At 69.3% G+C, this 56,872-nt stretch carries 57 protein-coding genes and 1 pseudogene (2 of these 58 only partly in view); 17 read left to right on the top strand and 41 right to left on the bottom strand.

Annotated elements, in window-relative coordinates:
• The 14 genes and pseudogenes from purQ to EOV43_RS01630 all read right to left on the bottom strand — a co-directional run.
• Positions 1–663: the 5' portion of a phosphoribosylformylglycinamidine synthase subunit PurQ gene (gene purQ, locus EOV43_RS01685; protein WP_128219396.1), read on the bottom strand. It extends 6 nt beyond the left edge of the window; 663 of the gene's 669 nt are visible here — the first part of the coding sequence; it begins with the start codon at positions 661–663; its stop codon lies beyond the left edge, outside the window.
• Positions 663–911 (bottom strand): phosphoribosylformylglycinamidine synthase subunit PurS, encoded by a 249-nt coding sequence (gene purS / locus EOV43_RS01680; RefSeq protein ID WP_128219395.1) that lies wholly within the window; start codon positions 909–911, stop codon positions 663–665. The genes purQ and purS overlap by 1 nt, the downstream gene beginning before the upstream one ends.
• A gap of 175 nt (positions 912–1,086) precedes the next feature.
• Positions 1,087–1,266, bottom strand: coding sequence for a hypothetical protein (locus EOV43_RS01675; protein WP_128219394.1), 180 nt, complete (start codon positions 1,264–1,266; stop codon positions 1,087–1,089).
• Between the two features lie 97 nt (positions 1,267–1,363).
• Positions 1,364–1,705, bottom strand: coding sequence for a hypothetical protein (locus EOV43_RS01670; protein ID WP_128219393.1), 342 nt, complete (start codon positions 1,703–1,705; stop codon positions 1,364–1,366).
• Positions 1,706–1,719: 14 nt separating this feature from the next.
• Positions 1,720–2,841 (bottom strand): hypothetical protein, encoded by a 1,122-nt coding sequence (locus EOV43_RS15275; protein WP_164900540.1) that lies wholly within the window; start codon positions 2,839–2,841, stop codon positions 1,720–1,722.
• A 482-nt stretch (positions 2,842–3,323) separates the two neighbouring features.
• Positions 3,324–3,797, bottom strand: coding sequence for a hypothetical protein (locus tag EOV43_RS01660; protein WP_128219392.1), 474 nt, complete (start codon positions 3,795–3,797; stop codon positions 3,324–3,326).
• Between the two features lie 299 nt (positions 3,798–4,096).
• Positions 4,097–4,300 carry a hypothetical protein gene (locus EOV43_RS01655; RefSeq protein ID WP_128219391.1) on the bottom strand — a complete coding sequence of 68 codons (204 nt, stop codon included), beginning with the start codon at positions 4,298–4,300 and terminating at the stop codon, positions 4,097–4,099.
• Positions 4,294–4,491 carry a hypothetical protein gene (locus EOV43_RS01650; protein WP_128219390.1) on the bottom strand — a complete coding sequence of 66 codons (198 nt, stop codon included), beginning with the start codon at positions 4,489–4,491 and terminating at the stop codon, positions 4,294–4,296. The genes EOV43_RS01655 and EOV43_RS01650 overlap by 7 nt, the downstream gene beginning before the upstream one ends.
• Before the next feature lie 161 nt (positions 4,492–4,652).
• Positions 4,653–5,063, bottom strand: coding sequence for an AMP-binding enzyme (locus EOV43_RS15810; RefSeq protein WP_277871124.1), 411 nt, complete (start codon positions 5,061–5,063; stop codon positions 4,653–4,655).
• Between the two features lie 25 nt (positions 5,064–5,088).
• A complete protein-coding gene (locus tag EOV43_RS15805; protein WP_277871123.1) occupies positions 5,089–5,556 on the bottom strand; it encodes an AMP-binding protein in 468 nt (155 codons plus the stop codon).
• Positions 5,481–6,215 (bottom strand): AMP-binding protein, encoded by a 735-nt coding sequence (locus tag EOV43_RS15800; RefSeq protein WP_277871122.1) that lies wholly within the window; start codon positions 6,213–6,215, stop codon positions 5,481–5,483. Before EOV43_RS15800 ends, EOV43_RS15805 begins: the two co-directional genes overlap by 76 nt.
• A 66-nt stretch (positions 6,216–6,281) precedes the next feature.
• Entirely contained in the window at positions 6,282–6,491 is a 210-nt protein-coding gene (locus EOV43_RS01640) for a hypothetical protein (protein WP_128219389.1), read from the bottom strand.
• Positions 6,488–7,258, bottom strand: coding sequence for an AsnC family protein (locus tag EOV43_RS01635; protein WP_128219388.1), 771 nt, complete (start codon positions 7,256–7,258; stop codon positions 6,488–6,490). The genes EOV43_RS01640 and EOV43_RS01635 overlap by 4 nt, the downstream gene beginning before the upstream one ends.
• A gap of 316 nt (positions 7,259–7,574) precedes the next feature.
• A pseudogene (locus tag EOV43_RS01630) lies at positions 7,575–8,317 on the bottom strand (phosphoribosylaminoimidazolesuccinocarboxamide synthase); the annotation flags it as partial.
• Positions 8,318–8,837: 520 nt separating this feature from the next.
• Between EOV43_RS01630 and EOV43_RS01625 the strand changes: the two are divergent.
• The 5 genes from EOV43_RS01625 to EOV43_RS01605 all read left to right on the top strand — a co-directional run bounded on the left by EOV43_RS01625 (position 8,838) and on the right by EOV43_RS01605 (position 13,301).
• Positions 8,838–9,533, top strand: a complete 696-nt coding sequence (locus EOV43_RS01625; RefSeq protein ID WP_128219387.1) for a hypothetical protein — start codon at positions 8,838–8,840, stop codon at positions 9,531–9,533.
• 165 nt (positions 9,534–9,698) lie between these two features.
• Positions 9,699–10,016 (top strand): hypothetical protein, encoded by a 318-nt coding sequence (locus EOV43_RS01620; protein WP_128219386.1) that lies wholly within the window; start codon positions 9,699–9,701, stop codon positions 10,014–10,016.
• Positions 10,017–10,526: 510 nt separating this feature from the next.
• Positions 10,527–10,940, top strand: a complete 414-nt coding sequence (locus EOV43_RS01615) for a hypothetical protein (protein ID WP_128219385.1) — start codon at positions 10,527–10,529, stop codon at positions 10,938–10,940.
• 141 nt (positions 10,941–11,081) lie between these two features.
• Complete coding sequence (locus EOV43_RS01610; RefSeq protein ID WP_338419051.1) at positions 11,082–11,384, top strand: antibiotic biosynthesis monooxygenase family protein; 303 nt, start codon at positions 11,082–11,084, stop codon at positions 11,382–11,384.
• A 264-nt stretch (positions 11,385–11,648) separates the two neighbouring features.
• Complete coding sequence (locus tag EOV43_RS01605) at positions 11,649–13,301, top strand: hypothetical protein (RefSeq protein ID WP_128219384.1); 1,653 nt, start codon at positions 11,649–11,651, stop codon at positions 13,299–13,301.
• 84 nt (positions 13,302–13,385) lie between these two features.
• Here EOV43_RS01605 and EOV43_RS01600 read toward each other — a convergent pair whose 3' ends face one another.
• On the bottom strand, positions 13,386–15,155 hold the full coding sequence (locus EOV43_RS01600; protein WP_128219383.1) for a BCCT family transporter: 1,770 nt from the start codon (positions 15,153–15,155) through the stop codon (positions 13,386–13,388).
• A gap of 423 nt (positions 15,156–15,578) precedes the next feature.
• Here EOV43_RS01600 and EOV43_RS01595 point away from each other — a divergent pair, with 423 nt between their 5' ends.
• Positions 15,579–16,442: a hypothetical protein gene (locus EOV43_RS01595; RefSeq protein WP_128219382.1), complete on the top strand. Its 864-nt coding sequence runs from the start codon at positions 15,579–15,581 to the stop codon at positions 16,440–16,442.
• A gap of 104 nt (positions 16,443–16,546) precedes the next feature.
• Here EOV43_RS01595 and purB read toward each other — a convergent pair whose 3' ends face one another.
• The 6 genes from purB to EOV43_RS01570 all read right to left on the bottom strand — a co-directional run bounded on the left by purB (position 16,547) and on the right by EOV43_RS01570 (position 22,923).
• On the bottom strand, positions 16,547–17,965 hold the full coding sequence (gene purB, locus EOV43_RS01590; protein WP_128219381.1) for an adenylosuccinate lyase: 1,419 nt from the start codon (positions 17,963–17,965) through the stop codon (positions 16,547–16,549).
• Positions 17,966–18,024: 59 nt separating this feature from the next.
• Entirely contained in the window at positions 18,025–19,308 is a 1,284-nt protein-coding gene (gene purD, locus EOV43_RS01585) for a phosphoribosylamine--glycine ligase (RefSeq protein ID WP_128219380.1), read from the bottom strand.
• Between the two features lie 185 nt (positions 19,309–19,493).
• A complete protein-coding gene (locus EOV43_RS15270) occupies positions 19,494–19,655 on the bottom strand; it encodes a hypothetical protein (RefSeq protein WP_164878609.1) in 162 nt (53 codons plus the stop codon).
• On the bottom strand, positions 19,625–20,290 hold the full coding sequence (locus tag EOV43_RS01580; RefSeq protein ID WP_128316339.1) for a hypothetical protein: 666 nt from the start codon (positions 20,288–20,290) through the stop codon (positions 19,625–19,627). The genes EOV43_RS15270 and EOV43_RS01580 overlap by 31 nt, the downstream gene beginning before the upstream one ends.
• Before the next feature lie 131 nt (positions 20,291–20,421).
• Positions 20,422–21,246 carry an SDR family oxidoreductase gene (locus EOV43_RS01575; RefSeq protein WP_128219378.1) on the bottom strand — a complete coding sequence of 275 codons (825 nt, stop codon included), beginning with the start codon at positions 21,244–21,246 and terminating at the stop codon, positions 20,422–20,424.
• A 387-nt stretch (positions 21,247–21,633) separates the two neighbouring features.
• Entirely contained in the window at positions 21,634–22,923 is a 1,290-nt protein-coding gene (locus EOV43_RS01570) for an adenylosuccinate synthase (protein WP_128219377.1), read from the bottom strand.
• Between the two features lie 128 nt (positions 22,924–23,051).
• Between EOV43_RS01570 and EOV43_RS01565 the strand changes: the two genes are divergently transcribed.
• Positions 23,052–24,050, top strand: coding sequence for a diacylglycerol/lipid kinase family protein (locus EOV43_RS01565; RefSeq protein WP_164878608.1), 999 nt, complete (start codon positions 23,052–23,054; stop codon positions 24,048–24,050).
• A 20-nt stretch (positions 24,051–24,070) separates the two neighbouring features.
• On the opposite strand, the gene EOV43_RS01560 is transcribed toward EOV43_RS01565, so the two are convergent.
• Entirely contained in the window at positions 24,071–25,069 is a 999-nt protein-coding gene (locus EOV43_RS01560) for a helix-turn-helix domain-containing protein (protein ID WP_128219375.1), read from the bottom strand.
• 293 nt (positions 25,070–25,362) lie between these two features.
• On the opposite strand from EOV43_RS01560, the gene lysS reads away from it, so the two are divergent.
• The 3 genes from lysS (at position 25,363) to EOV43_RS01545 (ending at position 29,336) form a co-directional block, all read left to right on the top strand.
• A complete protein-coding gene (gene lysS / locus EOV43_RS01555) occupies positions 25,363–27,180 on the top strand; it encodes a lysine--tRNA ligase (RefSeq protein WP_164878607.1) in 1,818 nt (605 codons plus the stop codon).
• 102 nt (positions 27,181–27,282) lie between these two features.
• Positions 27,283–27,696, top strand: coding sequence for a DUF3151 domain-containing protein (locus tag EOV43_RS01550; protein WP_239022180.1), 414 nt, complete (start codon positions 27,283–27,285; stop codon positions 27,694–27,696).
• A gap of 8 nt (positions 27,697–27,704) precedes the next feature.
• On the top strand, positions 27,705–29,336 hold the full coding sequence (locus EOV43_RS01545; protein ID WP_239022179.1) for an MFS transporter: 1,632 nt from the start codon (positions 27,705–27,707) through the stop codon (positions 29,334–29,336).
• Positions 29,337–29,475: 139 nt separating this feature from the next.
• Here EOV43_RS01545 and fbaA read toward each other — a convergent pair whose 3' ends face one another.
• Together fbaA and EOV43_RS01535 are read right to left on the bottom strand one after the other, a co-directional pair.
• On the bottom strand, positions 29,476–30,510 hold the full coding sequence (gene fbaA, locus EOV43_RS01540) for a class II fructose-bisphosphate aldolase (protein WP_128219373.1): 1,035 nt from the start codon (positions 30,508–30,510) through the stop codon (positions 29,476–29,478).
• Between the two features lie 470 nt (positions 30,511–30,980).
• Positions 30,981–31,646 (bottom strand): TrmH family RNA methyltransferase, encoded by a 666-nt coding sequence (locus EOV43_RS01535; RefSeq protein WP_128222082.1) that lies wholly within the window; start codon positions 31,644–31,646, stop codon positions 30,981–30,983.
• Between the two features lie 158 nt (positions 31,647–31,804).
• Between EOV43_RS01535 and EOV43_RS01530 the strand changes: the two genes are divergently transcribed.
• Entirely contained in the window at positions 31,805–32,605 is an 801-nt protein-coding gene (locus tag EOV43_RS01530) for a DedA family protein (protein WP_239022178.1), read from the top strand.
• Between the two features lie 68 nt (positions 32,606–32,673).
• Entirely contained in the window at positions 32,674–33,576 is a 903-nt protein-coding gene (locus EOV43_RS01525; RefSeq protein WP_128219372.1) for a DMT family transporter, read from the top strand.
• Between the two features lie 80 nt (positions 33,577–33,656).
• On the opposite strand, the gene pyrE is transcribed toward EOV43_RS01525, so the two are convergent.
• Both pyrE and EOV43_RS01515 read right to left on the bottom strand, forming a co-directional pair.
• Positions 33,657–34,196, bottom strand: coding sequence for an orotate phosphoribosyltransferase (pyrE, locus tag EOV43_RS01520; protein WP_128219371.1), 540 nt, complete (start codon positions 34,194–34,196; stop codon positions 33,657–33,659).
• Between the two features lie 56 nt (positions 34,197–34,252).
• On the bottom strand, positions 34,253–35,254 hold the full coding sequence (locus EOV43_RS01515) for an NAD(P)H-binding protein (protein WP_164878606.1): 1,002 nt from the start codon (positions 35,252–35,254) through the stop codon (positions 34,253–34,255).
• Positions 35,255–35,318: 64 nt separating this feature from the next.
• On the opposite strand from EOV43_RS01515, the gene EOV43_RS01510 reads away from it, so the two are divergent.
• Positions 35,319–36,050 carry a CPBP family intramembrane glutamic endopeptidase gene (locus EOV43_RS01510; protein WP_164878605.1) on the top strand — a complete coding sequence of 244 codons (732 nt, stop codon included), beginning with the start codon at positions 35,319–35,321 and terminating at the stop codon, positions 36,048–36,050.
• Positions 36,051–36,070: 20 nt separating this feature from the next.
• Here EOV43_RS01510 and EOV43_RS01505 read toward each other — a convergent pair whose 3' ends face one another.
• Positions 36,071–37,219 (bottom strand): hypothetical protein, encoded by a 1,149-nt coding sequence (locus tag EOV43_RS01505; RefSeq protein WP_128219368.1) that lies wholly within the window; start codon positions 37,217–37,219, stop codon positions 36,071–36,073.
• A 118-nt stretch (positions 37,220–37,337) separates the two neighbouring features.
• The gene (gene clpB, locus EOV43_RS01500; protein ID WP_128219367.1) at positions 37,338–39,929 is read right to left on the bottom strand and encodes an ATP-dependent chaperone ClpB; all 2,592 of its coding nucleotides are present in this window, start codon (positions 39,927–39,929) and stop codon (positions 37,338–37,340) included.
• Between the two features lie 274 nt (positions 39,930–40,203).
• Between clpB and EOV43_RS01495 the strand changes: the two genes are divergently transcribed.
• The 3 genes from EOV43_RS01495 to EOV43_RS01485 all read left to right on the top strand — a co-directional run bounded on the left by EOV43_RS01495 (position 40,204) and on the right by EOV43_RS01485 (position 43,485).
• On the top strand, positions 40,204–40,773 hold the full coding sequence (locus EOV43_RS01495; protein ID WP_128219366.1) for a copper resistance CopC family protein: 570 nt from the start codon (positions 40,204–40,206) through the stop codon (positions 40,771–40,773).
• Entirely contained in the window at positions 40,770–42,806 is a 2,037-nt protein-coding gene (locus EOV43_RS01490; protein ID WP_128219365.1) for a bifunctional copper resistance protein CopD/cytochrome c oxidase assembly protein, read from the top strand. The genes EOV43_RS01495 and EOV43_RS01490 overlap by 4 nt, the downstream gene beginning before the upstream one ends.
• Positions 42,807–42,924: 118 nt before the next feature.
• Positions 42,925–43,485 (top strand): response regulator, encoded by a 561-nt coding sequence (locus tag EOV43_RS01485; RefSeq protein WP_128219364.1) that lies wholly within the window; start codon positions 42,925–42,927, stop codon positions 43,483–43,485.
• Between the two features lie 155 nt (positions 43,486–43,640).
• Here EOV43_RS01485 and EOV43_RS01480 read toward each other — a convergent pair whose 3' ends face one another.
• The 4 genes from EOV43_RS01480 to dnaK all read right to left on the bottom strand — a co-directional run bounded on the left by EOV43_RS01480 (position 43,641) and on the right by dnaK (position 47,870).
• Positions 43,641–44,099 (bottom strand): heat shock protein transcriptional repressor HspR, encoded by a 459-nt coding sequence (locus tag EOV43_RS01480; protein ID WP_128219363.1) that lies wholly within the window; start codon positions 44,097–44,099, stop codon positions 43,641–43,643.
• The gene (gene dnaJ / locus EOV43_RS01475; RefSeq protein WP_128219362.1) at positions 44,099–45,250 is read right to left on the bottom strand and encodes a molecular chaperone DnaJ; all 1,152 of its coding nucleotides are present in this window, start codon (positions 45,248–45,250) and stop codon (positions 44,099–44,101) included. The genes EOV43_RS01480 and dnaJ overlap by 1 nt, the downstream gene beginning before the upstream one ends.
• 179 nt (positions 45,251–45,429) lie before the next feature.
• Positions 45,430–46,032: a nucleotide exchange factor GrpE gene (gene grpE, locus EOV43_RS01470; RefSeq protein WP_239022177.1), complete on the bottom strand. Its 603-nt coding sequence runs from the start codon at positions 46,030–46,032 to the stop codon at positions 45,430–45,432.
• Positions 46,029–47,870: a molecular chaperone DnaK gene (gene dnaK / locus EOV43_RS01465; protein WP_128219361.1), complete on the bottom strand. Its 1,842-nt coding sequence runs from the start codon at positions 47,868–47,870 to the stop codon at positions 46,029–46,031. The genes grpE and dnaK overlap by 4 nt, the downstream gene beginning before the upstream one ends.
• Before the next feature lie 332 nt (positions 47,871–48,202).
• Here dnaK and EOV43_RS01460 point away from each other — a divergent pair, with 332 nt between their 5' ends.
• The gene (locus EOV43_RS01460) at positions 48,203–49,753 is read left to right on the top strand and encodes a zinc metalloprotease (protein ID WP_128219360.1); all 1,551 of its coding nucleotides are present in this window, start codon (positions 48,203–48,205) and stop codon (positions 49,751–49,753) included.
• Between the two features lie 55 nt (positions 49,754–49,808).
• On the opposite strand, the gene EOV43_RS01455 is transcribed toward EOV43_RS01460, so the two are convergent.
• The 9 genes from EOV43_RS01455 to EOV43_RS01415 form a co-directional block, all read right to left on the bottom strand.
• The gene (locus EOV43_RS01455) at positions 49,809–50,459 is read right to left on the bottom strand and encodes a hypothetical protein (protein WP_128219359.1); all 651 of its coding nucleotides are present in this window, start codon (positions 50,457–50,459) and stop codon (positions 49,809–49,811) included.
• Positions 50,460–50,569: 110 nt separating this feature from the next.
• On the bottom strand, positions 50,570–51,871 hold the full coding sequence (locus tag EOV43_RS01450) for an MFS transporter (RefSeq protein ID WP_239022176.1): 1,302 nt from the start codon (positions 51,869–51,871) through the stop codon (positions 50,570–50,572).
• A 43-nt stretch (positions 51,872–51,914) separates the two neighbouring features.
• Complete coding sequence (locus EOV43_RS01445) at positions 51,915–52,838, bottom strand: sucrase ferredoxin (protein ID WP_164878604.1); 924 nt, start codon at positions 52,836–52,838, stop codon at positions 51,915–51,917.
• A gap of 155 nt (positions 52,839–52,993) precedes the next feature.
• A complete protein-coding gene (mnhG, locus tag EOV43_RS01440) occupies positions 52,994–53,368 on the bottom strand; it encodes a monovalent cation/H(+) antiporter subunit G (protein ID WP_128219357.1) in 375 nt (124 codons plus the stop codon).
• The gene (locus EOV43_RS01435) at positions 53,365–53,676 is read right to left on the bottom strand and encodes a monovalent cation/H+ antiporter complex subunit F (RefSeq protein ID WP_128219356.1); all 312 of its coding nucleotides are present in this window, start codon (positions 53,674–53,676) and stop codon (positions 53,365–53,367) included. The genes mnhG and EOV43_RS01435 overlap by 4 nt, the downstream gene beginning before the upstream one ends.
• Positions 53,673–54,266 (bottom strand): Na+/H+ antiporter subunit E, encoded by a 594-nt coding sequence (locus EOV43_RS01430; RefSeq protein ID WP_206611365.1) that lies wholly within the window; start codon positions 54,264–54,266, stop codon positions 53,673–53,675. Before EOV43_RS01430 ends, EOV43_RS01435 begins: the two co-directional genes overlap by 4 nt.
• Positions 54,267–54,274: 8 nt before the next feature.
• Positions 54,275–55,990, bottom strand: coding sequence for a Na+/H+ antiporter subunit D (locus tag EOV43_RS01425; protein ID WP_128219354.1), 1,716 nt, complete (start codon positions 55,988–55,990; stop codon positions 54,275–54,277).
• Positions 55,987–56,706 carry a Na(+)/H(+) antiporter subunit C gene (locus EOV43_RS01420; protein ID WP_128219353.1) on the bottom strand — a complete coding sequence of 240 codons (720 nt, stop codon included), beginning with the start codon at positions 56,704–56,706 and terminating at the stop codon, positions 55,987–55,989. The genes EOV43_RS01425 and EOV43_RS01420 overlap by 4 nt, the downstream gene beginning before the upstream one ends.
• Positions 56,703–56,872 carry the end of a Na+/H+ antiporter subunit A gene (locus tag EOV43_RS01415; RefSeq protein WP_128219352.1) on the bottom strand. 2,764 nt of this gene lie beyond the right edge of the window, so the window shows 170 of its 2,934 coding nt (coding positions 2,765–2,934); the start codon falls outside the window, past its right edge; the stop codon is at positions 56,703–56,705. Before EOV43_RS01415 ends, EOV43_RS01420 begins: the two co-directional genes overlap by 4 nt.

The following is a 56,872-nucleotide window of genomic DNA, read 5'->3' as shown; positions in this document are numbered from 1 at the left end:
GAAGGCCTTCTCGACCAGCGAGGTGAAGAAGCCCAAACCCTGGGTGCCGGGACCGGTGAGGTCCTCGACGGCGTGCTCGGGGTGCGGCATGAGGCCGACCACGTTGCCGCGCTCGTTGGTGACACCGGCGATGTCGTTGACCGAGCCGTTGGGGTTGACGTCGAGGTAGCGAGCCACGACGCGGCCCTCGCCCTCGATCATCTTCAGCGTCTCGGCGTCGGCGACGAAGTTGCCCTCACCGTTCTTGAGCACCACGGTGATCTCCTCGTCCTTGGCGTACGCCGAGGTCCAGAGGGTGGTGTTGTTCTCGATACGCAGCTTCTGGTCACGGCAGATGAACTTGCGGTGATCGTTGCGGATCAGCGCGCCGGGGAGCAGGTGCGACTCGGTGAGGATCTGGAAACCGTTGCAGATCCCCAAGACGGGCATGCCGGCGTTCGCGGACTCGATGACCTTGGTCATCACCGGCGAGAAGCGCGAGATCGCACCGCAACGCAGGTAGTCACCGTAGGAGAAACCACCGGGCAGGACGACGGCGTCGACACCCTTGAGGTCCTCGTCGCCGTGCCACAGGGCCACGGCCTCGTTGCCACCGATGGTGACCGCGCGGCGTGCGTCGACGTCGTCGAGCGTGCCCGGGAAGGTGACGACACCGATCTTCATCAGATGTCCTCGACGCGGACGGTGAAGTCCTCGATGACGGGGTTGGAGAGAAGCTTCTCAGCCATCTCGGCGACCTGGGCGAGCACCTCTGCGGTGGCCTCACCCTCGATGGTCAGCTCGAAACGCTTGCCCTGACGGACGTCGACCACGCCGGAGAAACCCAGGCGCGGGAGGGCGCCGAGAACGGCCTTGCCCTGGGGGTCGAGAATCTCGGGCTTGGGCATGACGTCGACGACGACTGTGGCCACGGGTGTGCTCCTGTGAACGCGGGGAAAGTCCGGCCTTGAGTCTAACGACGCAAGGTCACGATTCCACGTCGAGGGACCCGACGTGGACCAGAGTGTGACGACCCCCACGGATCACGCAGCGGTCGCAGGCGTGTCTCGGGGCGATCTCGACCACCCCTGTCGGATCACCCTCAGGTCACTTGGGGAGGCCGCGCCACGACACCCAGGCCAGGGCGACCCCGAAGCCGGCGATCAGTGGACCGAACGTCGCCGTCCACTCGTTGCCACCGTCCCAGGCACCCATGCCCTGCAGCGCCCAACCGCCCCCGGCCAGGAACAGCAGGACACCGAACGCGACACCGATCCACTTGAACATGACGCCCAGCCTAGGCGAGTCGCCCCCACTCCCCCGGACGCACGGCGGCCCCGTGCGTCGCAGGACGCGCGGGGCCGCCGAGAGGTGCAGGAGAAGGTCAGCTGGCCTCGGAGGTGCCGAAGCTCGCCACGTCGTCGGGGAACTGCTCCTTCAACCACTCCTCGTAGGCGGCGTCGTCCCACTCACCGTTCTCGTCGGTGAAGTCGGGGGTCTCGTAGCCCTCCTCCGTGTCGGACTCCAGCTCCGCAAGAGCGCCGAGGTCGCCGAACGGGTTGAAGCCCTCGAGCATCTTCTCGAAGTCGATGGTGGTGGCGTAGTGCACCCAGGTGCCCAGCGGGTCGAACTGCAGACCGCCCTCAACCTTGCGCATCACGACGGTGAGGAGGTCGCCCTCGAACGCCTTGCGCCCCAGGTCGAGCTCGTCGACGCAGCTCTTCATCGGCTCCTCGCCCTTCATCTCGGCGGAGAAGCAGCCGTCGGGCGTAGCGGATGGTGCCTGAGAACGAACCGTCGTAGGAGTACTCGTCGGACGGGTCGTAGGAGTCGTCGGTGTAGGTGGCGGTGAACTCGGCCGACTTCAGGCCGACCTTCACGAGATGTCACCCTGGTCGGTCTCGACGGTCTCCATTCTTCACGTCGATGTCGAGGCCCCAGTCTGCCCTTGGCGTCACCGAGAGACTCGTTGGCGGCGTCGACGGACGTGGCCCCACGACGCCTCACAGCGCGCGGACCGGCTCTCTGCGGGGAGCAGTGCGAGGGCGTCCTCGACGTCAGCGGTCTCAACGGCCTCGATGATCTGCTCGACCACCTGGCGGGGAGTCCTTGCCGACGATCGCCTCGTGGCCGCGGCCCACCGTCGCCCAGTCCAGGGTCTTCGGGTCGTAGGTGTCGTCGTCGTCGACGTGGTGGATGCCCTGGAAGGCGACGTTCTGGGTGGTGCCGAGCACGGAGACGTACCAGCGGCCGTCCTCCTCGATCGTCACCAACGTCGGGTGATGCCGACCTTCGCCCTCCGGCGGTGAGCTCCTTGAACCCGCCGTCCTCGGCGTTGGGCCAGACACCCTTGCGGTCCTTCGCGTCGAGGTCGAGCTCGTCGACCTCCTTCTTCAGCTTCTTGCCGTCGACCTTGTCGAGGTCCCACTCGACCGAGAGATCGGTGTCGGCGAGGCTCACCAGTGCGACCGCGGAGTCGACCTCGTCGACGGTGAAGTCGAAGGTGTCGGCGGTGACGGTGGCCGCAGAGGTGACGCCCTCCTCGGGCATCTCGCCCTGGGCGACGGCCTCCGAGCGCGACGACTCCCATGCCTCGGAGAGGCCCTCGACCTCGCCGGGCAGCACGGAGTCGATGACGCCGACGACGTCCTGGGCAGCCAGGGAGGTCAGGAACTTCTCGGCCGCGGCCTCCGGGGACGAAGCGCCGCCCTTCTGGCCGAGCACCGACCAGGCGAGGACGCCGGAAGCACCGACAGCCAGGGCGAGCGCACCCGCACCGAGCGCGAGGCCCTTGCGGTTCTTGCCCTCACGACGCGAGCCGGAGATCACGGCGCCGCTCTCGGAGGTGACGACGTCAGGCAAGGCGGTGCGCAGCCGGGGCACTGGGCGAAGCCGCTGGTCGCGGCCCCGCACTTCGAACAGTTCTGGTCCATGGGTGGTTCCCCATCCGGCTGCCCGCAGGGGCGGTCAGGCCACGTCTTCGGCCGCCGTGACGACCAGCCCGCGGTCGTCGAGGCGACCCCCCAGAGTCACCGGTCGACCTTCTCGACCAGCCGCCACAGGCCCGCGGATCCTATCGCCACACTCAGGACACTGACGCCCGAACTCTCACTCCCGTCCAGCAGGACGCCCACTCCCACCGCGCGTGTGACTGGAGTCACCCACGATCGGCTCACTCACCCGTCGTGTCGGACCGTCACTGCTTCAGGGTCACGACCGCAGTAGCCGATGAGTTCACTCCAGGTGTCGGGGCCGACGACACCGTTGCTCGCCACCCATGACGACCTGTCCTGGAAACTCACGCCACCCAGCCGTCCATCGCGGCGTCGAAGGAGGTCGTGACGTCACGCTTCGTGTTGTGGCCGGCGGAGTACAACAAGCTCTTCGCGTCGGAGACGAAGAGGCCGGTCGAGGGATCCGACCGCCCCGCCGTCGCCCCGGGAGATCCGGGGCAGTTCGGAGGAGGAGTACTCGCATGCACACGGGGTGCGACGTTCCTGGTCGCTGCGCAGTTCACGGACGTACGACCCGCCGTAGCCGATCCGGCCACGCGCCTCGCAGGCCTGCCACGCCGAGTCGAACGGCCCCAGGTAAGCGGCATACACGTCGTTGCCGTCGATCTCCTGGACGAAGCTGTTGCAGGAGTCGCTGGTGCGCAGGTACTTGGCCTCGCCTCCGGCCTGCTCATGGGCGGGCCGCAGGGTCGAGGCGTAGGCAGCGGGATCACCGGAGCTGGCCAGGATCACCAGGAACTCGCCCGAGCAGTGCTGCTGCGACATGTCGACGCCGAGCTCCAGCGGGTCCGCGGAACGCGCCATCGCCGCGGCCTTCGCGGCCCGCGTACGTGGACCCGGTTCCGTTGCTGCGGACCGGTGCGGACAGGTGGCACCCACGCCTGGTTCGGCACGGACTGTGCAACCGGGAGCGTCGTGGTCGGAGCGTCCTGCCCCGTCCGCACCAGCGACCCTCCGCAGGTCCCACAGAAACGGTTCCCTTCCCCGGGGCTCCGCACCGCGTGCAGAACGGCAGCAGTTCGTCGGTCATGGTGTTCCTCCCGGACGAGACGACGGGGCTGACCTCCAGCGTCCCCCGAGGCGACCCCTCCGGTCACCCGGAGTCACTCCCCCGACGTGAGAGCCCCTGCCGACGACGGCACCGGTTCCCGGCGGTCCAGGACCCGGTCGCGCACGCAGAGGACCAGGCCGAGCACCGCCGCCCCTGCGCCCACCAGCGCACACCAGGCCCCCGGCCCGATGCGCGCCCACTCTCCCCCGGTCACGACCACTGCCTGCAGCACTGCGACCGTCGCCCCGATCACCACGACGGCACCCCGCGCCCACCCGGCGCCACGACCGCCCACGGCGCCAGCGCCACCAGGACGAGCGCAGCGACCGGCGTGGTCAGCAGCAGGACCGAGATCCCGTCGGGCAGGAGACCGCCGAGTCGGCCGTCCAGGTCCATCCGGACCAGGTCCAGCGTGGTGCTCTCGCTGAACGTGCCACGCCCCACCATCGGCAGGAACCCCTGGGCGAACCACAGGGCCGCCCCAGCAGCGTGAAGGCCCGTCCTGCCCAGATCACTGTTCGGGGCGCTGTTCGGTGGGTCCGCACGCCAACTCCTCCCGGAGCCACGACCTGCGTCTCCGCGCACTGACGCTACGCGGAGACACAGGCTCAGAGTTCGCGCTTGAGGATCTTGCCGGTGGCCGTCATCGGCAGGGAGTCACGGAACTCGATGATCCGCGGGTACTTGTAGGCAGCCATCTGCTCCTTGGCCCACTCCTGCAGGGCGTCCTCGGAGAGCGTCGATCCGGGGGTCCGGATGACGACGGCACGGATCTCCTCGCCGTGGGTCTCGTGCGGGGTGCCGAGCACGGCCACCATCGAGACGTCGGGGTGCGTCAGCAGCACCTCCTCGATCTCGCGCGGGTAGACGTTGTAGCCGCCGCGGATGATGAGGTCCTTGGTGCGGTCGACGATGTAGTACCAGCCGTCGGCGTCGCGTCGGGCGAGGTCGCCGGTGCGGAACCAGCCGTCGTTCATGACCTCGGCGGTCGCCTGCTCCCGGCCGTGGTACCCCTTCATGACGTTGGGTCCCTTGACCGCGATCTCACCGATCTCGCCCTCGGGGGTCTCGCCCCAGGCACCCGGGTGGGGTCGATGAGCTTGAGTTCGACGCCGGGATGGCCGGCCCGATGGAGCCGGGGCGCACCGGCTCACCGAAGACGGAGAACGACGCGACCGGGGAGGTCTCCGAGAGTCCGTAGCCCTCCATGATCGTGACACCGAAGCGGCGTTCGAACTCCTTGTGGACCTCCACCGGCAGCGCCGCACCTCCGGAGACCGCGACCCGCACCCGGGCAGCGATCTCGGCAACGTCCACGCCTGCGTCGTCGAGGACAGCCAGCAGGCCCCAGTACATGGTGGGGACGCCGGCGAAGAAGGTGACGTTCTCCTTCGCCATCAGCTGCAGGGCCGCGGTGGCCTCGAAGCGGGGCAGCATCACGATGGTGCCGCCGTAGGCGATCGCGGAGTTCTGGATGACGGTCTGGCCGAAGGAGTGGAAGAGCGGCAGCACGCACAGGTAGGTGTCAGGTTCTCGGCGTCGGCCTTGAACAGCTCCTCGCTGGCCAGGGCGTTGGAGAGCATGTTGGCGTGGCTGAGCTCGGCGCCCTTGGGCTGGCCGGTGGTGCCGGAGGTGTAGAGGATGACGGCGGTGTCGTCGTCGGCGATGTCGAGGGCCGGGACCGGCGCGCCCGTCTGGGCGGCCTCCGTCATCACCTGCATCATCGTGCGGTGCGGGGCGAACTTCGAGTAGCCCTGCAGGTCCGCGGTGATGACGAAGAGGTTCTCGCAGGCCTCGGCCTCCTTGAACCCGAGGACACCCTCGCGACCCATCGGGAGGTCCTCGGTGCCCTCGAAGCAGAAGTAGGCCTTCGCGCCGGAGTCGTTGAGGTGGTACGCCACCTCGCGCGACTTCAACAGCACGTTGAGCGGGACGACGGCCGCTCCGGCCTTGAGGATGCCGTAGTAGGCGATCGTGAAGTACGGCAGGTTGGGACACGTCAGCGCGACCTTGTCCCCCGGCCCGACGCCGTACTGGGCGAGTGCCGCGGCGACGAAGTCGGTGTACTGGTCGAGCTGGGCGTAGCTGAGACGCATGTCGCCGATCACGACGGCGGTGCGCTCGGGGTACCGGGTTGCGGTGTCCTTGAGGAGGCTCGCGAGGTTCGTCATGCCCACCTTAGTGCGCCGCGTCACTCGGGAGGCGTCACCTCGGGCGACGTGTCGGGCATGGGCCTGTCATACCCGTCGCTCACGAGGGAACGGGGGCGACGCGACCGTCGGGGCGAGCCGACGTCCGTCGCGCTTGAGGGGTGCGGTGACCGTCCATCGGTCGACCACCCGGGCGCCCGGCCAGGCCGACTCCACGTCGGGCAGGTGGGCGAGGGACTCGAGCCGGACGTGGACGGTGGCGGCCGCGGGTCCGACGCTGCGGACGACGCGGCTCACCGCGGGGTCGGCGAGCACGACGGCGGCAAGAGCGTCGTCGAAGGTGGCCAGGCGAGCACCACTTCACGTCGCTGCCCCAGGACGGGAGCGGCAACGTCGCAGCCGAGACGGACCAGGCCGAGCCCGAGGAGACGTTCGACGAGACGGCGGGCGGTGGCGTCGGAGACGTCGAGACGCTGGGCGATCGCGCCGAGCGACATCCGGACGTCCTCGGTGAGGAGCAGCACGGTGTCGTGGACGGTGTCGTCGCGTGGTGGACGACCCCGGTCGGTGGGATCGAAGGGGGGTGGCGTGAGGGCTCGCACCTGGGCGGGGCCGAGGACGTCGAGCGGACGTTCGTGCTCAAGATGGGTGTCGACGACGAACTCGAGCGTGTGGCCGGTGCCCACCAGCGCCGCGACGCGACCGGCGAGCGCGTCGAGGGTGCGGTCGTGGACCAGCAGGAGCACCCCGCGGCTGGTCCGGTCCGCAGTGAGGGTGCTGGCGTCGCTGCACCACACCTCGATCTCGGCGTCGGAGGGAACGCCGGGCACGAGCACCAGAGCCAACGCCCGGGACTCCACCGGCACGTCGCAGGCGACGGTGAGCCAGGCGTTGCGGGACTCGACCAGCGCTCCCCAGCGACGGGCCACGGTGGCGGCGTCGATGCCGAGGACCTGCGCGATCCGGGCCCACGGTGCACGCGGGTCGACCTGCAGGGCGTGGACCAGCGCCCGGTCGACGTCACTCAACCGTTCGTCTGCCCCGCTGGGTTGGTCGCTCCACACGCCCCGGATCGTAGGGAAGCCGCGGCGTCGTCGGGCGGGATCGGGCGAAGCCGCAACGGAACCGAGACTCCGTGGATGACGCCGCCCACCGACACCGGACGACGCAGGCCCCTCCCGGACGTCGGGAAGGGCCTGCGTGGGTGTCTGTCGCCGTGGGGCTGGATCAGAACTGCGTGCCGGTGAGGCGCTCGAACGCCTCGACGTACTTGGCGCGGGTCAGCTCGATGACCTCGTTCGGCAGGGCCGGGGGCGGGGTGTCGGACTTCTTGTCCCAGGCCGCGTCGGCGGAGAGCAGCCAGTTGCGGACGTTCTGCTTGTCGTAGGACGGCTGGACCTTGCCAGCCGCGTAGCCCTCAGCGGGCCAGAAGCGCGAGGAGTCGGGGTGAGGACCTCATCGCCCAGGACGGTGGTGCCGTCGGCGCGGGCACCGAACTCGAACTTGGTGTCGGCCAGGATGATGCCGCGCTCGCGGGCGATCGACTCGGCGCGTCCGTAGACGGCCAGGGTGAGCTCGCGGAGCTCGGCGGCACGCTCGGCACCGACGACGTTGACGACGGCGTCGTAGGAGACGTTCTCGTCGTGGTCGCCGACGGCCGCCTTGGCGGCGGGGGTGAAGATCGGGGTCTCCAGGCGCGAGGACTCCACCAGACCCGCGGGCAGTGCGATGCCGCAGACCTCGCCGGTCTCGTTGTAGTCGATCAGGCCCGAACCGGTGAGGTAGCCGCGGGCGACGCACTCGACCGGGTACATGTCGAGGGACTCCACGATCACCGCGCGGCCCGTGACCGAGGCGGGGACGTCGGCGGAGATGACGTGGTTGGGAACGATGTCGGTGAGCTGGTCGAACCACCACAGCGACATGCGGGTGAGGATCTCGCCCTTGTCGGGGATGGTGGAGCTCAGGACGTGGTCGAACGACGAGATGCGGTCGGAGGCCACCATGAGGAGCTTCCCGGCGTGCTCGCCCTCGTCGATCCGGTAGAGGTCGCGGACCTTGCCACTGTGCAGGTGGGTGGTGCCTTCGACGACGGGCGCTGCGGGAATGTTCAGGATGGCCACGCCCCCAGCCTAGATCGCGTCGTCACCGGATCGTGACCATGCCCCGGTCCGTGGCACACGCCGCGAAAGTGACGGTCGCAGAATTTTTTCTCGCTTTGTCGCGTCATGTACCCCCATATGGGTGGTCTCTACGGGGCTGGTCGCCGACGCGACCAGGACGACGGCCGGGGGCCACGTCGTCCACGTCCTCCTCAGGGGCGAGCATCCTCCGCCCCTGAACCGAGAGGACGAGCCAGATGAACCACCCCACACCCCACGCGCCGGAGGCCTTCACCCGAAGGACGACGATCAGCCGTCGCAGCACCTTGGGGGCAGCCCTGTGGAGTGCACCCGTGATCGCCGTGGCAACCTCGGCCCCTGCCTTCGCGACGTCGTCGCCGATCACTGTCGACCCCGTGCCCACCTCCGTGGTCAGCGCCCTGCGCTGCGCCCCGGTGGGCGCAGGCACCTATTCGTTCCTCGTCCGCGAGGGCAGCGGGTCCGGCCGGGACGCGACGTCACCATCACCCTGCCCGCCGGCATGGAGTTCGTGCCGGGAGGCGGCCGGAGTCTGGTGGTGACCACCGGCTCCGACGGTCTGGCCGTGGTCCCGGCGTTCACTGCGACCGGCGCGAGCGGCACCTACAGCATCCTGGCCACGGTGGCCGGCGAGAGCGCCGCGCACACCCTCACCGTCGAGGCCACCCCCGGCTCGGTCGTCCAGGTGACCCGCGCGTCGACCGGCCAGAGCGTCGAACCGACGTTCACCTACGCCACCACCGGCATCACCACCGCGACCATCGGGGCCTCGAACGGCAACACCGCGGTCCGGGGCGGCGCCAGCATCGGGTCCAACTCGGTGGTCCTCACCACTGGCGGGCGGGTCACCGCGTGGGGCAACAACGCCACCGGCACCCCCACCGACCTGACGTACAACGGCCGCGCGGTCACCGGCGCCGAGTTCGTCGACACCTGGACCTCCATCGCCGGCAGCACCACCGGCGGCGTCGCGGCCGGCACCTCTGCGTCCGAGATCTACGCCTGGCAGGCCACCAACTCCACGCCCGTGGTGCGCAGGATCACCGGGGTGACCGGCACCGTCCTGGGCGTCGGCGCCGAGACGGGGTACAGCTACGCACTGACCACCGACGGGCTCTGGTACTGGGCCGACGCCCACCGCGGCCACAGTGATGCCCGGCACCCGTGGCGCCACGCACTTCAGCGTCTGGAGCCATGACAGGGACGCCAACGCCGTCGACCTCGAGTACGGCGGCGTGGTCGTGGTCGGCAACAGTCTGCTGGCCTGTCGCACCACCACGCCGGACCAGTACCTGAACACCCCCGCGTCGGTGCCGATCACCTCGCCCGCCACGATCCCGCTTCCGCCCGGCGGGTGTCGAAGGTGTTCGCCTCCGACGCCGTCCTGCTGGTGCTGACCACCAGCGGCGCCCTCTACCGCATGGACCAGACGTGGGGCACCTCCGCGAACCCGCAGTGGGTGGCCCTCAAGGACAGCGGCGTCGTCGACTTCAGTGCGTTCGGTTTCGACAACGTGTGGGCCGGCGGCCTCTGGCTGGACTCCACGGGCCAGGTCACGCAGTTCTTCCGCAACAACGGAAGTTGGACCAGCAAGCCGCCGCAGCCGATCCTCTCCGCTCCCGGAGTGCCGATCACCGGAGTAGTCCAGACCCGTCCAGCGACGGCACCTACATGGTGCTGACCGCGTCCGGAGAGGTCTACGGTGGGGCGGGAACCTCGACCACGCAGCCTTCACCGGTGTCGCGAAGAAGGTCGTCCTCCCGGCCGGGAAGGTCACCGACTTCAACATCTGGGGCCTCCACATCGGCCCCTACTTCGGCGGCGGCTACGTGGTGCTGGAGAACAAGAGCTGCTGAACCTCCCGGAACGGGACCCGAGCCGGGTGGTGCGGGCGTTGACGGACGCCCGCACCACCCTCATTACCGCGCGGTAGTGATGCACCTCTCGCCGAGATCGGCGAAAAAGCGTATGAAATTCCGGACGAAATCACGTCATGGTGCACAGACTGAAGCGTCAACATCTTGCTGGTCAGAACCGACCAGGACGACAGCCGGGGGGGGGGGCAACGTCGTCCACGTCCTCACAGGGGCGTGCCGTCCGCCCCCTGAATCGAGAGGACAACCATGACTCACCCCGCACCACTGGGCCCCGAGCACCGAAGACCGAACTCAAGGTCGACCGCCGCACCGCCATGCGCGCCGCCGCATGGACAGCGCCAGCCATCGCCGTCGCGTCGACGTCTCCGGCCTTTGCCGGCTCGCCCTCTGGGCCACTGTTCCTGAGCGTTGACGTCGAGAACGTCGAGGACGCTCTCACGGAGCAACTCGCATCGATTCCCCCCATCTCCATCGGGCCATTCGAGATCAACCCGGCCGATGGCCTGCCCAACTGCGTCAGCACTGGCAACTTCTCATCGCGCATCAATGCGCAGGTGACCGATGCCAGTGGCGCAGGCGTGCCGGGCAAGCGGGTGACCTTCGTGCTGACTGGCGGCAAGTTCATCGGGGCCGACTACGCGATCAGCGGCACAGGAGGCCCGTCTCCGTCCCTGCGTTCTACTGCCACGGGGCACCAGCGCCGCGACACTCAGCGCCTACATCACTGATGAGCCCGGGGCGGCCCCGTTCGACCCGCCGATCACACTCCCCGTCTCCGGGGACAACCTCGCCTGCGGGATGGCGCCCACGCCCCCGGGTACGTCACTCTCCCCGGACTCTGACCCCTCCACCCATCCTCACTACGGTGAATCCATGAGCCTCGTGAAGATCAACGCCATCTCCGTCCCGCCGCAGGCCGGAGCCGAACGAGCGCCGCTTCCCGAGCGCGCGGGCCAGATGAACGGAACCCCGGGCTTCCTCGGCTTCCAGCTGCTGCGCCCCACCGCGAACGAGACCGCTACTTCGTCGTCACCCAGTGGGCCGACGAGGAGTCGTTCGTCGCCTGGCGAGACGGCGACGCCCGCGCCGCGCACGCCGGCCAGCACGGCAAGCCGGTCGCGTCGGGTGCAGAGCTCATGGAGTTCGACGTCGTGCTCGACGTGAAGCCCTGAGGAATGACACCGGCAGCACCACACGCCCCACGAAACACCCCCGCCCCACGAGTGCCGGGGTGTTCTTCGTCTCCACGGGCGCCGAATCGCCCGCTCACCTGCGGAAATGTGGCGCATCGGCAGGCATCGCGAGTTTCTTAGACATTTCATTGAAATGCGACAGTGGAGTGCTCCTGTCATCCGGAAGCGAATGCCCCCCGAGAAGTCAGGATCCCCCCCACTGACGCCGCCCCCGCGGCGCCGATTCCTGCCTGAAGGACCCCGATGCACTCCCCCGAGCACACCTCCCTGAGCCGTCGCGCCGTCGTGCGCACGCTCTCCTGGACCACACCGGCCGTGGCCGTCGCGGCGGCCGCCCCCGCCTACGCGACATCGGTCCCCTCGACCGGTCAGGTCGTCGTCGAGAACTACGCCATCGAGCCCGTCGACAACGTCCCCACCCCGACGGTCGAGCAGTGCCAGCAGCACGCAGGCATCACGTTCCTGGCCACCCGCAACAACCAGCCGGCCCCCACCACTGACACCGTCACCGTGCAGCTGCCCTTCGGCCTCACGTTCGCCGGCGGCCTCGGCGCGAACGTCGACGGCGTCACCGTCCTGGAAGTCCCGGTCGGCCGCAACGGCGTCGTCACCGTCCCGGCGATCGTCCCCACCGGCTCGGCCGGCACCTACACGGTCACCGTCGCCTACCGCGGCGAGACCACGACCCAGTCGGTCGTCGTGACCCCTGCCCCCGGCGAAGTCTTCGAGATCCACCGCTCCACCGGCTCATCCACCGCCTCGGCCACGTTCAGCGCCCTCGAGGTGTCGGTGGGTTCGGCCGTCAGCGCCGGCGCGATCATGGGCGACCAGTACACCGCCACCAACTCCGCCGGCAGCGACCAGGTGAAGAACGGTGCCAACGGTGCCGTCATCGCCGCCGGCGGCACCGTCCGCCTGTGGGGTCGCAACATCGACGCCCCCACCACCGCTCCCGTCGCGCTGAAGCACTCCGGCACCGAGGTGACCGGAATGCAGTTCGTCGACGCCTGGACCTCGATCGCCGACAACGACCAGTCCACCGGCGGCGTCGCGGCGAGCGCGTCCGGAAACGTCTTCCAGTGGTACCGCACCGGCACCACCTCCGGCACGCTCGTGGTCGCGAAGGTCTCCGGCATCACCGGCACGGTCCTCCAGGTCGCCTCCGACCAGACCCGCTCGTACGTTCGCACCACCACCGGCGTCTTCTCCTGGACCACCGCAACCCGTGGCTCCAGCGCCACCGCCACCCAGATCCTGGCCTCGGGCAACGTCACCCAGCTCGACACCTTCGGCTACGTCTACAACGGCACCAAGGTGGGCGGCTCTGCGATCGCCGACGGCAAGCTCTGGTCGTGGGGCTCCGACGCGAAGGCCAGCTCCATCGCGCTGCCGGCTGGCGCAACCGGCGTCGCCAAGATCGCCACCGGCAGCGCCGGCCTGATGATCCTGGACACCGCCGGCAATCTCTGGTCGCGCGGCGTCTACTCCTCCGACGCCAACTCCTGGACGAAGCGCGCCTCCGACGTCGTCGACTTCTCCTTCTGGGGCTTCGGCGACATCTACGCCGGCGGAATGTGGATCACCACGGCAGGGACCGCGTTCAAGTTCTTCGGCGACCGCACCTGGTACACCCCCGAGCCCGTCACCCGTGCGTCGGACCGCACCCCGCTGAGCGGCATCACCAAGACGTTCTCCTCCGACGGCACCTACCTGCTCCTCACCTCCGACGGCACCGTGTGGGCCACCGGAGGCAACCTGGACAACGCCGGACGCAACCGCGCCACCACCTTGGCTGTCGGCTCCGGCACCACCACCGACCTCAACGTGTGGGGGCTGCACCTGGGCTCCAACTACTACGGCGGCGGCTACGTCCTGAAGAACTCGGCCGGCTGCTGACACAGCACTCCTGCCCCGCGCCTGACGCACGTGTGCCCCGTCCGCCGAACAGCGAACGGGGCACACGTGCGTGGGCGTGGTGCGTCAGGACTCGACGTCGACGACCGGCATCCCGGCCGGAGGGGTCTTGGGAGCCAACGGGTTGGTGGCCTCTTCGTCGTGCACGACGGCCAGCGCGAAGTCGTCGCCGTGGTCCTCGACGCCGTGCAGGACGGCCTCCTCGACCCGCGCGGCCGCGTACCTGCGCCGCACCACGACCGGGTCACGGTTGAGGTCGCGGACCAGGGCCACGCAGATCCCGACCATCACCACGACGAACGGCAGCGCCGCGACGATGGTGATGTTCTGCAGACTGACCAGGGCCGAGTCGCCACCCTCCCCCGAGCGGTTGCCGATCACCAGCATCACTGCCGCCACGGCGCCGGTGAGCGATCCCCAGAAGACGACGTTCACCCTCTTGGGCTCTGCCGCTCCGCGTTCGGAGAGCGAGCCCATCACGATCGAGGCGGCGTCGGCGCCGGAGACGAAGAAGATCGCGACCAGCAGCATCACCAGGATGCTGGTGACCTGTGCGATCGGGTACTGGTCGAGCAGGCCGAAGAGGATCTCGGTGGAGTCCTCGCCGAGCATCGCGCCGGTCTGCTCCTCGAAGATCGCTGCACCACCGAAGATCGCGAACCACACCAGGCTCACGACGCTCGGCACCATCAGCACGCCGAAGACGAACTGGCGGATGGTGCGACCCCGGGAGATGCGAGCAATGAACATGCCCACGAAGGGCGTCCACGACACCCACCAGGCCCAGTAGAAGACGGTCCAACTGCCCAGCCAGGTGGCGACCTCTTCGCCCTCCGCGCCGGTGCGGCCGGCCATCACCCCCATCTGGTCGACGTAGGTGCCGAGCGAGGCCGGGATCATGTCGAGGATGAACACGGTGGGGCCGGCGACGAAGACGAAGATCGCCAACGCGAGCGCCAGCACCATGTTGATGTTGGACAGGTACTGGATGCCGCGGGCGACGCCGGAGACGGCCGAGACGATGAAACAGATCGTCAGGACCACGATCAGGACCACCAGGAACGTGTTGGTGATGCGGCCACCGTCGGAGACGATCGTGTAGCCCTCAGCGATCTGCAGGGCCCCGAGGCCGAGCGAGGCCGCCGAGCCGAACAGCGTCGCGAAGATCGCGAGCATGTCGATCACCTTGCCGGCGGGGCCGTCGACGGCCTTGCCCAGCAGCGGTCGGAAGATCTGGCTGATCAGCTGGACCCGCCCCTTGCGGTACATGCCGTAGCCGACCGCCAGACCCACGACGCAGTAGATCGCCCACGGGTGCAGCGTCCAGTGGAACAGCGTCTGGGCCATGGCGTTCTCGACCGCATGCTCGGGGTCGGTGCCCGGGATCGGGTTGCGGACGTACTGCAGCGGTTCGGCCGCGCCCCAGAACATGAGCCCGATGCCCATGCCGGCGCTGAACATCATCGCGACCCAACTGGCGGTACGGAACTCCGGCTCCTCGTCGTCGCGACCCAAGGGGATGCGGCCGAACTTGCCCAGGGCGAGCCACAGCACGAAGGCGACGAAACTGCTGGAGACCAGCACGAAGAGCCAGCCGGTGTTCTCCAGGACCCAGGCCAGGGCGTCGTCGACGAAGGACTTCATCCCCGCGGTGTCAGTGGCACCCCACACGAGGAAGACCAGGACGATGACGGCCACGACCCCGAAGACGACGGGGTCGAAGCGTCCCCGCTGACGTTCGGCGTCGATCGGACCGAAGTCGAGGGCCGGGTGGCGTCGGCGTCCTCGGTCAGGACGGGGACCTGCGTGGGTCCCGTTCTTGGTGTCGTCTCCCATGGGTGTCGTGACGCCGGTCCTCGGCGCCCCTCCTGTTCGTCGTGGGGCAGGTGGCCCCAGACAACCCCGGCTCAGGAGCCTCGTCCAGCAACGTTTCCGAACGGTTACATCGATTCAGGGAGCATGCTGCCAAAATCAGCCTGCCGAGGCGACCATGCACGAAAGATCACTTTTTTCGCGCCAAAGAGGTTTGGGATGATTCTTTGAAGGGAAACAGGAAATGTTTCCTGTGGACGGGCCGGCCAAGGCCGCCCCGGTCCGCTGCCGACGACGTCAACTGCACCGACAGCCGCGTACTCGGGACACGCGGGACTGTGGACCGTCCCCGCCATCTCCGTCGCAGCCACCGCTCCTGCCTTCGCCACCTCCACCCCGCAGACCGGCAGTGCTGTCGTCGCCGACCCGGCGGCAGCGGGAGTGACCGTGTCCGCCGCGACCGGCAACGACGGAGTCGTCTCGATCGACCGGGGCGTCGTCGTCTCGGTCCCCCGCCACACCGCCTGGAGCCTGGTCCGATGGTCCGGTGACGGCCACTTCACCGGTCCGACGACGCTGGCCCACGCCTGGGGCCACCACCGCAAGGCCCAGGGCGGGTCCACCGCCATCGTCACCAGCTACGGCGTCGTCTCCGTCGTCGGGGCGAACCTCGTCCACGTCCGGGACGCCGGGAGCGCCGTGCCGAGCAGCGCGACGACGGCACAGGTCGGCAGCTTCGGGCCCGCCCACTCCTCGCACGCACTGCCCACGGGCCACGGCGCAGCGGTGAAGGTCCAGGGCACCGACTCCGGGGTCGTCGTGCTGTTCGCCGACGGGTCCCTCCACACCTTCGACACCCAGGACGCTCCTCTGGCCTGGACCGAACGCGCCCGAGGCGTCGCCGACTTCTCGGCCTGGGGTTACCAGACCAACTCCCGCTACCTGGGCGGCACGTGGATCACCACCGACGGTCGGGCCCGACGCTTCATCGTCCCGAACGGCGCAGGGACGTTCGTCGCCTTCCCGGTCACGGACAGCGCCGGGGTCGAGCTGACCGACATCCGCCGCGTCGAGGCCTCCGACGGCACCTACCTGGGCCTCAAGGCCGACGGCACCGTCTACGGCTGGGCCGGCAACGGCAACAACACGATGAGCGACGCGACGGTCCTCACCACTGCGGAGAACGTCCCCGTGTCGTCGGTCGACATCGCCGTGTGGGGCTTCCACGACGTCACCGTCGCCTCCACCCAGTACACCGGCGGCGGCCTGGTCCTGGTCGGGGACGCCTGCCCCACCGTCCCGAAGGTCTGACGCACGCACCACCGACACGCGAAGGCCCGCCCCGGTCACTCAGGGCGGGCCTTCGTCGTTCGGCGCGCAGGCGTCGGACGACGGGGTGAATCAGGAGCAGCTGATCAGAGGATCTCGCCCGGGACGTAGGCAGCAGCGGCCGGGTACTTCGCGGCCAGCGCCTCGACCTTGCGGACGACGGCCTGGGTCTGGGAGACCGCGGCACCGGTGAAGGTGATCGGGTCGGCGACCAGGGCGTCGATCTGCTCGCGGGTCAGACCCAGCTCGGGGCTGGCGGCGAGCTTCTCGAAGACGTCGTTCTCCACCTGTCCCTTGCGCATCGCCAGGGCGGTGCCGACGGCAGCCTCCTTGATGACCTCGTGCGCGACCTCGCGGCCGACGCCGTTCTTGACCGCGTCCATGAGCACCTTGGTGGTGGCCAGGAACGGCAGGTAACGGTCGAGCTCACGCTGGATGACGGCCGGGAAAGCGCCGAACTCGTCCAGGACGGTGAGGAAGGTCTGGAACAGACCGTCGGCGGCGAAGAAGGCGTCCGGCAGGGCCACGCGGCGCACGACGGAGCAGGAGACGTCACCCTCGTTCCACTGGTCACCGGCGAGCTCGCCGACCATCGAGAGGTAACCGCGGGTGATGACGGCGAGGCCGTTGACGCGCTCGCAGGAGCGGGTGTTCATCTTGTGCGGCATCGCGGAGGAACCGACCTGGCCCTCCTTGAAGCCCTCGGTGACCAGCTCGATGCCAGCCATCAGGCGGATCGTGGTGGCGAGGTTGGAGGGACCGGCGACCAGCTGCACGACGGCCGAAAGGACCTCGAAGTCGAGGGAGCGCGGGTAGACCTGACCGACCGAGGTGAGGACGTTGTCGAAGCCGAGGTGCTTCGCGACGCGGGTCTCGAGCTCGTCGAGCTTGGCGGCGTCACCGTCGAGCAGGTCGAGCATGTCCTGGGCGGTGCCCATGGGGCCCTTGATGCCGCGCAGCGGGAAGCGCGCGAGCAGCTCGTCGATGCGCTGGACGGCGATCAGCATCTCGTCGGCCACGGTCGCGAAACGCTTGCCCAGGGTGGTGGCCTGTGCGGCGACGTTGTGCGAACGACCGGCCATGACGGTGGTCTCGTGCTCGGTGGCGAGGCGGCCCAGGCGCACCAGGGTGGCCACGGCACGGTCGCGGAGCAGCTCGAGGGACTGACGCAGCTGGAGCTGCTCGACGTTCTCGGTGAGGTCGCGCGAGGTCATGCCCTTGTGGATGTGCTCGTGACCGGCGAGGTCGGAGAACTCCTCGATGCGGGCCTTCACGTCGTGGCGAGTGATCCGCTCACGGTCGGCGATCGACTTCAGGTCGACGTTGTCCACGACCGCCTCGTAGGCCTCGACGACGCCGTCCGGCACCTCGATGCCGAGGTCCTTCTGGGCCTTCAGCACGGCGATCCAGAGCTGACGCTCGAGGACGATCTTGTGCTCGGGCGACCAGATCGCGGCGAGGTCGGCGGCCGCGTAACGGTTGGCCAGCACGTTGGGGACGGTCATGAGGTGTCCTTCCGAAGGGGACGAGGAGTGGAGGGTGAGGTGCGGGAGACGCGGGAGCGTCAGTCGGTGGTGCCGGCGAGGAGCGAGGCGCCCTCGATGACACCGAGCGGCTCGGCCGCGATGTCGGATCGCTGCTGCAGGCCGTCGAAGTTGATCTTCTCGGCCGCCGCGTACGCCTTGGCGCGGGCGTCGGCGACGTCGGTGCCGGTGGCACGGACGGCGAGCACGCGGCCGCCGGCGGTGACCAGGTTGCCGTCGGCGTCGAGCGCGGTGCCGGCGTGGATGACGTCGACGTCGTCCTGCGCGGCGGCGTCGGCGGTGCCGGTGATCACGTCGCCCTTCGACGACGACTCCGGGTAGCCGGCCGAGGCCAGCACGACGGTGACAGCGGCACCGTCGGAGAAGACCGGCGGCTCGACGGAGGAGAGCTGACCGGTGGCCGCACCGAGCAGCAGGCCGCCGAGGCCGGACTCGAGGACGGCGAGGACGGGCTGGATGTCCGGGTCACCGAAGCGGGCGTTGAACTCGATGACGCGGGGGCCGGTCTTGGTCAGCGACAGGCCGACGTAGAGGCAGCCGACGTACGGGGCGCCACGGCGCACCATCTCGTCCAGCGTGGGCTGGACGACGGTGGCGATCACGATCTCGGCGAGGTCGGCGGGCGCCCACGGCAACGGCGAGTACGAGCCCATGCCGCCGGTGTTGGGGCCCTGGCCGCCGTCGAAGATGCGCTTGAAGTCCTGGGCGGGCTGCAGCGGGTAGGCCATGCCGCCGTCGCAGACCGCGAAGAGGGAGACCTCGGGGCCGTCGAGGAACTCCTCGATGACGACCCTGCCGCACGCCTCGGCGTGGGCGAGCGCCTCGTCACGGTCGAGTGTCACGACGACGCCCTTGCCGGCGGCGAGTGCGTCGTCCTTGACGACGTAGGGGGCACCGAACGCGTCGAGCGCCGCGACGTACTCGGCGGTGGTGGTGCAGGTGAAGGAGCCGGCGGTCGGGACGCCCGCGGCGGCCATGACCTCCTTGGAGAAGGCCTTGGAACCCTCGAGCTGGGCGGCAGCGGCGTCGGGGCCGAAGACCGGGACGCCCGCGGCACGGACCTTGTCGGCCACACCTTCGACGAGCGGAGCCTCGGGGCCCACGACGACGAGGTCGGCGCCGATCGCGGTGGCCAGCGCGGCCACGGCGTCGCCGTCCAGGATGTCGACCGGGTGCAGCGTGGCGATCTCGCCGATGCCGGGGTTGCCCGGTGCGGCATGGACCTCGCTCACCTCCGGGTCACGGGAGAGAGCCAGTGCGAGCGCGTGCTCGCGTCCGCCGGTACCGATCACGAGGGTCTTCACGAGTCGTCATTCTAGGTGGCAGGTCACGGTTGAGTTGCACCCGGACGGACGCTTGGACGGGCAGGAGTCCGGACGCACGACGCCGCCCGCACCGGATCGCGGCGGGGGCGGCGTCGTGGCTGCCTCAGGTGTCGGGCCCTGTCGTTGTCGGACACGGGCGTCGTACGTGGGTGGGGGCCGGGCGGTCAGACTCCGGCGCGGCTGTGGACCTCGCGCTCGTAGTCGAGACGGACACCGGCGTCGGCACCGGTCAGGACGCTGTCGGCCTTGAGGGCCTTGCGTGCCAGGGCCTGCAGCCAGCGCTTGGGCCCCCTGCTCAGCGCTTGGCCTGCACGGTGGCCGACCACGTTCGCTCGGTGCCCCTCTGCAGGAGTCGATAGGTGGCCTTGCCCGAAGCCGCAGCGCCGGTGACCGTGACCACGCCGCTGGCGTCGATCTTCCCGGCTCCCAGCTTCTTCCAGCCCTTCTTGGTCTTGCGCTGCAGAGCCACGCCGCTTCCCCCGGGCGAACGCTCCCAACGCGCGGTGCCGATGTCGAAGTAGCGGAACTTCGCAGAAAGCGTGATCCGCCCCCTGCTCTTGGTGGCCCGCAGCAGCTTCGCACGCTGGTCCTGCTTGGCAACGAAGGCGACCGTCGAGGAATCAGTGAAACTGCCCCTCTTGTAACTGCGCCCCTCCTCCGCCCAGTTTTGGGACGCTCCGGCCCAGGTGACACGGGTGGGGCCCCACGTGAAGGTGCCGGGCCCGTCGATGTAGGGGCACCAGAGATAGTCCTCGTACAGGAGACTGGAGTTGCCCTCATCCTGGAAGTACAGGGTGTCGAGGCGCTTGCCGCCCCGCCACAGCCCCACACGGGCCGTGAACTCGTCGATGTCGACGCCTGTGTGCTCGAGCGCGACGTCGATCCTGCGGCACTTGGTGGAGGAGGCGCGCACATCTTCCGAGTAGAGGGAGACATCGAAGGGCTGGGGCTCCGCTGCCATCGCTCCGGGTACCACCCCGCCCACAAGAGCCAGTCCCACCGCCAGCAACCCCACGCGTCGCGCTCTACGCAGCATGTCAACCTCCACCCCTTGCCGGGGCCCACGCCCTCGGCCACTTCAGGCAGAAGTGTTCACGCTCCGGCGCGCACACGTACCTCGTTTTCATAGGGGGTCCTCACCGAAACGTTCGCCCCGGTGAGCACGCTGTCGGCCTTGAGGGCCTTGCGGGCCAGCGACTGCAACCAGCGCGGCAGGACCATCGAGACGCGGGCGACCGGCTGACCCCAGCGCGGCACCCAGGCCTCGGCCACGGGGTGACGCATCACGTCGAGGATCACCGCGGCGACGTCCTCGGGGGCCTGCTCGGGCACCCCACGAGTGGAGGCGACACCCTGGGAGAGGTCGGTCTGCACGATCACGGGCAGCACCATCGAGACGTTCACGCCGTGCGGCGCGACCTCCTCGCGCAGCGCCTCGCTGAACCCGACGACGGCATGCTTGGACGCCGAGTAGGTGGCACCGCCGGCGAGGGCGACGCGACCCACGGCGGAGGCGACGTTGACGACCTGGCCCCTGCGGCGCCGGATCATTCCCGGCAGGAAGGCCCGGGCGCCGTGGACCGGTCCGAGGGAGTTGATCTCGAAGACGGCGCGGGTGGTGGCGGGATTTTCGTCGAGGAAGTTCCCGACCGGCATGATCCCGGCGTTGTTGACGAGGACGTCGATCTCCCCGGCGAACTCAGCGAACGCCTCCCACTGCGCGGCGTCGGTGACGTCGAGGGGGTAGGAGCTGACACCGAGGACCCCGGCGGTCTCCGCGAGTGCTTCTTCGTCGATGTCACTGATGACGACGCGGGCACCGGCGTCGCGGAGAGCTCGGGCCGTGGCGGCCCCGATTCCGCGTCCTGCGCCGGTGACGGCTACGGACAAGGTGGCGAGATCGATTTCCTGTGGCATGGCTCACATCGTGGCGAAACTGTGACCGGGTGACAAGGGGCAACCCTGCCCCTCTTTACCCGAAATATGTGCATCAGCTGTCACATTTCGCAGACAACCGCCCACCCGCACGCCCCACACGTCACTCAGGCAACATCTGTCGCACTCCTCGTCACAAGTGGGACGACCGTCCGGTCCAGTCCAGTGACGAGATCCAGCCTCACCCGGGCCACGATTCGGTCAAATCGGCACTTCACGCACGCCTGACGCGGCCTTCCGCTCCTTGCGCACCCTCGAGGCGCACGAACGAGCCGGTCGCCCTGCCCGCTTTTCCCGTTCCCGGACGAACGAAACCGGCGCCATCACCCTCAGCGGGTGATGGCGCCGTCAACGCACGGAGGCGGAGGATCAGTCCTCGTGGACGACCACGGTCTCCTCGCGCCCCGGGCCGACACCGACGGCCCAGATGCGGGTGCCCGAGAGCTCCTCGAGACGCAGGACGTAGGCCTGGGCCGTCGCGGGCAGGTCGGAGAACTTGCGGCACGCCGAGATGTCCTCGGTCCAGCCGTCGAGGTACTCGTAGACCGGCGTCGCGTGGTGGAAGTCGGTCTGCGTCATCGGCATCTCGTCGTGACGGACACCGTCGACCTCGTACGCCACGCAGACCGGGATCTTCTCCCAGCCGGTGAGGACGTCGAGCTTGGTCAGGTACAGGTCGGTGAGACCGTTGACGCGACCGGCGTAGCGAGCCACGACGGCGTCGTACCAACCACAGCGACGGATACGACCGGTGGAGACACCGATCTCACCACCGATGGTCTGCAGCTTGATGCCGTCCTCGTCGAAGAGCTCGGTCGGGAACGGACCCGAGCCGACGCGGGTGGTGTACGCCTTGATGACACCGATGACGCGGTCGATGCGGGTCGGGCCAACACCGGCACCGGCGCAGACGCCACCGGCGACCGGGTTGGACGACGTCACGAACGGGTAGGTGCCGTGGTCGACGTCGAGCATGGTCGCCTGGGCGCCCTCGAAGAGGACGGTCTTGCCCTCGTCGAGCGCCTTGTTCAGCATCAGCGAGGTGTCGGCGACCATCGGGCGCAGACGGTCGACGTAGGCGAGGAGCTCCTCGACCACGGCGTCGACCTCGATCGCGCGACGGTTGTAGAGCTTGGTGAGCAGGTGGTTGCGGGTGTCGAGCGCCGCCTCCACCTTCTTGCGCAGGATGGACTCGTCGAACAGGTCGGCGATCCGGACGCCCACGCGGTTGACCTTGTCGACGTAGGCCGGGCCGATGCCACGACCGGTGGTGCCGATCTGGTTCTTGCCCAGGAAACGCTCGGTGACCTTGTCGATGGTCGAGTGGTACGACGCGATGACGTGGGCGTTGGCCGACACGTACAGCGGAGCGAGCTCGACGCCGCGGGCGACCAGCGAGTCCAGCTCGCGGAAAAGAGCCTCGAGGGAGACCACCACACCGTTGCCGATGACGCAGGTGGCTCCCGGGGTCAGGATGCCGCTCGGAAGCAGGTGAGTGGCGAACTTCTCGCCGTTCACGACGATCGTGTGGCCAGCGTTGTGGCCTCCGCTCGTGCGTACGACGTAGTCAATGCTGTCGTTCTCGGACGCGAGCAGGTCAGTCGCCTTGCCCTTGCCCTCGTCGCCCCACTGGGCACCCAGAACCATGATCGCGGGCATCGCAGCCCCCTTCATAACAGAAACAGCTCCGTGCACAAGGCACCGGAGCTCTTGCGATGAGACTCTACCAAAGTTCTGCGCGACGCCCGTCCTGCCGACTTCGAACCCGTGGCCGATACGGTCGTGCCATGCAGTCCCGAGACGTCGAGCCCGCCTCCACGGCCGCCCACACCACCGACGTGCTGGTCATCCAGCGCGCCTCCGCGGTCGGTTCCCGAGGTTCCGACCTCAGCCCCGCACTGCAGGTCCTGGGCGCGACCGGCGAGGTCGAGGTGACCCACCCGGCCTCCCTGGCCGAGCTCGAACAGGTCCTCGCGGCGCGCGGCGCCCGCACGGTCGTCGTGGCCGGCGGCGACGGTGCCCTGCACGACGTCCTGAGCGCACTGCATGCCAACGCCGACCTCGGCGACGTCGGGCGTCCCGGTCCCTGCATCGCCCTGCTCCCCCACGGTCCTGACACCGGGTTCGCCCGGGCGCACCAGCTTCCGTTCGACCTCGCCGCGGCCGCGCGCCTCCTGGTCGAGGGCGTCCCGACGCCGGTCGACCTGGTCACCGACGACGCGGGCGGTGTGGTCGCCAACGCAGTCCAACTCGGCGCCGGCGAACCGGTGGCCGACGTCGAGGCCCGCTGGAAGGACCGCCTGGAGCAGGCTGGCGTGTCGCCGGCCAACCTGGACCGTCTCGAACAGCCGATCGGCGCCCTCGCCACCGCGTTCGCCCCACTCGGTTCGCGGATCCGGGTCGAGGTGGACGGCAAGGTCATCAATGCCCGCCAGCGCGTCCTGTCGGTCGCCGTCGGCAACGCCAACCCCGACCAGACGCCCGGCGCTCAGGTCCTCTCCGGCGACGGCCTGGTCGACGTCACGATCACCCGCGCCGCACCGGGCACGCACCGTCTCGCGGCGGGCGTGCTGAAGCTGCGGGGACGTCAGCGTCAGCGTCACGACGTCGAGCACCTGCGCGGGCGCACGGTGACGGTGCGTTCGCTGCGTCCCGACGAGCCGTTCTCGGTCTCCTCCGACGGCGAGTTCGAGTCCGACGTGCGCACCCGAACCTGGCACGTCCTGCCCGGCGCCTATCGCCTGCTGCTGCCGGAGTCGGTGGCCAGCAGCGTCTCAGGGAGCTGACCCGGCTCCGTCAGGGCAGGTCAGAGCCAGCCGCGACGGACCGCCTCGACGCCGGCCTGGAAGCGGGTCTCGACACCGAGCTCGAGCATCAGGTCGGCGACCCGACGACGCACCGTGCGCAGCCCCAGCCCCAACGACCTCGCGATCTGCTCGTCACGGGCGCCGCGGGCGAGCTGGGTGAGCAGCAGGCGTCGCTCCTCACTGCGGTCCCCCACCTCGTCGCCCCCGGGAAGGCTCGCGGCCTGGTCCCACAGGGAGTCGAAGTAGGCCACCAGGACGCGCACGATCAGGGGCTCTCGAATGATGACGGTGTGCAGTTCGTCGCCTCCCAGACCCGAGACGACCATCGCGTGACCGGTGCCGACGATCGCCATCTGGAGAGGGACCTCGGGCAGGAGTCGCATGTCCTCGCCACTGGCGCGGTGCTCCTCCAGCACGGACCGAGCCAGGTGCAGGGCGCGGACCGGGTAGATGGCGCGCACGTCGACACCGGAGGCGAGAGCTTCGCGGAACGCGGCTGCGGTCACCGGTTCGGTGGGGAGACGCCACTGCTCGGGACGCAGGAAGCGGAGGGTGCCGTGCCCCTCGTTGATCCACTGCATGAGGACCTGGCTCGGAGGCTTGCCCTGGACGATCTCGACGTCGACCACCGGCGTCGTCGCGTCACGGTCGGCCTCGGCGACGTTGCGCCTGCTCTCGCCTTCCTCCCCCAGCGCGACGACGAGGCTGCCCATGCGGTTGAGGCGGGCCATGGTCGTCTCCATGATCCGCGTCTGCGTGACCATCAACTCCGCGAGCGCTTCGCGCGGCGGCACCATCTGGATGCAGTCGGCGTCGTCGAGCTCGACCAGTCCGATGTCGAAGATGTCGCCCATCTCGGCGAGGACGCCCTCGCGGGTGCTGCCGAACTCCTCCGCCACCCGGGAGAGCGGCTTGCCGTGGTTGGCCCACAGGCGGCGCAGGAGTCGTTGCTGGTGCGGCGTGAACGCACTCGACGGAGCGTGACGCTGGGAGTCCATGTGCGGCATCTTAGTGCCACTGGCATGAAAAACCTTCACGCCTCTTCGATTCGTGGCACACTGAGTCCGCGCGGCACGGACCTGGGGGGGAAACCGACCGCCACTGGATGAGGCCGCAAGGACGCCGTGGGGGGATGTCTCTTGCGGCCCATCCGCCATTTCAGGGCCTTTTCGCCCACGCGACGTCGCCGTCCGCCGGTCCCCGGCGGTCGCGGTCGCGGTTTCCACGGGGTCGGAGCCGGGGAGTAGCGTTCGCACCGGTACTGATCCGTCCCAGCACAGGAGTTCCTCGCGTGTCTGCTCCCGACGCAAACCCCGCCGAGTCCACCCCCACCGAGGCTCCCGCCCAGGAAGCGACCGAGGGCAAGCGCCGCGGCCGCGGGAAGGGCAAGGGTGACGGCCCCGTCGTCGACTGGGTCTCCCGTGCCGCCGACGACGCGATCCGTCACGCCGCCGCCCGCGTCGGCGAGGGCTTCGACGAGAAGGTCGACCTCGTCACCGTCGCCTCCGGCGCGTCCCCGTCGGGCCCGGTCCACCTGGGCAACCTGCGTGAGTTCCTCACCACCCACTTCGTCGCCGACGAGCTGCGTCGCCGCGGTGTCGCCGTGCGCCACCTGCACTCCTGGGACGACTACGACCGCTACCGCAAGGTCCCCGCGGGCGTCCCGGCCGAGTGGGCCGAGCACATCGGCAAGCCGCTGACCGCCGTCCCGGACCCGCAGGGCTGCCACACCTCCTGGGCCGAGCACTACAAGGCCCCGCTCCGCGCAGCTCTGGAGGAGCTTGGCGTCGAGATGGTCGAGCTGTCCCAGACCGAGCAGTACCAGTCGGGCCTCTACCGCGAGGAGGTCCTGCACGCGATCAAGAACCGTCGTGCGATGGACGCCGTCCTCGACCGCTACCGCACCAAGGCCAAGCCCGAGCCGATCGTCGACGCCGAGGGCAACCTCGTCCTCGACGAGGACGGCAACAAGACCTACCCGGCGCCGGTCGACCCGCTGACCCTGCCCGAAGACCTCTCCCGCTTCCCCTACAAGCCCTACTGCCGTGGCTGTGGCCGCGACACCGTCGACGTCACGTCCTTCGACGACGACTCCCTCGACCTGGCCTACACCTGCCGCGAGTGCGGCGAGTCCCACGTGACCAACGTCGGCACGCAGGACGAGGGCAAGCTCGTCTGGAAGATCGACTGGCCGATGCGTTGGGCCTTCGAGGGCGTCGACTTCGAGCCCGGCGGCGCCGACCACGCGACCCCCGGCTCGTCGTACACCGTCGGCAAGGACATCGTGACCTTCTACGACGCCGTCGCCCCGGCATTCGTGGCCTACGGGTTCGTCGGCTTCGCCGGCATGCAGAAGATGTCTTCGTCCTCGGGCGGCGTGCCCACCGCGACCGACGCCCTGCGTGTCCTCGAGCCCTCGATCCTGCGTTGGCTGTACGTGCGTCGCGCACCGAAGCAGACCTTCGACATCGACTTCGGTCCCGAGGTCGTGCGTCTGTACGACGAGTGGGACTCCCTCACCAAGAAGGCCGCCGACCCGGCCAAGCGCGACGTCGCGGTGCTCGCCCACGAGCGTGCCTCCGCGACCGCCAACGGCCCGCTGGCCACCGCGAAGGTGCTGGCCCCGTTCCGCGCGCTCAGCTCGGTCGCCGACGTCACCGCCGGTTCCGCCGACCTGATCTCGCAGGTCGTGGCCAACGTCGGTTTCCCGCACGACGACGTCACCGACCTCCAGCCGCGTCTGGCCAAGGCCATGCAGTGGACCGCCGAGTTCGTCCCGGCCGAGGAGCGCACCACGGTGCGCGAGACCGCCGACGCCGAGCGTCTGGCTGCGCTCTCCGACGAGGAGAAGCAGTGGGTCTCCCTGCTGCTCGAGCACCTGCCCACCGAGCTCGACACCGAGGTGGCCACCACGGTCGTCTACGGCGTCCCGAAGCTCGCGGCCGGTCTCGCCCTGGAGGACAAGCCGACCGACGAGGTGAAGGCAGCCCAGAAGGCCTGGTTCACCCTGCTCTACAACCTGCTCGTGGACGCCGACCGCGGCCCGCGTCTGCCCACGCTCGTCGTGGCTCTGGGTGCGGAGAAGATCCGCAGCCTGCTCACCGCCTGACACCCACGTACCAGTCAAAAGTGCTGCGAAACAGTCGTTTCGACAGCGCTTTTGACTGGTACGTGCGATTTCGGGGGCCGGCCAGTGGCCTAGCCTGAGGGAGTGGAACACGTTGACCTGATGGCCGGTCCCCCTGCGACCCGCCTCCCCGAAGACCCCGCCGCCGCCGAACTGGCTGCCGGCACCGCCCCCGCCGCCGTCGTGAAGGCTCACCCGGCGTCCCCCACCGCCTGGGCCACGCTCGCCGAGCAGGCCCGTGACGCCGGCGCCGACGACGTCACCGTCTACGCCTACTCCCGCGTCGGCTACCACCGTTCGCTCGACATGCTGCGTCGCAACGGCTGGAAGGGCCATGGCCCGGTGCCGTGGGAGCACGAGCCCAACCGCGGCTTCCTGCGCGCACTCGCCCTGCTGGCCCTCTCGGCCCGCGCGATCGGCGAGACCGACGAGTGGGAGCGTTGCTCGCAGTTCCTGCGTGACTCCTCGGCCGCCGCGGCCGACGAACTGCTGGACTGAGGCGTCCGGTGACCCGGACGACCTCCTCCCCCGACGGCACCGCCGGCGGCAGGCCTGCGTCGGAAACGATGGAGAACCCTTGGCCCGCCCTCTGGGCGATCGTCCTGGGCTTCTTCATGCTGCTGGTCGACACCTCGATCCTGACGGTGGCGACCCCGGCGATCATGGCCGATCTCGACGCCGGCGTGAACGAGGTCATCTGGGTCACCAGCGCCTACCTGCTGGCCTACGTCGTGCCGCTGCTGATCTGCGGACGCCTGGGCGACAGGTTCGGCCCCAAACGCGTCTACCTGGTGGGGCTGGTGCTCTTCACCGTCAGCTCCCTGCTGTGCGCCACCGCCACCAGCATCGGCGCGCTGATCGCGTTCCGGGCCCTGCAGGGCCTGGGCGCTGCCGCCGTCTCCCCGCAGACAATGGCGATCATCACCCGCATCTTCCCGCGTGAACGACGCGGCCAGGCGATGGCGCTCTGGGGCGCCGCCGCCGGACTCGCGACCCTGACCGGCCCGCTGCTCGGTGGCGTCCTGGTGGACCACCTGGGCTGGGAGTGGATCTTCTTCGTCAACATCCCCGTCGGCGTCGTCGGGTTCGTCCTGGCGATGAAGCTGGTCCCGAACCTCTCCACCCACCCGCACCGCTTCGACGTCCCGGGCGTCGTCCTGTTCGGCGTGGGCATGCTGGCCCTCGTTCTGGGCATCCAGGAAGCCGGCGAGAACGGCTGGGGCCCGGCGATCGGCTCCGTCACGGTGTGGCAGTTGATCCTGGTCGGGCTCGTCGTCCTGGTCGCGTTCGTGGTGTGGCAGGCCCGCAACCGCAACGAGCCGCTGATGCCGCTCGAACTCTTCCGCGACCGCAACTTCTCCACCTCCAACGTGGCGATCGCGACCGTCTCGTTCGCGTTCACCTCGATGGGTTTCCCGCTGATGCTCTACGCCCAGGCAGTGCGCGGCTGGTCCCCCACCGAGTCTGGTCTGCTGATGGCGCCGCTGGCGCTGGCCTCGATGCTCCTGGCCGGCGTCGTCGGTAGGGCCACCGACCGGGTGCACCCGAAGTGGATCACCGCCGTCGGGTTCGGGTTGGCGACCGCCGCGATGGCGTCGCTGTGCCTGCTCCTGACGCCCGACGTCGCGGTCTGGAAGGCGATCGTCGTGCTGGCCGTCATGGGCTGCGGCGCCGCCTGCCTGTGGGGTCCGCTCTCGGCGACCGCCAACCGCAACCTGCCGATGCACCAGGCCGGAGCCGGTGCCGGCGTCTACAACACCACGCGTCAGATCGGAGCCGTGCTCGGTTCCGCCGTCGCGGCCCTGCTGCTCGACGCCCGCCTGCGCGCCCACGGACTCGCAGCGGCTGAGGGCGGCGCCGAGACGACGTCGGTCTCCACCGACGGCGTCATGCCGCCCGCAGTGATGCAGGCCTACACCGACGTCTTCCGTGAGACGTTGTGGGTGGTCCCGGCCGTCCTCGTGCTGGGTCTGGTGACGGTGATGTTCCTGGAACGTCCCAAGCACATGGGCGCAGCTCCCGGCGCCCCGAAGCCGCCCAAGCCGTCCGGCGACGACGCGAAGGAACGCGACGTCCCGTACATCCCGCCGACGACGCCCGGACGCACCGGCCACCCGAACCACCTCTGGAACCAGTAGCTGCCTCGCCCCGGCGCAACTGTCGGATTGATGCCACCGCCACAGCGTGTCGGCGCATCAATCCGACAATTGCGCGTCTGAGCAGCGCGAAGGCCCGCCATCCTGACGGATGGCGGGCCTTCGCGTGTTCAGCTCTGGATCAGGCGCCCAGGGTGGTGCCGGCCGAGCGGAGGTTCTGGCAGGCCTCGACGATGCGGGCAGCCATGCCGGCCTCGGCAGCCTTGCCCCACGCGCGGGGGTCGTACAGCTTCTTGTTGCCGACCTCGCCGTCGACCTTCAGGACGCCGTCGTAGTTGGCGAGCATGTGGGCCGCGACCGGACGCGTGAACGCGTACTGGGTGTCGGTGTCGATGTTCATCTTGATGACGCCGTAGTCGACGGCGTCGGAGATCTCCTGCTCGGTGGAACCGGAGCCACCGTGGAAGACCAGGTCGAAGGGCTTCGAGCCCTCGGCGAGGCCGAGCTCGGCGGCGACAGCAGCCTGGGCGTTCTTGAGGATCTCGGGGCGGAGCTTGACGTTGCCCGGCTTGTAGACGCCGTGGACGTTGCCGAAGGTGAGGGCCGTCATGTAGCGGCCCTTCTCGCCGACGCCGAGGGCGCGAGCGGTCGCGAGGGCGTCCTCGGGGGTGGTGTACAGCTTCTCGTCGATCGCGCCGACGATGCCGTCCTCCTCGCCACCGACGACACCGATCTCGATCTCGAGGACGATCTTGGCGGCGGCGGTGAGGGCCAGGAGCTCCTCGGCGATGACGAGGTTCTCGTCCATCGGCACGGCCGAGCCGTCCCACATGTGGGACTGGAACAGCGGGTTCTCTCCGCGCTTGACGCGCTCGGCGGAGAGGGCGATGAGCGGACGCACGAAGCCGTCCAGCTTGTCCTTGGGGCAGTGGTCGGTGTGCAGCGCGATGTTCACCGGGTAGTTCTTGGCGACCTCGGCGGCGTACGCGGCGAAGGCGGCGGAACCGGAGACCATGTTCTTGACCGACGGGCCCGAGAGGTACTCGGCGCCACCGGTGGAGATCTGGATGATGCCGTCGGAACCAGCCTCGGCGAAGCCCTGCAGAGCAGCGTTGAGGGTCTGCGAGGACGACACGTTGATGGCCGGGTACGCGAAGGACTTCGACTTCGCGGCGTCGAGCATCTCGGCGTAGCGCTCGGGGGTTGCGATGGGCATGAACTCTCCTAGGACAGACGGGTCAGCGACTACAGGGTAGTGGTCCGCTTCTGCACTCCGACCAGCGCCCATCACGAAATGGCAACGACGCTTCGGGGCACGCGCCGCCCCCGCCCTGCGGATCGGCGAGGGGACGGTGAAGTTGCACTCCTCATGCGCCGTGGCTCCGCTGCGCGGATCACTCGCGCACCAGTCAGAAGTGCTGTGAAATCGGCCGACCAGCAGCACTTTTGACTGGTGCGTGGCTGCCAGGCAGCAGTTGGGGCGGTGCGCAGGCCTGACCCCGATTCAGCAGGCAGTTGGGGCGGACCCCCTGCTTTCAGCAGCTTCCCGAGCGTGAACTGCCTTCCCAGTTGGGGCCGATGCCCGACTCCGCCCAGATCTCCGGTGACCGCGGCGAGGAGTCAGTTCACGCACTGGCCGAACTGATCGATTCCCGCTGAGTACCAGCGACGCGAGGTCGGCCGGTGTCAGCCGCGCCAGGCAGCGTCGGCGGAGAGGTCGGCGTGCTTCACGACCCAGGAGTGCATTGCGATCGCCGCGGCCGCGGAGGCGTTGATCGAGCGGGTGGAGCCGAACTGCGCGATCGAGAACGTGCCGTCGACGACCTCGCGAGCACGCTCGGAGAGACCCGGGCCCTCCTGGCCGAAGAGGAAGCAGACCCGCTCAGGCATCTCCATCGACTCCAGTTCGAACGAACCGGGCAGGTTGTCGATGCCGTAGAGCTGCACCGGACCACCGTCCTCCTCGGGGATCGAGCGCAGGTACTCGGCCAGCGCGGGGACGTCCTCGTGGTGACGGATGTGCTGGTAGCGGTCGGTCACCATCGCACCGCGACGGTTCCAGCGGCGGTTGCCGACGATGTGTACCTCGGCAGCCATGAACGCGTTGGCCGAACGGACGATCGTCCCGATGTTGAAGTCGTGCTGCCAGTTCTCGATCGCGACGTGGAACGAGTGACGTCGGGTGTCGAGGTCGGCGACGATCGCCTCCATCGTCCAGTACCGGTACCGGTCGACGACGTTGCGACGGTCGCCGTTCTCGAGCAGTTCGGGGTCGTACTGATCACCCTCGGGCCAGGCGTCACGGCCACCGGGCCACGGCCCCAGCCCCACCTCGGCGGGTCCGTGCGGCATCGGGTCGTAGGGGGCACGCTGCTCGACCTCGGACGCCGCGACAGTCTCGGAATCGGTCTGGACCACCGGCTCGGGGCAGGGAGCGGGAAGGGAGTCAGGGCCGGTCATGCGTCCAGCCTAGGTCGGGGTTCTCACAGGCTCCCGATAGGGTGACGGACGTGAGCGCACTCCTGGATCCGTCCCTCTTCCTCGAGCCCATGCTGTCGATCCCCGGCATCGGGAAGATCGAATGGATGGATCCCCAGTGGCTGCTGGAACGTTTCGGCGCCGAACTCTTCTGGATCAGCCTGGCGATCATCTTCGTCGAGTGCGGTCTCTTCTTCCCGTTCCTGCCCGGCGACTCCCTGCTCTTCGCGCTCGGCATCTTCTTCGCCGGTGAGCAGATCGACATCTTCCCCGGCGGACCGATCGTCGAACTCCTCTTCGGGCTCGCCTTCTTCACCGTCGCAGCAGTGCTCGGAAATATCGCCGGGTACGAGATCGGCCGGGCGATCGGCCCCAAGCTGTACGAACGTGACGGCAAGATCCTGAAGAAGAAGTACTTCGACCAGACGGCGGCGTTCTTCGACGAGCACGGCAACAAGGCGCTCGTCATCGGTCGCTTCGTTCCGTTCGTGCGCACCTACGTGACCGTCGTCGCGGGTGTCACCCAGATGGACCGTCGCCGCTTCTTCACGTGGTCGCTGATCGGCGCCCTCGCCTGGGTCATCTCGATCACCGTCCTGGGCTACTTCCTCGGCTCGACGTTCCCGGCCCTGGGCGACAACATCGACCTCGCGATCCTGGCGATCCTGGCCTTCTCGATCATCCCGATCACCTGGGAGTTCATCCGCCACAAGCGCACCAACTCCGCCGAGGCCGAGGACAAGGACCACGACGGTCGCCCCGACCGCGACATCCTCGGTCAGGACGTCCCGCCGCTGCCGTCCGGCGAAGCCCAGCACCGCAAGGACGTCTGAGCCCCCCTCTGTTCCACTCGAAGGCCCCTGCCCATCTGGCGGGGGCCTTCGGCGTGATTGCATGAAACGTGCCCGAAGTTTCCTCCCGCCCGTCCCTGCGACTGCTCCTCCTGGCCGCCGTCGCCCCCTTGGTCTGGTCGACGACGTACATCGTCACCGAGAAGTGGCTGCCCGACTCCCGGCCGATGTTCAGCGCCCTCATGCGCGCTCTGCCGATGGGCATCGTGCTGCTGCTGTGGCGCCGCACCCTGCCGCCGGCCGGCTGGTGGGGCAAGGCAGTCGTCCTCGGCGTCCTCAACATCGGTGCGTTCTTCCCACTGATCTACCTCTCCGCCTACGGTCTGCCGGGCGGTCTCGCCGGCACCATCCAGGCGCTGCTGCCACTCGCGGTGATGGCTTCGGCGTTCGTGCTGGTGCGTGAACGCCCCACCGTGAACCGTCTCGTCGGCGGTGTCGTCGGCCTGGTCGGCGTCGCGTTGATGGTGCTCGGCACCACCACCGGCATCACCGCGCTCGGCCTGTTCGGGGCGTTCGCCTCGATCGCCTGCACCTCGATCGGCGCGGTCCTGGTGAAGCGCTGGGACCCGCCGGTCGACAACCTGACGCTGGTCTCCTGGCAGCTCGTCGTCGGTGGCGTCATGCTGCTGCCGCTCGCCTTCGCGATCGAGGGTGCTCCCCCGGCGATCGACCTGCCCGCTGCGCTGGGCTACCTGTGGATCGGTGTCATGGGCACCGGTGTCGCGTACTGGTGCTGGTTCACGGCGATGCAGCAGATGCCGGCCGGCAGTGTCGCACTGATCAGCCTGCTCAACCCGCTCTCCGCGACCGTGATCGGCGTGGTCGTGGCGCACGAGGCGTTCGGTCTGCCGCAGGCGGTCGGCTTTGTGCTGGTGATCGGTGGCGTCGTCTTCGGGCAGTTCGGCAACCGTCCCCGGCCCGCCGCAGTCACGGCCCCGGACTCGACTGCGTAACCCCACACGTACGACGAGGCCCCTCCCGAAGCGTTCCGGGAGGGGCCTCGTGGCGTCAGCAGACGCTCACCGCGAAGGGATCAGAGCGCGGCGTCGCGCGCGGCGTCCAGCTCGGCCTTGGTCAGCACCGGGCGGACCTCGAGGGAGACGTCGTCGAGCGGGTTGACGTCGGCCGGGGAACGGTCGATCGCGCAGACGACGGTCTCGACGACAGCGCCGAGCTCGCGCAGGGCGTTCGTGGCGTCACGGACCGCGCCGCCGGTGGTGACGACGTCCTCGATCAGGGTGATCTTCTTGCCCTCGACCGGCTGGCCCTCGGCGAGCTTGCAGGTGCCGTACTCCTTGGCCTTCTTGCGGACGAAGAGGGTGGGGATGCCGGTCTTGGCCGAGACCATGGTGGCGATCGGGACGCCGCCGAGCTCGAGGCCGCCGAGCAGCTCGGTGCCCTCGGGGATCAGCTCGACCATCGCGATCGCGACGCGGTCGAGGAGCTTGGGGTCGGCCTCGAACAGGTACTTGTCGAAGTACTCGTTCGACACGGTGCCGGAGCGGAGGGTGAACTCGCCGCTCAGGCGGCAGGTCGCGTCGATGTCAGCAGCAAGGGTGGGGTCGTTGGCCATGCCTCCAAGGTTATCGGCCCGTGACCCAACCCCTGCCCCGGGATCGGCCCGCCCACTCAGCCTGCCCAGTCGGGGTCGGAGGGCCACCGACCCATCGGATCGGCGTGCCCGTGTTCGTCCGGTTCCACCTCGCCCACGTCGAGGGCGTGCCTCATCGCCTCCTCCGCGCCCATCACGTCGTGCCCGTCGGGGAGGAGTTCAGCGACGTAGTCGTCGTCGGCGCAGACCATGTCGTGGGTCAGCGACTCCATGATCGCCTCGACGGTGGAGGACGGCACGTCGACGAGCGCTGCCGCGACCTTGCGGACCACGACTCCGGGCAGGCCGGGGACATTCTTGATCTGCGGCTTCGCGGTGCCGTTCAGTTCGGCGAACCTCTTCAACAACTCTGCGTAGGGCAGGGCGTCGGGGCCGCCGACGTCGTAGGAACGCGACGGGGTGTCCTCGTCGAGTTCGAGCGCCCCGATGATCGCTGCGATCGCGTCGGTGACCGCGATCGGCTGGACCTTCGAGTCCATCCAGGTGGGCACCACGTGCACCGGCATCCGCTCGGCGACCTGCCTCATCAGCTCGAACGACGTCGATGCCTGACCGAGCACCATCGCGGCGCGCAACGAGATCGTGGAGACGCCCGAGGCGGTGAGCAGCTCCTCGACCTCGAGCCGGGAGTCGATGTGGTCACTGAGCTCCTCGCGCGGGACCGGCGGCACCAGCCCCGAGAGGTAGACGATCCGCTTCACCCGGGCGGCCGCGCAGGCGTCCGCGGTGTGCAACGCCGCCTTGCGGTCGGTCTCCTTGAAGTCGTTCCCGCCCATGCCGTGCACCAGGTAGACGACGGCGTCGACCGCGCTGGTGCCGGGCGTCCCGCCCACCGCGGCGGCCACCGCGTCGCGATCGAGGACGTCCATCCCGACCACCTCGACGTCGTCCACCCAGGCGTACCCCTGTGCTCTCTCCGGCGACGAGAACGACGCGCGCACCTCGTGCCCCGCGGCGAGGAGCGCCGGGACGAGACGGCTCCCGACGTAGCCGCTCGCACCTGTGACCAGCACCTTCATGAGATCTCCGATCGCAGTGGGGAACGTCGCGGACGGGACGTTCCCTCTCTGGCACTGTAGGTCCATGGGGAACACAAGAGAACCCTCGACGACGTCGAGATCCATCGATCCGGGCCGTCCTGACGAACAGTCCTCCGACCGCCCGTTGGTCGCGAGCGTCGCGGCGACCATGGCCGTGGGGGTGCCGCTGCTGCGGGCCGCCCTGCTGGCTCCGCGCGGCGGCTCGTCGTTCCGACGCCGCACGATGGCGTTGGCCTCGGCCTGGACGACCGGGGCCGCGGTGAGCGGTCAGTTCGAGCCGCGACTGTGGCGCGTCGACCCCTCCGAACGACGCGAGCGGGTGCTGCTGCCGGCAGCGACCGCTGCCGGAGCGGTGGCGGTCTTCTCCGTCGGCGCGGTGGTGGTGGCGAAGGTGCCGATCCTGCGTCGGGAGATCGAGTCGGTGATCGCGCACGCCACCCGTGGTTCGTTCGCGCAGGCCACCGCGCTGGCCCTGGTCACCGGCGCCACGGAGGAGTTCTTCTTCCGGGGCGCGGTCCACGACCTCGCCTCTGCACTGGAACTGCCCACCGTGCCCACGACGACGGCCGTCTACACCGTCACGACCTGCGCCACCGGGAACCCGATGTTGGTCTTCGCCGCAGGGTTGCTGGGCACCCTGACCGGGATCGCCCGCGAACGCAGTGGCTCGTTGGTGGCGCCGACCGTCCTGCACGTGGGCTGGTCGCTGGGGATGCTGACGGTGCTCCCCCGCGTGATGGCCCGGCAGCGGCGTCTGGAGGTCGGGGACCAGTGAGCGTCAGTGCCGGGTGAGGGTCAGCGGCGGGTGAACCAGGCGTTGACGGCCGGACGGGTCAACGCCCACAACACGTAGGCCGCGGCGGCGGCGCAGAAGATCATCAGCGGGCTGGCCGCGATCCCCATGGCGGAGAAGACCAGCACGAACGACGTCATCACCATCAGCGCGCCGCGGCCGGAACGATTCCCGACCAGGGTGAGCACGGCCGCAGCGATCGTGAGGACACACATCACTGCGATGACGCCGGAGGCGACCGTCAGCATCTGGGCGAACTCGTCGGCGGTCATCGCGGCGTCGCCGGAGGCACCAGGGGCGTTGTCGAGGAGGTCCTGCATGAACGTGTCGCTGGCCGTGAGGGAGACCGTCAGGCTGACGAGGCTGGAGAGCAGGCCCAGACCCGACATGACGATCGCGACCACGGCACCGGCCACGAGCATGCCGGGGCGGGCTCCACGCGCGGCGGCGACGGTGCCGGTGCGGTCGGCGCGACGTCCCGGACGCTGGGAGCGAGGCGTGGTCCAGGAATCGGCCGGAATCACGGGCGCGCCGGGGACAGGGGCACCGGGGGCAGCAGCAGTGCCGGGCGCGGCCGGGTCGGACCCGAACCCGCGGACCGGCCGGGCGTCCCCGGTGATCTCACCGCGCACCTGCGGCAACGGCGGCGCCGCGTCGGCGTCCTGGGCGCGGGACGGCGACCCGAAGACGTTCGGCTGCTTGCTCAACGGTGCGGGAGGCTCGATCGGCGGCAGACCGGCGAACCAGTTCTTCGAGGGCTGCAGCCACAACAGGACGATCGCGGCGATCACCATCAGCGCCACGAAACCGCCGGTCAGCAGGCCGCTCAGCAGCAACGGCACGGCCAGCACCGTCAGGCCGACGCGGGCGCCACGGTCACGGCGCAGGACGAAGAAACCGAGGACGGCAGCAGCGGCCGAACAGACTGCACCGACCGTGACGACGGCACGCATTCCGCTGACGAGCGTCTCGTAGGTGAGGTCCGCGCCGGTCGACTTGACCGCATCGACGAGGGCTTCACGCATCTCCATGGACCGCAGCCCCGAGAGGCTCTCGAAGGCGGTGAGCGCCACGAAGACCGATCCCAGCAGGATCACCCACCCCAACAGGGTGGTCTGCGGAGGACGAGGCAGTTCCTTGGGCTCACTCACGGGGTCATTCCATCACGTGCCGACAACACGGCCGCCTCCCCGCAATGACGGAGAGGCGGCCGTGGTGACGCTGGGGCGTGGGAGCGCTGGTCAGGCCCTGCTCATCAGTGCCTGTTGGTCAGGCGGTGAGCACCAGACCGTCTTCGGCTGCGTCGACGACGACGGCACCACCGTCGGTCACCTCGCCACCGATCAGCATCTTCGCCAGCCGGTCCCCGATCGCGGTCTGGATCAGGCGACGCAGCGGACGCGCACCGTAGGCCGGGTCGTACCCGGTGTCGGCCAGCCAGTCCCGGGCCGCGTCGGTGACGGTGACGCTGATCCGGCGGTTGGCCAGACGCTGCTCCAGGAGTGCGAGCTGCAGGTCGACGATGTGGGCCAGTTCGTCCTTGCTGAGGGCGGAGAACATGACGACCTCGTCGAGACGGTTCAGGAACTCCGGACGGAACGCGGTCCGCACGGTGGCCATGACCTGCTCACGACGCTGTTCCTCGTCCAGGAGCGGGTCCACGAGGTACTGCGAACCCAGGTTGGAGGTGAGCACCAGGATCGTGTTGCGGAAGTCGACCGTGCGGCCCTGACCGTCGGTGAGGCGCCCGTCGTCGAGCACCTGCAGCAGGATGTCGAAGACCTCCGGGTGGGCCTTCTCCACCTCGTCGAGCAGGACGACGCTGTAGGGACGACGACGCACAGCCTCGGTGAGCTGGCCGCCCTCGTCGTAGCCGACGTAGCCGGGGGGCGCACCGACCAGACGCGAGACCGAGTGCTTCTCGGAGTACTCGCTCATGTCGATGCGGACGATGGCGCGGTCGTCGTCGAAGAGGAAGTCGGCCAGGCTCTTGGCGAGCTCGGTCTTGCCGGTGCCGGTGGGGCCCAGGAACAGGAACGAACCGGTGGGACGGTTGGGGTCGCTGATCCCGGCGCGGCTGCGGCGCACCGCGTCGGAGACGGCCCCGACGGCCTCCTTCTGGCCGATCAGGCGGGCCCCGATGACCTCCTCCATCTGCAGCAGCTTGGCGGTCTCGCCCTGCAGCATGCGGCCGGTGGGGATGCCGGTCCAGGCCTCGACGACCTCGGCGATCTGCTCGGCCCCTACCTCCTCACCGACGAGACGTTCTGCCCCCTCGGCGGCTTCGGCTGCTGCCGCGGCGGCGGCGATCTGCTTCTCCAGGGCGGGGATCCGGCCGTACTGGATCTCGGCGACCTTCTCCAGGTTGCCCTCACGCATCAGGCGCTCGGCCTCGATCCGGAGCGCGTCGAGCTGCTTGCGCAGTTCGCCCTCGCCCTCGAGGACGGCCTTCTCGGCCTCCCAGCGGGCCTCGAGCGCCCGGAGCTCCTCACTCTGGTTGGCCAGTTCCTCCTTGAGGTGAGCCAGGCGCTCGACGGAGGCGTCGTCGGACTCGCGCTGGAGCGCGAACTGCTCCATCTTGAGGCGGTCGACGCTGCGACGCAGCTGGTCGATCTCCTCCGGGCTCGACTCGATCTCCATCCGCAGCCGCGACGCGGCCTCGTCGACCAGGTCGATCGCCTTGTCCGGCAGCTGTCGTCCGGTGATGTAACGGTCCGAGAGCGAGGCGGCGGCCACGAGGGCGGCGTCGGTGATCCGGACGCCGTGGTGGGCCTCGTACTTCTCCTGGATGCCGCGCAGGATCTGGATGGTGTCCTCGACGCTGGGCTCACCGACGAAGACCTGCTGGAAACGACGCTCCAGGGCCGGGTCCTTCTCGATCCGCTCGCGGTATTCGTCCAGCGTGGTCGCACCGATCATGTGCAGCTCGCCGCGGGCCAGCATCGGCTTGAGCATGTTGCCGGCGTCCATCGAGCCGTCGCCGGAACCGCCCGCACCCACGACGGTGTGCAGCTCGTCGATGAACGTGATGACCTGGCCCTCGGCGGCCTTGATCTCCTCCAGGACGGCCTTGAGCCGCTCCTCGAACTCGCCGCGGTACTTCGCACCGGCCACCATTGCGGCCAGGTCGAGGCTCAGGACGCGGCGGCCCTTGAGGGAGTCGGGGACGTCGCCGGCGACGACGCGCTGGGCGAGACCTTCGACGACGGCGGTCTTGCCGACGCCGGGCTCACCGATCAGGACCGGGTTGTTCTTGGTGCGGCGGCTCAGCACCTGGATGACGCGGCGGATCTCCTGGTCGCGTCCGATGACGGGGTCGAGCTTGCCGGCCTCGGCGGCGGCGGTGAGGTCGACGGAGAACTTCTCCAACGACTCGTAGGTGTCCTCGGCGTCCTGGCTGGTGACGCGGCGCGAACCGCGGACCTCGCCGACGGCGTCGCGCAGGTTCTTGGACTTCAGCCCGGCGTCCTTGAGGACGCGCTGGGCGAAGGAGTCGACGTCGGCCAGGGCGAGCAGCAGGTGCTCGGTGGCGACGTAGTCGTCCTTCATCTCGCCGGCCTTCTCCATCGCGACCGCGAGGACGCGGGTCAGTGCGCCGGACGGGGCCGGACGTTGGACGCCGGAGCCGCTGGCGGTGGGCAGCGACTGCTGGGCCTGCTGCGCGGCGGCGAGCAGGAGTGCGGGGTCGCCGGCCGCCTTGGTCACGACGCTGCGGGTCGCGCCGGCGTCCTCCTTGAGCAGCGCCACGAGCAGGTGCACGGGCTCGGTCTGGGCGTTGCCGGACGTGGTCGCGGCGAGCTGGGCAGCCTCGATCGCCTCGCGGCTGCGGGTGGTGAACTTGTCGACGCCGAACTGGCTCACGGGGTCCTCCTGAAGAACTCACGACTGCATCGCGACGATGATACGTCGTCTCACCGTAGTCAACGTCAGGAAAGTTGAGCCTGTTCCACTCAACTTCATTTTTTTCGACCGACGTTCACCAGACGCGGGCATGTGAATCCGTTCACGCCACACGCGTACGGGCGCGCGCGAGGACTCCAGTCAGTTGGCACCGGCTCCGTAGCATGACCGGAGGCCGCCCGGGCCCCACCGTTGTCGGTGCCACGAGCGGACGACCTCCGACCCGAGAGCTCCGATGAACCTGCTGCGCACCCTCGCCCTGGCCGTGCTCGCCGCACTGGCCTCGCTCGTCCTCCCGTTGACCGCGGCCCAGGCCCATTCCGGGCTGACCGGCGCCGTGCCCTCGGAGGGCACCACCGTCGACTCGTTGCCCGACGAGGTGACGCTGAGCTTCAGCGAAGAGGTGCGTGCGCCGGCGTTCGTCGTCATCACCGGGCCCGACCGCAGCACCCACGAGGCCGGCGACCCGACCCTCGACGGCGCGACCGTCACCCAGACCTTCGACGCCGCAACCTTGGAGGGTGTGGACCCCAACGGTCGCTGGACCGTCGCCTACCGCGTCGTCTCCGCTGACGGCCACACGGTCTCGGGCCAGACGACGTTCACCGTCGAGGGTGCCGAGGTGCCGGAGCCGACCCCCACTTCTCCACCGCGCACCCCCGCGGAGACCCCCGCCACCAGCGACACCGACCCCGTCGCCTCCGACGACGGCCACAGCGGCGCGCCCTACCTGATCGCCGCGGTGCTGGCGCTGCTGCTGGTCACGGTCGCGGCGACCAGCAGGACGAAGGACAAGGACAAGTGAGCGACTCCCCCACCGCATCCCTGCCTCGCACCGGCCTGGTCGCCGGCGTCGTCGGTCTTCTCGTCCTCGTCGCCACCGTCCTCGCGACCGGAGCCGTGGCCGGCAACGACCTCGGTCTTCCCGACACCGACGCGCTGACCCGCTGGCTCCTGCCCTTGGCCTCCTTCGGCACCGACATCGCGGTCGTGGTGGCCGTGGCAGGTCTGCTGCTGGCTCCGCTGACGATGCACAAGATGCGCGACGAGCTGCACCCGCGGGCCACGCAGGGTGTGCGCGTGGCCCGGACAGCGCTCGGCGTCGGCGTCGTCCTGAGCCTGGTCGAAGCCTGGGCCACCGTCGCCGACCAGCAGGCCACCGACTTCTTCTCCACCTCTCTCGGGACCGTCGTCGACGCGTTCGGCACCACCACCCAGGTGCAGTCGCTCACCGCGCAGGCATTGGCCCTGCTGGCGCTGACGCTCGGACTGGGCACGGTCGACACGCCCCGTCGGGCCGTGTTCGCGATCGGTTTCACGCTCGCTGCGCTGGTCCCGACGACGCTGACCGGCCACTCCGCGTCATCCGGCAGCCACGACGCCGCCGTGGTGTCGCTGCTGCTGCACGTGGTCGCGGCCGTCGTGTGGACCTCCGGCATCGCTGCCCTGTGGGCACTGCTGGTGCTGCCTGAGACCGAACGTGGCCGCGCGACCCGACGCTTCTCCGCCCTGGCGGGCTGGTGCTTCGGCGTCACCGCCGTCACCGGCGCGATCAACGCGTGGGTGCGTCTGGGTGAGTTCTCCGACCTCTTCACCTCCGGCTACGGCCGTGCGGCGCTGCTCAAGCTGGTGATCCTGGTGGGACTCGGTGTGCTCGCCGCGCGCCTGCGTCGCAGCGTCGTCACCACTGAGGTCGCGCCGGAGAAGCGCGGTTTCGCGCTGCTCACCGCGATCGAACTGACTGCGCTGTCGGCGGCCGTCGCGCTCGGTGCGGCGCTCTCGCGCACCGCTCCCCCGGTGGGCGCCCCGTGGCCCGGCAAGGTGGAGAGCCTGCTCGGCGGACCGCTGCCGCCCGAGCCGACCGCCGGCCGCATCCTGACGTCGTTCCAGTTCTCCGGCTTCGGCACTGCTGTGGTCGTGCTCGGCGTCGTCGGCTACCTCGTAGGCCTGCGGACGCTGCGTCGTCGCGGCGACACGTGGCCCGTGGGCCGCACGATCGCGTGGTTCCTGGGTCTGCTGGCCGTCGCGTTCGCGACGATCGGCGGTCTGGGCGTCTACTCCGGCGTGATGTTCTCCTGGCACATGACCAGCCACATGGTGATCTCGATGCTCGCGCCGGTGCTGCTGGTCATGGGGTCGCCGATCACGTTGGCCCTGCGCGCCCTGCCCGGCCCGGAGACCCCCGGCGGCGACGGACCGCGTCAGCTGCTGGTCTCGTTCCTCAACTCCACCTACTCGAAGGTCGTCACCAACCCCGCGTTCGCGACGATCATGTTCACCGGCAGCCTCTACGCGATCTACTTCACCGGCGCGTTCGACTGGCTGATGGACAACCACCTGGGCCACGCCCTGATGGAGCTGCACTTCCTGCTCGCTGGCTACCTCTACTACGAGGTGCTGATCGGCACCGCGCCGCTGCCCAAGCGTCTGCCGCACCTGGGCCGCCTGGGCATCCTGCTGCTGGTGGCACCGTTCCACGCGTTCTTCGCGATCGCGGTCATGAGTTCCTCGACCGTCATCGGCGAGTCGTTCTACGCGCTGCTGGAGCGCCCGTACTCCTCGAACCTGCTCGACGACCAGTACCTGGCCGGGTCGCTGACGTGGGCGATGGGCGAGGTGCCGCTGCTGCTGGTGGGTGTCGTGCTGATCTTCCAGTGGTTCCGCGACGACTCGCGTCGGGCGAAGCAGCGTGACCGCAAGGCCGACCGCGACGACGACGCCGAACTGGCCCGCTACAACGCGATGCTGGGACGGATCGCCGAGGGCACCGCGACGCGCGGGGACCGCGATCCCTCCACCCGGATCGACGCACCCGCGGACGAATCGACCGACGCCTGACCGGTCCGGACCGGTCCCACTCCCGCGTACCCATTATCGGTGACTGTCGCATCCCAAACCCCTGACAGGCACCGGGCACGGGACACGATGGCGCTGCTCACGCTTGGGAGGGGACACGATGAAACTGTTCAGCAGCGGCCGCAAACGCGCCCTGACGTCGGTCAAGGACCTGCCCGACGTACCCGCCCAGATCGACGAGTCCCCCACGGACACCCAGAGCCTCACGGTGCGTCCACTGCACGGCAACCAGACCTCCGTCGTGATCGTCGACGACGACGACGAGGTCCGCTTCGTGCTGCGGGTCGCCCTCGAAGCAGCCGGCTTCCGCGTCGCAGCGGACGCCGGTGACGCCGAGAGCGCGCTCGAGGAGATCAACCGGGTACGTCCCGACGTCGTCCTCCTCGACCTGCACATGCCCGACGTCGGCGGTCTCGAACTCCTGCCGCTGATCTACGAGGACGTCCCGACCACCCGCGTCGTCGTCATCTCCGCGATCAGCGCCACCTACATGACCGAGGCGGCGCTCCAGGAAGGCGCATGGGGCTACATCGTCAAGGGAGTCTCCGCCCGGACGATCGCCGAGCACCTGCGGCACGTCACCGAGAAGGCCGCGACCCGTCCGTTGCGGCCGTACCCGCTCAGCAAGAACTACGAGGACAAGCACTACCTCGACGCCTGAGCCGCTCCCCCATACCCAGCGGGACGTCATAGCTTTCGGGGCCCAGAGCCCTCGATGACTATGACGTCCGAGCGAGCAGACAGCGGGACGTCATAAGAATGCAGGGCCCAGGGCCCGGATTCTTATGACGTCCCGAGTTGCGTGTGCGTGGAGGCTCAGCGCTGACCGCCGCGGCGCCAGACCACCACGGCCGACTCCGTCGACGGGGCGGGGCGCAGCGCGGGGACCCGGCTGACCGGACGCGCAGCCTTCGCCGCAGCGTTCTGGGCCGCGCTCGTGGCAGCCAGCGCCTGACGCAAGGCTTCACGGGTCGCTGCCAGTTCAGCACGCAGTTCGTCGTTGACGGCCTGCAGGGCAGTGACCTGGTTGTCGAGCTCGAGGATCCGCTTGACGCCCTCGAGCCCGATGCCGGTCGCGGTGAGTTCCGCGATCTCACGGAGCTTCTCGACGTCACGCGCCGAGTAGCGACGTCCGCCGCCACCGGTACGTCCCGGCGTGATGAGCCCCTGACGCTCGTAGGTGCGCAGGGTCTGCGGGTGCAGACCAGTGAGCTCTGCCGCCACTGAGATGACGTACACCGCGGCGTCGGGCGACGGAACACCGAAGTCAGTCATCACTCCTCCTCGAAGAGATTCGTCCTCAACGGTCGGTCGGCCTGAGCCGCACGATAAGCCTCGACGGCGGCTCGTGTCTCGTCGTCCAGCGTGGCCGGGACCTGCACGACGACGGTGGCCAGCAGGTCACCCTTGGTGCCGTCCTTGCGGGTCACGCCCTTGCCACGCACACGGAACGTGCGGCCGGTGGGGGTGCCGGCGGGCATCTTGAGCGTCACCGGGGAGCCGCCCAGCGTGGGCACCTTGATCTCCGCGCCGAGTGCGGCCTCGTCGAAGCCGATCGGGACGTCGACGGTCAGGTTGTCGCCCGAGCGGTCGAAGATGCGGTGCTTGCCGACCTTGACGGTGACGAGCAGGTCTCCGGCAGGGCCGCCGTTCTGGCCGGGGCCGCCCTTGCCCTTGAGACGGATCTTCTGGCCGTCCTTCACGCCCGCGGGGATGCGGGCCTGGATGGTGCGCGCCGAGGTGCCACGACCCGAACCCATGCAGTCGGGGCACGGGGCCTCGTAGGTCAGTTGGCGGCCGCCACAGGCGGGGCAGGTGCGGTTCACGCCGAAGCCGCCCGAGGGGTCGGTGACGTGGCCGACGCCCTCGCACGTCACGCAGACGCGGGGCTTGGTGCCGGGCTTGCCGCCCGACCCGTTGCAGGTGTGGCAGGCCGCGTCAGAGGTCAGACGCAGCGAGATGGTGACGCCGTCGAGGGCGTCGGTGAAGGAGACGGTCGCGGTCGACTCGACGTCCTGACCCTTGACGGGGCGCGGGCCGCGCTGACGTCCGCCGCCGAACAGGTCGGAGAAGACCGAACCGGCGCCACGGCCACCAGCCGCACCGCCGAAGATGTCGCTCATGTCGAAGCCACCCTGGCCACCCATACCGCCGCCGAAGCCGCCGAAGCCGCCCGACGCGAAGGAGTTGCGGATGTCGTCGTAGCTCTTGCGCTTGGCCGGGTCACCGACGACGTCGTACGCCTCGGCGACCTTCTTGAAACGCTCGGCCTTCGCGTCGTCACCCGGGTTGGAGTCGGGGTGGTTCTCGCGGGCCAGCTTGCGGTACGCCTTCTTGATGGCGTCAGCGTCGGCGTCCTTCGTGACGCCCAGCACGGCGTAGAAGTCCTTCTGCGCCCAGTCAGCACGCATGCCGTCGGTAGCCATCTCGCAAGCCTTCCTCGAAGAGGTGAGGCGTCGACGCCGAGACCGGCGGACGCCTGAAGTCAGTGAACCCCGCACGCAGCGGGGCCGGACCCGCGCCCGGGGCCGCGACGGTCACATGGACCGTGCGACCCCGGGAACGGGGTGGAACGTGCCCCGGCCTCCCGGGGCGTCGAACTGGCTCAGGCCGGCTCGACGGTGAGCACCTGGGCGACGCGCACGACGCGCTCCCCGATGCGGTACCCGGCGCGAGCAACGACCTTGACGGTGGTCACGGTGACGTCGGGGTCGGTGCCCATGGCGGTGAGTGCCTCGTGCAGGTTGGGATCGAAGGCGTCGCCGGGCTCGGCGTACCGAACCACACCGGCCTTCGCCACCGCTGCCTCGAGCTGCTCGACGACGGCCTTGAAGCCACCTTCCACCTCACCGGCCGCGCGGGCCAGGTCGATGGTGTCGAGGACCTCGATGACTCCCGAGAGCGCCTTGAAGGTGGCGTTCTCGGCGAGCAGCTCGCGGTCGCGCTCGACGCGACGCTTGTAGTTGAGGAACTCGGCCTGGAGGCGCTGCAGGTCTGCAGTGCGCTCCGTCGCCTCGGCCTGGGCCGCGGCGAGCGGGTCGATCTCCTCGACGACCTCAGTCTCGACGTCACCCTCGGTGGTGGCGTCGGCCTCGGCCTCGGTCACGTCCTGGGGCTCCAGCGGTGCGCCCTCCTCCACCATGTCGGCCACACCGGAGGTGTCGTCGTCGTTGGGGTGGTTGGCGGTCACGCCGTCGGCGTCGCTCACTTCTTGTCGTCCTCGTCAACGATCTCGGCGTCGACGACGTCGTCGTCCTCGGCACCGGTGGACTCGTCGTTGCCACCGGCAGCGGCGTTGTCGGCCTCAGCCTGGGCGTAGAGAGCGGCGCCCATCTTCTGCGAGGACTCGTTGAGCTTGGCGACGGCGGCGTTGATCTCGTCGGCGTCGGCCTCCTCGTTGGCGAGAACAGCCTTGAGGGCCTCGACGTCGGTCTTGACCTCGTCCTTGACCTCGGCCGGGAGCTTCTCGTCGTTCTCGGTGAGGAACTTCTCGGTGGAGTAGACGAGGGAGTCACCCTGGTTGCGGGCGTCGACGCCGGCACGACGCTTGGCGTCCTCCTCGGCGTACTGCTCGGCGTCGGCGACCATGCGGGCGATGTCGTCCTTCGACAGCGAGGAGCCGCCGGAGATCGTCATGGACTGCTCCTTGCCGGAGGCCTGGTCCTTGGCGGTCACGTGGACGATGCCGTTGGCGTCGATGTCGAAGATGACCTCGATCTTCGGGACTCCGCGCGGGGCCGGCGGGAGGCCGGTCAGCTCGAAGTTGCCCAGCGGCTGGTTCTGGGCCCACATCTGACGCTCACCCTGGGCGACCTTGATCTCGACCGACGGCTGGTTGTCGTCAGCGGTGGTGAAGACCTCGGAGCGCTTGGTCGGGATGGTGGTGTTGCGCTCGATCAGGGTGGTCATGACGCCGCCCTTGGTCTCGATGCCGAGGGAGAGCGGGGTGACGTCGAGGAGCAGGACGTCCTTGACCTCGCCCTTGAGGACACCGGCCTGGAGGGCCGCACCGAGTGCGACGACCTCGTCGGGATTGACGCCCTTGTTGGGCTCCTTGCCGCCGAGCAGCTCCTTGACGACCTCGGTGACGGCCGGCATGCGGGTCGAGCCGCCGACGAGGACCACGTGGTCGATGGCGGAGATCGCGATGCCGGCGTCCTTGAGGACGTTGCGGAACGGAACCTTGGTGCGCTCGATCAGGTCAGCGGTGATCTTCTGGAACTCGGCGCGGGTCAGCTTCTCCTCGAAGTGGAGGGGGCCGGACTCGCCGAGAGTGACGTAGGGAAGGTGGATCTGGGCCTCGGAGGACGAGGACAGCTCGATCTTGGCCTTCTCAGCGGCCTCCTGCAGACGCTGGGCAGCGACCTTGTCGGCGGCCAGGTCGACGCCGTTGGCGTTCTTGAACTTGGTGACCATCCACTCGACGATGCGGTGGTCCCAGTCGTCACCACCGAGGTTGTTGTCACCGGAGGTGGCCTTGACCTCGACGACACCCTCACCGATCTCGAGGAGGGACACGTCGAACGTGCCGCCACCGAGGTCGAAGACGAGGATGGTCTGGTCGTCACCCTTGTCGAGGCCGTAGGCCAGAGCGGCAGCAGTCGGCTCGTTGACGATGCGCTGGACGTTCAGACCGGCGATCTCACCGGCCTCCTTGGTGGCCTGACGCTGGGCGTCGTTGAAGTAGGCGGGGACGGTGATGACCGCGTCGGTGACGGGCTCACCGAGGTAGGCCTCGGCGTCGCGCTTCAGCTTCTGCAGCACGAAGGCCGAGATCTGCTGCGGAGCGAAGCTCTTCTCGTCGATGGACGTCTTCCAGTCAGTGCCGATGTGGCGCTTGACCGAACGCAGGGTGCGGTCGACGTTGGTGACGGCCTGGCGCTTGGCGACCTCACCGACGAGGACCTCGCCCGACTTGGCGAAAGCCACGACGGACGGGGTGGTGCGAGCGCCCTCGGCGTTCGCGATGACGGTGGGCTCGCCACCCTCGAGGACGGCGACGACCGAGTTGGTCGTTCCGAGGTCGATACCGACGGCACGTGCCATGTGAGTTACCTCCGTAGTGCGCAGCCCCGGCCGACCCGGGGAAGTCGTGATGTACCCATTGTGACCCGAAGTGGGCCGCGATGCAAACAAGTTGAGTGCTTTCGACTCAACCTTTCACACTGGGCACAACGAAACTGTCACCCCGGGTGTTCCCGATCCAGCAGAACATCTGACGGTGACCTGCACCACCCCCTGCCCGCCCTCGGTGACGAAGCAGCCAGTCACGACCGAACACCGCTCCGCCGGACGAACTCGCCACTCACCGGCACCTACGGTGCAGACTGGGCCCAGAGCACCGGCCCCGGTGGAGCAGAGCGGTCCAGGAGTACCTCATGAACGACGCGTCCCGCGCGCATGCCCGCACGCGCACGAACACCGTCCGTGCCGGAGCCGGCCGCATCGCTGTCGCGGCCCTCGTCGCCGGGGCGCTCGCCCTGCCCGGCGCCGCCGCACTGAACGCGCCTGCCCAGGCCAGCCCCGCTCAGAGCGGCTCCACCAGCGCCACCTCGAAGTCCACCGCCACCACGAAGTCCACCGCCACCACGCTGTCGGTGCGCGGCCCCTCGCAGGTGTACCGCGGCGCGAAGGTCACCTTCACCGGCACCATCAGCTCCGACGGTGCACCGCGCACGGTCGTCCTCAGCGCGTGGAAGGCGAAGGAGAAGAAGTGGAAGGTGCTCAAGCGCGCCACCACCGACGCCACTGGAGCCGTCACCGTCGCCACCACGGCACCGAAGTTCAACGCCTCCCGGCGCTACCGCGTCACCGCGACCGCCACCCGCGGGATGGCCAAGGCGTACAAGAACTACCCCGTCACCGTCACCAAGGCGCCCGCGAACGCCGCGCAGTGGCGCACCCCCTTCCCGGCCGACTTCACCGCCTCCTGGCAGCGCTCCAGCATCAAGGTCGGGGCCGAGGCCTCCTTCACCGTCACCGGAGTCCTGCCCGGACCGACAGGGCGGAACCGCAAGATCGTCGTGCAGCGCAAGCACACCGACAACTGGAAGACGGTCGCCCGCGCCACCACCGACGCCTCCGGCGCCTACACCCTGACCGTGCCCGGCGACTGGCTCCTCGACCTCCAGCACCGCCTCTACGTCCCCGCCGTCACGGGCGCACGGAAGCGGTACAGCCAGGCGACCCGGTTGAAGACCACCCCCACGTGGAAGGCCACCGGCAGCACCAACGACTGGACCTACCTGCGCACCGGCGACGGCCTGCGTCAGCGGTGGAACCCGTGCGCCACCGGCCCGATCAACTACCGCGTCAACATGACCCAGGCACCCGCCTTCGTCACCCTCGACATGATCCAGCGGGCCGTCGCCGAGGTCGCCCAGGCCAGCGGCCTGACCTTCGCCTACGACGGCACCACGAACCGACACGCCTTCCCCCACGACAACAAGCCGTGGCCCTCCGGCACCGACCTGGTGATCTCCTGGACCCGCAACGGCCAGAGCTCGGAGAAGTGGCCCAGTTCGTCGGTCCAGGGCCTGGGCGGCATCACGAGCTTCGAGGGCCGAGACGCCCGGGGACCGGTGAGCATCGCCCGTCAGGGGCACGCGATGCTGCGCGTCGGTTCGTCGTTCCTGGAGAAGAGCGAGAAGAACACCTACGGGGTGCTCAAGCACGAGCTCGGGCACGCTGTGGGCCTGGACCACTCACGCAACGGGTGGGGCGACCAGTTGATGGACGCCTACTACTTCCCGGGACGCGACAGCGACTGGGGCAAGGGCGACCTGCGCGGCCTGCGTCAGGTCGGCGCGACCACCGGCTGCACGACGGGCATCGACTGGTGGGGATCCTCGCGTTCCTCCACCGGTACCGACGGCGGCACGCAGACCACGATCGACCAGCCCGAGCCGACGACGACCGTCCGCCACTGACCGTTCAGGAACGCTCCGGCCCAGCAACGGAGCGGCCGGCACCAGAACGGCCGGATCAGCCGATCTGGACGCTGACCGGCTCGGACGCTGTGCCGGAGTCGGTGTCGACGACCCGGAATTCGGTCTTCCCGGCCTGGCCGGTCATCAGGTAGGTGGAGAACGCCCCGCCCCGCACTGCTGCGGTGACCGGGAAGTCGACCCAGTCGCCGCCCGCCTGACGACGCTGCACCTGCAGGATCGCGCCGTCGGTGCCGTAGGTACCGGTGAGGTCGATGCGTCCCATGCTCGGGACGGAGGTCTGGCCGGCCGCGAGGGTCAGACCCTCGTCGGCCTCTTCCTCTTCCTCCTCAGGCTCCTCCTCGACAGTGAGGTCCCTGGGGTCCACGTCGAGAGAGACGCTGGGCTTGGAGGAGCCGGTGGTCTTGGTCGGCTCGGGGAGGTACAGCGTGGCCCCCGACGACGGGGCGCCGCTGGTGCCGCCCTCGGCCTCGGAGACGCCGAAGATCTTGGCGCCGGCGATCACGATGACGCCACCCAGCAGGCCGGCGACCACGGCGACGCTGCTCAGAGCGATCAGCCCCGCGACGATCGGCTTGCGGACGGGCTGCTCGGACGTGACCGGGCGGTCGGGACGGTCCGGCCCTCCGGGCACGGCTCCGCCGGAGTGCTCAGCAGGGCGCTGGGACGGGGCGGGCTGGTCAGCCACGACGGGCTCCTCGATGACGACGGCGAACGGTCGCCGTCATTGTTCCACCCCGGGGCCTGAGTCGCAGCCCTGCTGAGGTGTTGGCGCCGTCACCGGGCAGCCGTCGCGACTCAGATCCCAGCCCGGACGTCGTCGTGGGCGGCACGCGCGGCGCGTTCGGCGACCGCGTGCTCGTCGGTCCGGGCGTCGTAGCTCCAGAAGGTGCGCAGCGCCGCCGCGGTCGCAGCGACCCCGACGACGCAGGCCAGACCGCCCGAGACCACCGCACCGCGGACGTTCCAGGCGTCCGCGACGAAGCCGCCCCGGACCTGTCCGGCACGCGGACCGAAGGAGTAGGACAGCATCTCGATGCCGGCCAGGCGTCCGCGCATGTTCTCCGGGATCGTCTGGTTCCAGACGGTGCCGCGGAAGATCGCCGAGACCATGTCGGTGGCCCCTGCCAGGGCGAGGAAGACGAACGCGAGCCAGAAGCTCGGGCTGAGACCTGCCAACGCGACCATCGCCCCGTAGAGCGCAGCGGAGACGGTGATCGCGGCGCCGTGACGGTGCACCGAGCCGATCCAGCCCGACGTCGCGGTGGCCAGGACTGCTCCGATCGTGCCGGCAGCGTAGAGCAGGCCCAGACGTTCGGGGGCAGCGAAGACCTCCTCGGCCATCGCCGGGAACAGCACCACCGGCATCGCGAGCAGCATCGAGGCGATGTCGACGGTGTAGGTGCCCAGCAGGTCGCGGCGTCCGACGCCGTAGCGCACGCCCTCCATGATCGAGGCGATCGAGGGCGGCGTCGTCGCGGTGGTGTGCGGGTAGGCGCGCATCGCGACGTACATGAGCGTGGCGAGGACGAGACCGCAGGCGTCGACGACGAAGCACCAGCCGGTGCCGACCCAGGCGATCAGCACACCGCCCAGGAGCGGTCCGGCCAGGACACCCATCTGGGAGCCGAGGCTGGTGAGCGCCTGCGCAGCGGCGATCTGTTCGTGTTTCACGGTGCGCGGCATCAGCGCCTCGCGGGCCGGGCGCTGCAACGACGACGTGGAGGTGAGCAGCACCGCGAGCACGAAGAGCACCCACAGGCGCGGTTCGCCGACGAACGAGTTGAGCGCCAGGCCGGCCACGATCACGGCCTGTGCGATCCCGTAGAGGACGAGCAGGCGTCGTCGGTCGAGGTGGTCGGCGAGCGCGCCGCCCCAGAGCCCGAAGACGATCAGCGGCACCAGTTCGACGGCACCGACGAGGCCGACCATGAAGTTGGAGTCGGTGAGCTTGTAGACCTGGTAGGGAATCGCGACGTAGGTGATCATCGACCCGAAGGCGAAGACCGTTCCGGCCACGAGCAGCAGCCGGAAGTCCCTCGACTCGCGGAACGGGGTGGTGTCCATCCGCAGGCCGCGGAGTCGTTGCAGGAGCGTCACAAAGTCCAGTGTCCCAGTGGAGTTTGCGGCGGGCGTGCCCGGGTCAGCCGACGGGCCCGGCTGCAATCACCTCGTACGACGTGGCCGGCTTGAACGGGGAGTCCCCGCACGACTGACGACGCGGCACCTTCACCGACCGCACGCCCACCTGCCACTCCACCTGCGCACCCTCCGAACCCGGCGCCTGCGCGAGGAGTCGCACCACGCCGTGGGACTCCTCGAGCACCAGGACGTCGCCGAGGTCGTCGAGTCCGGTCATCTCCATGACGTGGACCTGCGCCACCTGCGCGGCGCCGCTGAGTCCGGCGCGGCCGCGGGAGAACCCGAGCGGGTGACGTCCCACCTCGATCTCCTCCAGTGCCATCACCGCGCTCTCGGCGTCGAGGCGACCCAGGCAGATCGCCGACGGGAACGAGAGCAGCGTCGCCGAGAACCGGTGCCCGCCCAGGTGCGTGCACTCCCAGGTCTCCGCGGGCCAACGGGCGCTGACGGCGGCAGCGACCGGACGGCCCAGTTCGGCGCAGCACAGGTCGCGGCTGCCGTTGGTGCAGACCAGGTGGAGGTCGCGTTCCCACGGCTCCAGCCCGGTCAGGACACCGGTGGCGGCGAACGTCTCGAGGTCGAGGGAGAGCAGGACGCTGACGTCGGCGAGCATCGCGCCCCGGACGTGAGCGTCGGTGGGCGTCACCTCGACGGTGAAGACCCGCACGCCTTCGGCGGTGCGTCCGCCGTGACGACGCACCAGCATCACGTTGACGCCCGCCGCGGAGAGTCCGGCCAGGGCGGTCTTCACGTCGTCGGGCAGACGCGAGTCCGCGACGGCCTTCTTGCCCCACGCCCCGGCGTACTCCAGCAGCAGGTAGCGGGTGTCGGTCGGCGCGGTGCCCACCATCGGCTCGGCGTCGGCGCGACTGCCGGGCGTGCAACGGAACGGCGAGGGCTGCGCGGACGCGGGAGGGATGCTCACGTCGTCCATTCTCCCCCGCCCCGTCGAACGTGCTCACCGAGCGGGCTCAGCGAACGGGCGCAGCGGCAGCCCGCAATTGTCGGATTGATGCGCCGACACGCCGGCCGAGCGGCATCAATCCGACAATTGCGCAGGCGAGCGCAGCGAGCGACGGCTCAGGGAGCGCCGCGGAGCTCCGGACCGTCAGGGGCATCGGGCTCGTGGGTCAGTTCATCGACGACGAGCAGGTCGTCGCGCACCAGACCGGCACGCGAACCCGCACGGGCCACCATGTGACCCGAGACGACGGCGGTGGCCATCTGCATCATCACCACCAAGAACAACAACCCCAGCACGCTCGGTTCGCGCAGCTTGAGTGCGAGACCGCAGACCACCAGCATCAGGCCGATCACCTGCGGCTTCGTGGCGGCGTGCATCCGGGTGGGCAGGTCGGGCAGGCGCACCACGCCGATGGCAGCGATCAGCGCGAACGCCGATCCGGCCAACAGCAGAGCAGCGGCGGCCACGTCGGCAACGTCGGTCCAAGTCATGCGCGGGCCTCGTCCTCGGAGTCGTCGGAGTCGTCGTCACGGGCCTCGTCGTCGTCGGCGCCGGAGGCGTAGCGGGCGATCGAGACCGCCCCGACGAATCCGACCGAGGCCAGCACCAGCAGCATCGGGATCGACCAGGCGTCCTCACGCCAGATCGACTTCAACGCGACCGCGCAGACCATCACCGACATCATCACGTCCAGGGCCATCGAGCGGTCCAGGATCGTGGGTCCGACGGTGATCCGGAAGACCAGCAGCAGCGCGGCGGCACTCAGCATCACCGCGGAGGCGAGCAGTACCCACGTCATCGGGACTCCTCCTCACGGGCGGCCGCAGCAGCAGCCAGGGTGGGTGCGTCGACCCGGAACTCGGGCAACGGTTCGAAGGCACGCAGGAAGCGTTCCTCCACGGCGAACGCCTCGGCGCGGAACTTCTCCACCGCTGCCTCGTCGTCGGTGTCGAGGACGTGCAGGAACAGGGTGTGGGTCGATCGACGTGCCTCCAGGACCACCGATCCGGGCACCAGCGTCAGCATCGCTGCGACACCGGTGAGGACGAAGTCGGAGTTGGAGTGCAGGTCGACCTTGACCACCGCGTTGCGGACCGGACGACGACGCAGCACCACCAGCGAGACCTGCACACTGGCCTTGAGGACGTCGCCGATGAAGTGGACGACCAGCCACACCAACGGCCAGAACCGCACCTTGGAACCGAGGTCGACCGGCGGCAGCGGGAAGAACCACGACACCGCGACGGCGACCGCGAACCCGAGCACGACGTTGCCGACCGAGGCACTGCCCCACAGAGCGATCCACAGCACCGTCAACCACGCCAGCGGCCACGGCTGCAGGGCTCGGTAGCGCGAGGGACGCACCCTGCCGGTCCAGCCGGTCCTCATCCGGGGACTCATCGGGCGGCCTCCAGGTCAGCGGGAGTGGTGTCGCCGGGAAGCACCGCGTCGATGTAAGGGGTGTGTTCGACGAGGTCGGCCCCGGCCCGGTCGGTGTAGCTGAAGAGCGGGCCGGCCAGGACGGTCAGAGCGACCGTCACGGCGACGAGCGCGGAGGCCGGGCCGAGCATCGACAGCGGCAGGTGCGGGGTGTCCTCGCCAGCCTCGATCAGCTGGTGGAAGTCACGTTCGTCGACCTCGGAGGAGGTCACCTGCTGGGCCTCGGCGATGGTCGCCGCGGGCACTGCACCGGCCGAGGTCAGCAGGTGACCGCGGTGTTCGGTGGGGCGGGTGCCGGAGGTGACGCCGGGCTGGTCCTGCAGGGCGTTGATCTCGACCAGTGCCTGGTGCGCCTCCGCGGGGGTGCGCCAGAAGACGACGGCCCAGGTCTTCGCGACCGCGTACAGCGTCAGCAGGCTGGTCAGGACTCCACCGGCGACCAGACCCCACGCCAGCGGGGTGCCGAGGTCGATGGTGGCCTGCAGCAGACCGACCTTGCCGATGAAACCGCTGAACGGCGGGATGCCGGCCAGGTTCATCGCGGGGACGAAGAAGAGCACCGCCAGCAGCGGCGCGATCCGGGCCAGGCCACCGATCCGGAGCAACGACGTCGAGCCGGTGCGGCGTTCGACGAGACCGATCACGAGGAACAGCGCGGTCTGCACGGTGATGTGGTGGACGACGTAGAAGATCGTCGCCGAGATCCCGGCCTGTCCGGCGACGCCGATGCCGAGCACCAGGTAGCCGATGTGGCTCACCAGCGTGAACGACAGCATGCGCTTGATGTCGGACTGCGCGATCGCGCCGAGGATGCCGATCACCATGGTCAGCAGTGCGATCCACAGCAGCAGGTCGGTCATCGGGGAGTCGGGGAAGATCGCGGTCTGCATCCGCAGGATCGCGTACACACCGACCTTCGTCAGCAGACCCGCGAAGACGGCCGTGACCGGGGCCGGAGCCGTCGGGTAGGAGTCCGGGAGCCAGAACGAGAGCGGGAAGACCGCCGCCTTGATCGCGAACGTCGTGAACAGCAGCAGCTGGATCATCTGCGCGACGTCCGGGTCGATCACCGAGAGCCGCTGCGAGAGGTGCGCCATCGTCAGGGTGCCGGTGGCGGAGTACGTGACCGCGAGCGTGATCAGGAACAGCGTCGAGGAGAGCAGCGCGACGAGGACGTAGATCGTGCCGGCGCGGATGCGGGCTCCGGTGCCGCCCAGGGTGAGCAGCACGTAGGAGGAGAAGAGCAGCATCTCGAAGGAGACGAAGAGGTTGAAGAGGTCGCCGGCGAGGAACGCGTTCGAGATTCCGGCGACCAGCACCAGGAACGTCGGGTGGTACACCGCGACGGGCGCGGACTCCTCGTCGTCGACCATGCCCTGACCGATCGAGTACCCCAGGACCGCGAGGGTCACGACGGCGCTGACCAGCAGCATCAGGGCGGAGAGGCGGTCGGCGACCAGCACGATGCCGATCGTCTCTGCCCAGCCGCCCACCCACAACGTCTGCGGGCCTTCGGTGTCGGCCAGGAACATCAGCCATCCGGCGACCGAGGCCACCGAGACCAGCACCGCGACGCTGAGGACCAGCTGCAGCCGCGGGCGCTTGGAGAGGGCCAGGGAGAGTCCGGCGCCGAGGATCGGCAGCAGGACCGGGAGAGCAACGATCCAACTCATCGGTTCGCCTCCTTCTCGTCGTCGGTGGGTTCGGTCGGCTCGACAGGTGCGGCGGGTGCGGCCTTGTCCTTGGCTGCGTCCTTCGCAGCCTGACGAGCGGCCTGCTCCTTGCGGGCGACCTCACGCAGCACCTTCGCAGCGCGTTCGCGTTCGCGTTCGGCGGCCTCGGCCTCAGCGGCTTCGGCGAGTTCCTCGGTGGTGAAGTCGGAGTCGGAGTCGTCCTCGGACTCGTCGTCCTCGGCACGGTAGGAGTCGGACTCGACGTCAGCGGCGGCCATCCGACGGATCAGGGCGTCCTCGGTGTCGTCCTGGACGTCGTCGTTGCCCTCGAGCTGCCAGGAGCGGTACGCCATCGCGAGCACGAACGAGACGGTCGCGAGCATGATGACGATCGCGGTCAGCACCATCGCCTGCGGCAGCGGGTCGGAGTAGGTGACGCCCTCGGCGTCGGTGACGATCGGGGCCTCCCCCGCCGGCCCGGAGGCCACCAGGAAGCCGATCGAGACGCCGTTGCCCATCATCACGAGTCCGACGAGGACGCGCGACAGGCTGCGTTCGAGCAGCAGGTAGACGCCGCAGCCGATCAGGCCGGCGGCGATGAGGACGAGGGTGAGGTTGACGTCCTGCGGTCCCTCGGCGACGGTGCCGCCGCCGGAGCCGCCAGCGGCGGACAGGAGCGTGGGCAGAGTGGTGAGAAGAGTGGTCGAGACGCTCATCGGGCGACTCCTGCCTGCTGGGCGGACTGCTCGGCGGCAGCCGCGTCGGCTGCTTCCTGCTTCTGCTGGCGGTGGATCTGCCGGTCGATCTGGGAGCCCAGACCGCGCAACAGGTCGAGGACCAGACCGAGAACGACGAGGTAGACGCCGATGTCGAAGAGGGCCG

It is taken from the genome of Nocardioides yefusunii (genome assembly GCF_004014875.1).
Classification (GTDB): Bacteria; Actinomycetota; Actinomycetes; order Propionibacteriales; family Nocardioidaceae; genus Nocardioides; species Nocardioides yefusunii.
This window is presented reverse-complemented; position numbering and strand designations above follow the sequence as displayed.

Coding starts and splice junctions, on each gene's coding strand:
- EOV43_RS01435 (WP_128219356.1), bottom strand. CDS start 53,676: ATGACGTGGGTACTGCTCGCCTCCGCGGTGATGCTGAGTGCCGCCGCG.
- EOV43_RS01535 (WP_128222082.1), bottom strand. CDS start 31,646: ATGCCGCACGGACCCGCCGAGGTGGGGCTGGGGCCGTGGCCCGGTGGC.
- EOV43_RS01460 (WP_128219360.1), top strand. CDS start 48,203: ATGAACGACGCGTCCCGCGCGCATGCCCGCACGCGCACGAACACCGTC.
- mnhG (WP_128219357.1), bottom strand. CDS start 53,368: ATGACTTGGACCGACGTTGCCGACGTGGCCGCCGCTGCTCTGCTGTTG.
- EOV43_RS01660 (WP_128219392.1), bottom strand. CDS start 3,797: ATGGCGCGTTCCGCGGACCCGCTGGAGCTCGGCGTCGACATGTCGCAG.
- EOV43_RS01625 (WP_128219387.1), top strand. CDS start 8,838: ATGGAGTTCGTGCCGGGAGGCGGCCGGAGTCTGGTGGTGACCACCGGC.
- EOV43_RS01510 (WP_164878605.1), top strand. CDS start 35,319: ATGGGGAACACAAGAGAACCCTCGACGACGTCGAGATCCATCGATCCG.
- EOV43_RS01670 (WP_128219393.1), bottom strand. CDS start 1,705: ATGAAGAGCTGCGTCGACGAGCTCGACCTGGGGCGCAAGGCGTTCGAG.
- EOV43_RS01675 (WP_128219394.1), bottom strand. CDS start 1,266: ATGTTCAAGTGGATCGGTGTCGCGTTCGGTGTCCTGCTGTTCCTGGCC.
- EOV43_RS01580 (WP_128316339.1), bottom strand. CDS start 20,290: ATGGCAGCGGAGCCCCAGCCCTTCGATGTCTCCCTCTACTCGGAAGAT.
- EOV43_RS01650 (WP_128219390.1), bottom strand. CDS start 4,491: ATGGTGGGGCGTGGCACGTTCAGCGAGAGCACCACGCTGGACCTGGTC.
- EOV43_RS01560 (WP_128219375.1), bottom strand. CDS start 25,069: ATGGACTCCCAGCGTCACGCTCCGTCGAGTGCGTTCACGCCGCACCAG.
- EOV43_RS15810 (WP_277871124.1), bottom strand. CDS start 5,063: ATGAAGGGGTACCACGGCCGGGAGCAGGCGACCGCCGAGGTCATGAAC.
- EOV43_RS01495 (WP_128219366.1), top strand. CDS start 40,204: ATGAACCTGCTGCGCACCCTCGCCCTGGCCGTGCTCGCCGCACTGGCC.
- EOV43_RS01575 (WP_128219378.1), bottom strand. CDS start 21,246: ATGCCACAGGAAATCGATCTCGCCACCTTGTCCGTAGCCGTCACCGGC.
- EOV43_RS01565 (WP_164878608.1), top strand. CDS start 23,052: ATGCAGTCCCGAGACGTCGAGCCCGCCTCCACGGCCGCCCACACCACC.
- EOV43_RS01480 (WP_128219363.1), bottom strand. CDS start 44,099: ATGACTGACTTCGGTGTTCCGTCGCCCGACGCCGCGGTGTACGTCATC.
- pyrE (WP_128219371.1), bottom strand. CDS start 34,196: ATGGCCAACGACCCCACCCTTGCTGCTGACATCGACGCGACCTGCCGC.
- dnaK (WP_128219361.1), bottom strand. CDS start 47,870: ATGGCACGTGCCGTCGGTATCGACCTCGGAACGACCAACTCGGTCGTC.
- EOV43_RS01420 (WP_128219353.1), bottom strand. CDS start 56,706: ATGAGCGTCTCGACCACTCTTCTCACCACTCTGCCCACGCTCCTGTCC.
- EOV43_RS01485 (WP_128219364.1), top strand. CDS start 42,925: ATGAAACTGTTCAGCAGCGGCCGCAAACGCGCCCTGACGTCGGTCAAG.
- EOV43_RS01600 (WP_128219383.1), bottom strand. CDS start 15,155: ATGGGAGACGACACCAAGAACGGGACCCACGCAGGTCCCCGTCCTGAC.
- EOV43_RS01615 (WP_128219385.1), top strand. CDS start 10,527: ATGCGCGCCGCCGCATGGACAGCGCCAGCCATCGCCGTCGCGTCGACG.
- EOV43_RS01425 (WP_128219354.1), bottom strand. CDS start 55,990: ATGAGTTGGATCGTTGCTCTCCCGGTCCTGCTGCCGATCCTCGGCGCC.
- fbaA (WP_128219373.1), bottom strand. CDS start 30,510: ATGCCCATCGCAACCCCCGAGCGCTACGCCGAGATGCTCGACGCCGCG.
- EOV43_RS01570 (WP_128219377.1), bottom strand. CDS start 22,923: ATGCCCGCGATCATGGTTCTGGGTGCCCAGTGGGGCGACGAGGGCAAG.
- EOV43_RS15800 (WP_277871122.1), bottom strand. CDS start 6,215: ATGACGAACCTCGCGAGCCTCCTCAAGGACACCGCAACCCGGTACCCC.
- EOV43_RS01430 (WP_206611365.1), bottom strand. CDS start 54,266: ATGAGGACCGGCTGGACCGGCAGGGTGCGTCCCTCGCGCTACCGAGCC.
- dnaJ (WP_128219362.1), bottom strand. CDS start 45,250: ATGGCTACCGACGGCATGCGTGCTGACTGGGCGCAGAAGGACTTCTAC.
- EOV43_RS01515 (WP_164878606.1), bottom strand. CDS start 35,254: ATGAAGGTGCTGGTCACAGGTGCGAGCGGCTACGTCGGGAGCCGTCTC.
- EOV43_RS01605 (WP_128219384.1), top strand. CDS start 11,649: ATGCACTCCCCCGAGCACACCTCCCTGAGCCGTCGCGCCGTCGTGCGC.
- purB (WP_128219381.1), bottom strand. CDS start 17,965: ATGACCGTCCCCAACGTGCTGGCCAACCGTTACGCGGCCGCCGACCTC.